The organism is Ochrovirga pacifica (assembly GCF_000220525.1).
GTDB classification, from domain to species: Bacteria; Bacteroidota; Bacteroidia; order Flavobacteriales; family Flavobacteriaceae; genus Ochrovirga; species Ochrovirga pacifica.
The window spans coordinates 1-57,671 of the sequence record NZ_AFPK01000045.1 but is presented as its reverse complement, the minus strand read 5'-3'; the positions used below and the strand labels follow the sequence as shown (position 1 = coordinate 57,671).

Sequence of the window (57,671 nt, the reverse complement as noted above, 5' to 3'; positions counted from 1 at the left end):
GTTTTTTACGTAATAGTCTTTTTGTTGTGCAAAAGCTATGCAAGTTACAAATAGGGCAAGGGTTCGTATAAATTGTTTCATAAATTGGTGGTTTGTATTGTTGTAGTCGATGGAAAAATTATAGAATTACAAAAGAAACACACTATTTATGTTTATAAAAAAGCAACATGCTGTGTACAGTATGTTGCTTTTGGGTGTATGGTTGTTGTTAGAATAGTTACGGTGCTGGAAAGGGTTGTAGTTTGTGTATTTGATCAATTTCTTGTAACAATTCTTGAGATAAATTAACGTTTATGGTAGCAATGTTTTCTTTTAGTTGTTCCATTTTTGTAGCTCCTATAATAGTGGAGGTTACAAAGGGTTGATGTGCTATAAAAGCCAAAGAAAGTTCGGTTAAGGTAAGTCCGTGTTTTTTTACTAAGACGTTGTATTGTTCTGCTAAAAATATTGCTTGTTGGTTGCTATAGCGATTGTAATTTGGGTACAGAGTAATACGTGCATCTTTGGGTTTTTGGTTGTTGAAGTATTTTCCTGTTAGGACTCCGAAACCTAAAGGAGAGTAGGCCAACAGTCCCACGTTTTCTCTCATAGATACCTCTGCCATTCCTACCTCGTAACTTCTGTTTAATAAAGAATATGGGTTTTGTGTGGTTTTGCATCTAGAGCTACCTGCTTTATCGGCTTCGTTTAGGTGTCTCATGGTTCCCCATGGAGTTTCGTTAGACAAGCCGTAGTGGCGAATTTTACCTTGCTGGATTAGTTGGTTCATTGCTTCTACAATTTCAGCAATTATATCGTTCCATTGTTCTTGTGAATTGTGTTTGTAATTTAGTTGTCCAAAAAAGTTGACATTTCTGTCTGGCCAATGCAACTGATATAAGTCTATATAGTCTGTTTGTAAGCGTTTTAGGTTTTTTTCTACGGTTTCTAGAATTAGTTTTTGGTAAAAGGTTGAGGTTCTCTTATGTAAGAAAATGTAGGGTTGGGTCCTGTAATTTTACTGGCAATTACAATCTCTTCTCTTTTTTGATTTTTTAACCAAGTACCAATGATACGTTCGGAAGATCCTTGAGTGTTTTTGTTTCCAGGGATGGAATACAGTTCTGCAGTATCGATAAAATTGACCCCTTGTTCTAATGCGTAGCTCATTTGTTGGTGACCTTCGGCTTGGGTGTTTTGTTCTCCCCAAGTCATAGACCCCAAACATATTTTAGAGACTTTAATATTGGTATTAGGGATAGTTGTGTACTTCATTTTTTTTTGTTTTGGTATTTCTTTTATATTAAAAAAGTATCTTAAAAACTTAAGATACTTTTGGTGGTTTTATAACTCTTATATTGCTGTTTTATTTAGCTCACGTCTATAACGCTCTCTATTTGTGGAGCGTGTTTTTTTATGGTTGCTTCTACTCCGTTTTTTAAGGTCATTTGATTTACATTACAACCCACACAAGCTCCTTCTAGCTTTACTTTGACAACGTTTTCTTCTATGGCTACTAAAGAGATGTCTCCTCCGTCTGTTACCAAAAAGGGGCGTATTTCTTCTAGGGCTATTTCTACTTTTTTCTGCAAATCTTCTGCTGTCATGATTCTCAAATTAATTTCAGGTTTAAATATACTACTAATTATTTGGTAGAGCAACCACTCATTGTTGTAATTTTTACCACTTCGGTAGGAGGTAAGTCTTGGTTTCTTTTGATAAGTTCAGAAGCCATATTTTTAGTAATTTCTTGGAAAGCCTGTTCTTGAGGGGTTCCATTTTGTAAGGCTACGGGATGTCCTACATCACCTGCTTCTCTAATTCCTTGTACCAATGGAATTTCGCCTAAAAATGCTGTTTGTAAATCTTGTGCCAAATGTTTGGCACCATCTTGTCCAAAGATGTAGTATTTGTTTTCTGGCAATTCTTCTGGTGTAAAATAGCTCATGTTTTCAACAATTCCTAATACAGGAACTTTAATGCTTTTTTGTTCGAACATGGCTACTCCTTTTTTAGCATCGGCCAAAGCAATGTTTTGTGGTGTACTTACCACGACTGCACCAGTAATTGGCAAGGCTTGTACTATAGATAGGTGAATGTCTCCTGTACCTGGAGGTAAATCGATTAATAAGAAATCTAATTCTCCCCAGTCTGCATCAAAAATCATTTGGTTTAACGCTTTGGAAGCCATTGGTCCTCTCCAGATTACTGCTTCGTTAGGATTGGTAAAAAATCCAAGAGACAATAATTTAATTCCGTAGTTTTCTACAGGTTTCATTTTAGAGCGACCGTCTACATTTACCGAGATTGGTTTCTCTTTGGCTACGTCGAACATTAGGTGCATAGAAGGTCCGTATACATCGGCATCTAGTACGCCTACTTTAAAGCCCATTTTTTGCAAAGTAATGGCCATATTTGCAGTTACGGTAGATTTACCTACCCCACCTTTTCCCGAAGCGATGGCTACAATATTTTGAATACCAGGTATTTTTTCTCCTTTAATTACGTTTGTGTCTGTTTTAGGAGTTTCTTTTTTTGCTGCAACGGTTAGGTTTACTTTAACACGAGTACCAGGAAAACCTGTTACAATTGCTTTTTCTATTTCGCTTTCGGTTTTCTTTTTGGCTTGTAGGGTTGGGTTGCTAATTTGTACATCTACTACTACCTCGTCACCAAAAACGTTGATGTTGGTTACGTTGTTATTTTCTATCAAACTTTTTCCTTCTCCAGGAGCGGTTAAAGTTTCTAAAATGGCTTTGATTTCTGATTTTGTTACAGTCATGAAAACAGTTTTATTTTGATATACAAAGATACGGTATTTGGCTTTATTCTGGCTAAGTGATGTGTTTTGTCTTTGTGAGTTCTTTTTTCTTACAGAATAACGCTATATGTTTTTGGTTTGTAGATACAATTGCTTATTTTTCAGAGCTATTCTAAACTAGAAATTATGGACGAAGTGGATTTTTTAGTGAAAAAATTTCAAGAAGAAAAAGATGTAAAAGCTTACGAAAAACTATACAACATGTATCATGAAAGTATGTTGGGCGTAATTCATAACATTTTACAAGACGAAGATTTGTCTAAAGACATTTTACAAGAAGTTTTTTTAAAAGTTTGGGATAATATTGAAAGTTATTCGCCCAAGAGAGGTCGTTTTTTTACTTGGTTGCTTAATATTTCTAGAAATGCAGCTATTGACAAAACAAGGTCTAAAGAATATAAAGACTTAAAAAAGAACCAAAACATAGATATTTTCGTACATATATCACAGCCCGAAGAGAGAGAGGTAGACGATCAGGAAAAAATGTTGTATGCCAACATTAAAAAACTTTCTGAAAAGTGTAGAAAACTCATCGATCTGATTTTTTACAAAGGATATACTCAAAAAGAAACTTCGGAAGCGTTAGAAATACCGCTAGGAACGGTAAAAACAAGAAGCCGTAGCTGTTTAAGTTCGTTAAAACTTAGTTTAAACCCATAGCACCATGATAGATATAAAAGAATATATAGAATCGGGTATTTTGGAACTTTATGTAGCAGGAACGCTAAATAGAGAAGATAGTTACGAGGTTTATAGCAATCTGCAAAAATATCCTGAATTAAGAGAATACGTACAACAGATAGAACAAACGGTTGTTAAAATTGCTGAAGTAAGCAAGCCTAAAGATTTGAAAGCAAAACCTTTTGGTAATTTGTTACGCAGTTTACACCAGAGACAACAAAAAGTTATTCCTATACGATGGCACCATTATATGGGCTGGGCAGCTAGTGTTGTTTTAATGGTAGGTGTTGCAAGTTTGTATTATAGCAAAAGTGAGCTAAATGAAAAGTTGACGGCACAAACCATTGTTAAAGATTCTATTAAAACAGAGAAACAAGCACTACAAGCCGATTTGATAGCTGCTAAGTTAGAAATGAATACGCAAGAAGAAGTGATTGCTTTTATTACCTCTAAAGAAACAGTAAAAGTAGATTTGGCAGGACAAAAAGTGGCTCCCGAAACGTATGCATCAGTGTACTGGAATCAAGATACTGAAGAAATGTATTTAGATTTAGAAGGTTTACCACCAGCACCTAAAGGAAAAGTGTATCAGTTATGGTCGTTAACATTAAATCCGTTAACCCCAACAAGCTTAGGTACTTTAGATGCACATAGCCAAGGAAAACGATTTGTAAAGGTAGGAAACAACAATGCATCGCAAGCGTTTGGAATTACTTTAGAGCCAGAAGGAGGAAGTATATCGCCAACTTTAGAACAGTTGTATACGCTAGGATTGACAAAAATATCGTAGAAAGAAAATAAAACCCCTTGTTTAATTCTTTAAACAAGGGGTTTTTGTGTATTTAAGTTTTAGACAAAAAAGAAGGGCCATCCCCCACAGATGACCCAACTCACTACATTCAACCTAATGAACTAAAATTTATAAGAAATACTACTTTTGATAAAGAATGGGGTTCCTGGTGTAAAGTGAATTTCTTCTACCGAATTGGTTTCGGTTGCTAATCTAGATTCGGTAGCAAACTGAGTTTCGTTCCAGTCTACATCGAACAAATTTTGAATTTGCACCCCAAAATTAATTTTATCCCAAGCGTAGCCTAAGTTTAAATGGGTTACGGTATAGCCATTGGCTACAATAGAATTGTCTTCATTGGCAGGACGATCGTTGATGTGAACCATATTTATATTACCATAAAAACCTTTTTCTTTTTTGTAAGCAATTCCTCCCTTTACCACAAAATCTGGAGCTAAAGGCACATAATCAGCACCGTTAGGTTCGTCTCTAAATCGAGCATGAGTATAATCTGCATCTACATTTAAAAACCAGTGTTTGATTGGTTGGTAGCGAGTGGTTAACGACAGACCTTTACGAATAGATTCTCCATTAGGCTCTACCACTCCTTCATCACCCACATATACAAATTCCTGTTCAGAAATCATTCCCCAAGCCGTAAAGGCCCATAGCAATTTTGGGGTAGTTTTCCATACAAAACCAAGATCAGAAGTATAGGCTTTTGGAATATCATCTCCTAAAGTGTTTAGCACCAGACGACTATCGTTGGTATGAAATCCTTGTCCTATTTTTGCAAATAATTGCCACTGATTGTTTGGGGTATAGGTGGTGCTTAATTTGGGGCTTACTACAATTGCTCTTTGCTCATTCAACTTTCCATCTCCCATTAAATTATCTTGGTAGCCAAAACTAAACCTATCCAAACGTACGGACGGACTAAGTTTCCATTTGTTCAATTCAAAATCAGCTCCTACATAAGCAAAAAAGTTGGTTTCGTTTACTTTTCCGTCTTGAACCTGGCTTAATAATTCTGTTTTGTTTTTGGTTCTGTTTAGTGCAATATCATCTACTCTATCTGTACGTACTCCAATTCCAGCCAATAACAATACCGACTTTTCATTGGTCAAAAACAATTCTTTTTGATAATCTGATTGGTAACCAAAAAGATTTCTTTGTTCAGTTTGATAAATTTGATCTCCGTCTACAGGATTGTTTAGGAAAAACGTAAAATTAGAATACAAATCAAACTGATAATTGCTATAGTACAACAAGTGTTTAAATACCGATTGATCATCGTATTTTTTTTGAATGCTTAAGGAAGCATTGGTTCTAGATGTTTCTCCACCTTCGCTATCATCAATGGCACCAAAACGACCAATGATTCCACTATCTACAGCTCTTTGTGGAATTTGTCCAGAGGCATTCCAGCTACTCATAAAATGAGATAAAGAGAATACAAACTTGGTGTTTTGTATTGTTTTAGCGTATTTGCTGCTTATGTTAAAACGTTTAAAGTTTTGAGGACTATCAAAAGGGCCATCAGAACTGATATACTCTGTAGCGATGTAAGCACTTTCGTTGGCTTTGTTGATGAATGAATTCATAAACAACAAGCGTTGAGTATCAAATTGACCAATTTCTAGTTGCAATTTGTTGTTTTGCAAACGTTCTTTGCTGATGATGTTTACGGTTCCTGTAGTAGCAAAGTTTCCTTGTTTAGGGTTGTAAGTTCCTGGTAAAAAATCCATTCCCTCAATGGTTTCTGGAATTACGTAATGTAGGTCTGAATATCCTTGTCCGTGTGCATGAGACACCATGTTTACAGGAATACCATCTACATTAATCTGTAAATCGGTTCCGTGGTCTATATCAAAACCTCGGTAAAAAATTTGTTCTGCTTTACCACCACCTGCATGTTGACCAATTACCAATCCAGGAATTTTATTTAATACTTCTTGTGAAGATTTGATAGGATTTTTTTGAATATCCAAAGCGGTAATAACGCTTGCATTGTGAATATCGTTTGTTAAAACCACCTGTTCTAAAGAAACGGTTTCTGGGGTTAATACGACCAATATTTGATTTTGATTATAGGCTTTTTTTAATGGTTGGTAACCCATTTTAGAAAATATTAAAGTGTCTCCTTTTTTTAGGTTTCCTACTTCAAAAACCCCATCAAAAGAAGTATGAACGTGCATTTTGTTTTGTGCGTGGGTTACCAAAACATAATCGATAGCAGTTCCGTTATTGTCAGTAACCTTTCCTTTGCAAATTTGTGCAAAACTAAAAGAGCAGGACAATAGTAATAATAGACAATAGTTTAATTTAATCATATCTAATGTTTAAAGTTGGTTCAATTCATTCATCGCAAGTGGGCCTAATTCAAAACTTGCACTTTGTAGTTGATGTCTAATAATTTCTAAGGCATCTTTGTGTTGTTTTAAACTGTAAATTTTGGCAACACGTAACAATACTTTAGGTTCGCTAGATTCTACTACATTATGTTCTTTTAGAATTTCCATACCTTTATCAGGTGTGTCTACATGGGCTTTTGCCAAAGCCAGCATAGAATAGGCAGCATCAGTAGGTCTATTGTTTACTTCTTTTAGAGCAATTTGATAAGCTTTTTGATATTCTTTTTCAGCAATCAATAAGTCAAAATTGTACATATTGTACATTTCTCCATAAGCTGAGTTTTGTACTTCGTTCCAGTATTTAGCTAACAATTCTTCTGAATTCTGATTTTGATATTTTGCGATTTCATAAGCCAACAAATCTATATCTAATCCTTGATATTTTGTGTACACTTGTGTTAAAATTGTATTAGCTTCTTTAGGGTCTTTATCGTTAGCATAAGAAATCCATGCTATTTTTCTAAGTGCATAGTAGTTATTCGGATTTTTTTCTAAAGCTTTTAAATAATAGTTGTAAGACTTTTCTATTTCTCCATGATGACCATAATAATCCGCTAGATTGGTTAAGCTCCATTGTTCTAAATCGGTATGTTTTTTTTGTTGTGTGGTTTTTAAAGCTTCTTCCATATACGCAATAGTTGCATCTAAATTTCCGTGATGATCTTCCCATTTGGCTAAACGAATTAGATAATCAAAAGAACGTTTGTCTTTAATTTTTCCTAAATAGATTTCGGCATTTTTATCATCACCAAGTTCTAGGTATACATCAAACAACATTTTTATAGTTTCTTGTTTTTGGTCCCCATTGCTTTCTGCTTGTAATAACAGGTCTAAAGCTTTTTTAAATTGATGTTGTGAAATGTAATTTCTAGCCAAAGATCTTAGATAGCTAGATTTTTTTCTGCCCGAAGCCGTGACTGCTTTTGTAAGTTGTTTTTCGGCATTTTTTAAATGCTGTATGTTTCCTGTTTTAGAAAAAAGTTGAGTTTCTAATCCTGCTATTTTTACAGCATAAGGAAATTGATTGGGGTTAGAGCTAAGTTTTTCTTCCCAGAATTTTTTGTTTTGATGAATCTTTTGAAGAGCTTGGTCTTGTTGGTTTTGTAGGTATGGATTAAGATCTTGTAACTGAACCACATCTTTTTTTTCTTGATGACAAGAAAACAGTACAAAAGAAACAAACAGAAAGTATTTTTTTATTTTTTTCATAATTGTGGGGGTTAGTTTGGTTAAAACTGAATGTTGCTTAAAAAGCAACATTCAGTACAGGGGTAAATTTTATGGGGTATACTATATTTTTACCAAGGAGATGCTAAGTAAGGAAAAGACGTTAAAAAATCTTTGTCATTCATGCTTACATTGTCATCCGAAAGCGTTGGATTTTCAGTAAAGTCTTCTCCTCCAAAAATTAGTAGTAATTCTACTGTAATTACATCATCTGCTAAGGCTCTACCTGTTAGTACATTGTCTCCGTCATAAAAAGTAGTTTTTCCGTCTAAAGAAACGTTTAGTACATCAGTAGCTAATAAATTGGTAAAAGCGGTAGCATCTTGTCCCAACGCATTCATATCTGAAGATTCGTTAAAAGCAGGACTTAACGCTTGTAAGTTTGTTTTAAATTTACCAGCATACTTTGCACCTTGTTGTGATGGTAATGTCATGTTAAAATCATCTTTGTCTTCCGAAGCTACAAATACTGTATTTACTGCGGGTCTACCCATTTGATCTTCTAAAGCATAAACGGCTTTGGTTTCTGGTTCCATCATGGTATTGTTATCATCATCGCTAGAACAGTTAACAGCAGTAATTGCAACGAAGAGTACACAGGCTAGGTTGGTTATTTTACGTATCATAATTTTTTAGTTTTTTTAGATTATTGTTTTCTTTTTGTAGTTACCCAAGTGTTGATGGTTCCAGAAGTACCAATCATCGTTTTTGGTACTTCTACCACAATAGATTTTACATTGGTTCCCGCAAAAGTATCTGCACCAGGGTTGTTAAATTCTGTGGCCATACCTCCAACAATTTCTGAGTATCTGGCAAAATCCATAAAGAAAGGGTCGTCTCTTAATCCAGCAAAAGCTTTTACACCGCTTACTGCATCTGCGTTGGTTGTTGCTGTAATAGCTGTAGATCCATAAGGAGTAATGGCTACCATACTTTTGTACATGTCGTCTAAAAGTGTGCTGTTGGCTCCTGTTTCGTTGGGCATTGCTGGTCCGTAAATGTACATGTTGTTTCCTTTAGGAATTGCCTGAATTACGTAGTCTTCTACATAATCACCATCGGTATCAATGTTGAACTCTACCAATACATCTTCGTCAAAAGAAGCGGTTTCAGAATCGGTTGGAGAAATCAATCCTTGCACGTTGGCAACAAACACCATGTTGTTTGTGTTTTCTCCTTGAAAAGCATAAAAGTCGGTAATATCGCTAGTTCCTCCTTTTACAGCTGGTGCATCAATGTGGTCGGCTGCAATTAAAATTCCAGAAACAAGTGCAAGAGCAGCAAGTCCGGTTAGTAATTTTCTTGTTTTCATAATTGTGATGTTTAATGATTAAAAACGTTTACACAATTACTTACGAAAGAAAGTTTCTTTTGGTTTTAAAAAAGTTTTAATTTTTGAGGAAATATTGTAGTGGTTTTGATTAATTATTTGTTAATCAGGTTTTTAAATTTGTAAAAATATTTTTATTTTTTTACAGTTCTTCAGAAGGATTCCAAAATACAGCTTTAAAATCTTGCACTTGGTTGTCTTTAATTGCAACTCCTTCGCTTTCTAACAATTGCTGCATTAGGTTAATTCCCTCAAAATGATGTTTTCCGCTTAGCATGCCCAATCTATTTACTACTCTATGTGCGGGAATAGACAAATCACCATGAGCAGCATTCATGGCCCAACCCACCACTCGTGCAGAAGATTTTGCACCTAAATAATTAGCAATGGCTCCGTAACTAGTCACTCTACCTTTAGGTATTAATTTGGCTACTTGGTGCACTTGCTTAAAAAAGTCTTGTTTGTCTGGTTTCAATTGCTAAAAAATTGGTGAATTCACCAATAAAAATAAAAAAGCATCCCTAAAAGGATGCGTATCTTAATATTTTAATCTAAACTTTATGTACGTAATGGGTTTCCCAATCTCTAAATACTGAGATTCGTAATATGTTTGAATTTTTAATACTTCTTCTGGAGCACCTTCTTGACGATATACATCGTTGTTGGCATATAAAATTTCTTGTCCTTGCCCATGCAAAAGTCCTAAGGTATAACCATGCATAAATTCACTATCAGTTTTTAGATGCATAAGACCTTCTATATGTAAAATTTTATGATATTTTTTTAAAAAGGCCTCACCAGTAAGACGGTGTTTTGTTCGTTTGTACTTGATTTGTGGATCGGGAAAAGTAATCCAAATTTGGCTGACTTCATTTTCTTCAAAAATAAAATCAACCAGTTCAATCTGTGTACGAATAAAAGCTACGTTGGGTAGGTTTTCTTGGGTAGCTGTTTTGGCACCTCTCCAAAATCTTGCTCCTTTGATATCGATACCAATGTAGTTAACTTTTGGATTTTTTTTAGCCAAGGCTACAGTATATTCACCTTTACCACAACCTAGTTCTAACACAATAGGATTGTTGTTTCCAAAAAAAGAAGCCCACTTTCCCTTATGAGGAAATCCGTTGATGACCTCATCACGAGTAGGCTGTATGACATTGTCAAACGTTTTGTTTTCGTTAAAACGTTTTAATTTATTTTTACTTCCCAAATGCTAGTAATCCTTCTTATTTTGGCAAATCCTCTGTTCCTTCGTCTTTGAATCTTTTAGATTCTTTCATCCAGTACCCTAAGTAGATTAACAATACCACTACAAAAGCAAAATTAATTGCATTTGATACCCACCAGTTTCCGTTAAAACGCAAAGCTTTAAATGGTAAAAACAATCCGTTTGTGAACAAATCATCAATAGCGTGAAAGATGTTTAGTGCTGTCATTTTATTTTAAATTGTATTAGCGTAGCAAAAATAATATAAAGTTTGAGACTGGGTAATTTTTAACCTTAATTTCTTCCTTTTTCATTTGGATATAAATTAGGAAGCGGATCGCTTTGCCAGAATTCTTTGGTGTCTATGTCCATAATGGTTAGTGGATTGGTAAAAGCTGCTCCTGTATCTACATTCCAAACTCCAGACACCAACATGGGTTTGTCTATGTTTATTTTGGATAGTGGAGTGTGCCCTATAAATATTTCTGAATATATTTTTAACCTTTCTGGATAGTACGGATCATTTTCAGGTAAATTTCTAGCGGCTAATGCTGTTTCCCATAAAGACCGATCCCAGTACAACATTTTAGAAAAATGCTCATGCTCTATTCCCTTGATGTTGGTAAAACCAGCATGTAAGAACAATCGGTTTTTGTTGTCTAGGTAGTAGTTGTCTAAATTTTCTAAAAAGTTAGCGTGAATTTGAATAAAATTTAAAGGGCGATTTCTGTAAGAATCTAAAGTTGCCTGACCACCGTGCAACAACCAGTTTGGATTGTCTTTTCCGTTCTTTAGCCATTCGTAAAACAATTCGTCATGATTTCCTCGTAAAAAAATACAATTATGAGATGCTTTTAAAGATATCAATAAGTTAAGTGTTTCAAAAGATTCGCTCCAACCATCTACATAATCACCTAAAAAAATCAAGGTGTCATCTGTGCTTACTTTGGCTCTTTCTAAAATTTGCTCCAAAGCTCTAAAACCTCCATGTATGTCTCCTATTACTAATGTCCTTGCCATTTTTTTGTTTTTTTATGCAAAATAAAGGATTCTCAAAATAAAAAAAGGAACTGAATTAACAGTTCCTTTTTTTATTTTTATACTAAATAATTTACTTAGACAAGTCTACTTTAGAAATACGAATTGTGTTTACATCTCCTTTTTCCATAATTGGTGTTGAGGTTAAATTAACAACAGTATCATTTTCTTGTAAATATCCACTTTCCAAAGCAATGTTATTTACATCTCTAATAATATCTGTAGAGAAGTGTGTGTTTGGCTCATAAAATCTACCTTTTACTCCCCACATTATATTCATCATACGCAATACTCTTTTGTCTGATGCGAAAGCCAAAATTTGAGACTTTGGTCTTAAGGCAGAGATTTGTTGTGCAGTATAACCAGAGTTGGTAATAGTAGAAATTACTTTAGCGCTAATATTTTCTGCTAATAAAGCAGCTTGATAACAAATGGCATTGGTAATAGCTCTGTCTGAATCTGTATCTGGATCAGGGAATTCTCTAGGAACTTCAATTAAGTTAGAGTTTTCTACGTTTAATATAATTTGTCTCATTACCTGAATAACTTCGTTAGGAAATGCACCTACAGAAGTTTCACCAGACAACATTACTGCATCGGCACCATCCATAATAGAGTTGGCAACGTCGTTTACTTCTGCACGAGTAGGTACAGAGTTCTCAATCATGGTTTCCATCATTTGTGTAGCAATTACTACAGGAATTTTAGCTTCTTTACATTTTCTTACCAACATTTTTTGAGCTAATGGTACTTCAGACATTGGAATTTCTACTCCTAAATCTCCACGAGCTACCATAATAGCATCTGTATTGGCAATAATTGCATCAATATTTTCTAGAGCTTCTGGTTTTTCAATTTTAGAAATTACACGAGTTCTATATACTGATGTGTCAGAATTTTCTTCGATTAATGTATGAATGTCCTCTAAGTCTTTAGGGTTACGCACAAAAGATAAAGCCATCCAGTCTACCTCTAAACTTAATGCAAACTTAGCGTCTTTAATATCCTTTTCTGTCAATGCAGGTAAAGAGATGTTTGTGTTTGGTAAGTTTACCCCTTTTTTAGATTTTAAAGGTCCACCTCTTAACACTTTGGTTGTTACCAAATCTTCTCCATTGGTTTCAGTAACTTCGAACATTAATTTTCCATCATCTACCAAGATTTTTTCCCCTACTTTTACGTCTTTAGGAAATTGTTGATAAGTCATAAAGGCTTTTTCTTGAGTACCTTCACACTTTTCGGTAGTGAATTTAAAAACGTCTCCAGGAGCCAATACTACACCATCTGCCATTACTCCAACACGTAATTTTGGTCCTTGTAAATCTGCTAAAATGGCTACGTTAAAGTCAAGCTCTTCGTTCAACTCTCTAATCATTCTTACGTTGGTTCTAACGTCATCATAATCAGCATGAGAAAAATTGATTCTGTATACATTTACTCCAGAAATGATTAGTTCTCTAAGTTTTTCTTTCTTTCCAGTCAATGCAGGACCCAAAGTAGCAACTATTTTGGTTTTTTTTGTCTGTGACATATTTTTAAAAAATTAAGTGTTCTTTATGGTTTAGTGTTTTTTTGTCTACTATGTAAGAAGTAACAACTTCTTCTATGGTATTTATTTTTTTTAAGAGCGATGACAAATACTGCTCTGTTAATTCTCCTTGAATTTTTAATAAAAAATCTACACCTTTTAACTCTGGTTGCAAATATACATAAGAGCACACAAAAGAGTCCTCTGTTGCAAACAAACCTTCGGATTTTTTGGCTTTGATTAAAAACTTATTTTTAATTAGGTACCAATCTAATAAACTTTTATTTTGATGATATTCAAAAACAGAAAAATATGCTTTATCGTTTTCGTTGATTTCAAAATCTACATCAGGAAAAATTCTATGCAGGTTTAAATTGAGTGTTTGGTTGATACGATATGCCAATTTATAGTCTTGTAAAGTGGTGTGAATTCCTACAATTTCATAGCATTCATCTTCTATCCAATCACAAAATTTAATAACGGCAGCCATGGCTTTATTTTTATTCGGATAACTACACAAACATAATCATAAACAATTAGTTTTGGGGTATAAAATTGCTAAGAAAGTGTTTAAATTAAGCTTCTATTTCGTTCTGAAAAACATAGTAAGCTCTTTTGGCAGCCATTTCTTCGGCTCTTTTTTTAGAAGTTGCTCTACCTTTAGAAACTACTTTTCTTTCTACAGACAATCGTACGCTAAAATGTTTTGTTTTTTGATTACCAGTGTCTTCATAAACTTCAAAGTTTAATTCTTTTTTGCTTTTTTGAGACCATTCTATTAAAACTCCTTTGTAGCTAGTAATTTTTCCTTCTAGTTTGTCTAAATCAACATAAGGACTAATGACTTTTTTGTTGATAAATCGGATGCAAAAACGATATCCCCTGTCTAGATAAATGGCTCCTATTAAGGCTTCAAACAGGTTTCCGTGAATGTTATTACTTAGTTTTCCTTTGGTGATATTTGCTTTTAGATATTCTACTAGTTCTAAATCTTTACCCAATTCGTTTAAATGCTCTCTACTAACAATTTTAGAGCGCATTTGGGTTAAATAACCTTCATTTGCATTGGGAACTTGGTCGTACAAATACGCAGCAATAATAGATCCTAGCATGGCATCGCCTAAATATTCTAGACGTTCGTAATTAACCGCTCTTCCGTCTTTGTCCTTTATTTGCAAAGAAGGATGGGTAAATGCATTTTGGTAATAGGTTAGGTTTCTAGGAGAAAAACCTATAATTTTTTTTATCTGTGAATAAAAAATCTCGTCCGATTGAGAACGAGATTTTTTTATATTTTTAAAAAACTTCAAAAGTTGATAAGTTTTAACAATCTTATGCTTCTAATTTTTTAAACAACACACATGCATTGTGACCTCCAAACCCAAAAGTATTACTCATAGCTACCTTAATTTCTCTTTTTTGAGCTTTGTTTAAGGTTAAGTTTAGTTTTGGATCAATTTTTTCGTCTAACACATGGTGATTAATGGTAGGAGGAACCATTCCGTTTTCCATAGCCAATACCGATGCAATAGCTTCAATAGCTCCTGCAGCACCCAACAAGTGTCCTGTCATAGACTTTGTTGAGTTAATGTTTAGCTTGTACGCATGTTCTCCAAATATTTTTTGGATAGCTTTTAACTCTGCTACGTCTCCTAGCGGAGTAGAAGTTCCATGTACGTTAATGGTATCAACGTCTTCAATAGAAAGTCCAGCATTTTCCAAACAATTTTCCATTACTTTAGCAGCTCCCAATCCTTCAGGGTGTGGTGCTGTTAAGTGATGTGCATCGGCAGACAAACCTCCACCAGCTACTTCACAATATATTTTTGCTCCTCTAGCAACTGCGTGCTCATATTCTTCTAGAATAAGTGCTCCACCACCTTCTCCCATAACAAAACCGTCACGGTCTTTGTCAAAAGGTCTAGATGCTGTTGCAGGATCGTCATTGCGTTCTGATAATGCTTTTAAGGCATTAAATCCTCCCATTGCTGCTCCGGTAACAGATGCTTCAGATCCTCCTGTTACAATTATATCGGCATGTCCTAAACGGATATAGTTTAAAGCATCAATAATTGCATTTGCAGAAGAAGCACAAGCAGAAACTGTTGTAAAGTTAGGCCCTCTAAATCCGTATTTCATAGAAATGTGACCTGGAGCAATATCCGCAATCATTTTTGGAATAAAGAAAGGGTTGTATTTTGGAGTACCATCTCCGTTGGCATAATTTACTACTTCTTGTTCAAAAGTATCAATACCACCAATACCACATCCCCATATAACACCTACACGATCTGGATCTAAAGTCTCTAAGTCTAACTTTGAGTTTTCAATAGCTTGGTCAGAAACAACCATCGCATATTGCGTAAATTTATCCATCTTACGAGATTCTTTTCGATGGATATATTCGTTAATGTCAAAGTTTTTTACCTCACAAGCAAAACGAGTTTTGAACTTGGCAGCATCAAAGTGTGTTATAGGAGCCGCTCCGCTTTTCCCATTCACTAACCCATCCCAATACTCATCTATATTGTTTCCGATCGGTGTCAATGCACCAAGTCCAGTTACTACAACTCGTTTCAATTTCATAAATAGATAATTTTCTAATTACTTTTTAGCCTCTTCAATAAAGCTTACTGCTTGACCAACTGTTCCAATGTTTTCAGCTTGATCGTCTGGAATTTGAATGTCGAATTCTTTTTCAAATTCCATGATTAACTCAACAGTATCTAAAGAATCTGCTCCTAAATCGTTTGTGAAGCTTGCTTCAGCAGTTACCTCATTTTCGTCAACTCCTAATTTATCAACGATAATTGCTTTTACTCTTGATGCAATGTCTGACATAGTAATATAATTTAAGTTTAAAACCGTGGCAAAAATAAAAAACTTTTGTTTCCACAAACAATGTTTGGGACAAATATCTTTACGAAGATATAAAAATTTATCACATCTTTGTATTACCAAACCTTGTAACTAACCAAGGTTAAGTGCCTGTAAAAACTCTACTAAGTCAATAAAATATGATTAAAATAGCCATTCTAGCATCAGGATCAGGATCCAATGCAGAGAACATTGCCCGTTACTTTGAAAGTGATAAAAATATAAAAATTAGCTATATTTTAAGCAATAAAAAGGAGGCTTTTGTGCTAGAAAGAGCCAAAAAAATGGGGATAAAAAGTCAAGTTTTCTCTAATCAAGAAATGAAACAGGAAAATAGTTTGTTAGACTTGCTAAAAAAAGAAGCCGATTTTATTGTTTTAGCAGGTTTTTTATTAAAAGTTCCTGAGAATATTATTGCTGCTTTTCCAGATAAAATTATCAATATTCATCCCGCATTGTTGCCTAAATATGGAGGGAAAGGCATGTACGGAATGAATGTGCACAATGCTGTAAAGAAAAATCAAGAAACAGAAACGGGGATTACCATTCATTATGTAAACGAAAATTACGACGAAGGAGCAATTATTTTTCAAGCGAAAACAGAGGTGAGTTCTGAGGACACGCCAGAGGATATTGCACAAAAAGTACACGCTTTAGAGTACGAACATTTTCCAAGGGTTATAAAAGAAGTAATTACCCAAGAATAATGGCAAAAAATAAAAAATATTATGTGGTTTGGTCAGGTAAAATTCCTGGTGTTTACGGCAATTGGAACGATTGTAAAAAAAGTATTGATGGTTTTCCTGGAGCAGAGTACAAATCTTTTACCTCTAAAGAAGAGGCCGAAATTGCATATACAAGATCTTATTTAGATTATAAAGGAGTAAATACCAAAAAACCTGTTGTTGATAAGGAATTATTAGCAAAAATAGGAGAGCCTAATTTACATTCTATAGCTGTAGATGCTGCTTGTTCTGGAAATCCTGGGTTGATGGAATATCGAGGTGTAGATACTCAAACGCACAAACAACTTTTTATTCAAGGCCCTTTTAAAGAAGGAACTAATAATATTGGCGAGTTTTTGGCCTTGGTACACGGTTTGGCTTATCTACAAAAATTAGGTAAAACTGAGCTTCCCATTTACTCCGACTCTAAAATTGCCATCGGTTGGATAAAAGCCAAAGAATGCAGAACCAAAATTACGCCCACACCTAACAACAAAGTTTTGTTTAATTTAATCAAGCGTGGCGAAAAATGGTTGCAAGAAAATGCGTTTAAAAACCCTATTCTAAAATGGGAAACCAAAGCTTGGGGAGAAATTCCTGCCGATTTTGGTAGGAAATAAAGAGGATCCTACATCACTCAATTCCCAATTCGTTTCGTAAATACAAGTCTTTGTTGCTATTGGTTTGCCAATAAGGAATGTTTATTGTCTTTTTTAAGGTTGCTTTGCTAGTCATTTGTTTCCTTTTTGCTCCCCAACCACTGTAAAAAGTTTCGGTGAAACGAGTAATTTGAAATGGAAAACTAGATTGAAAAACAATTTCTAAGGTTCTGTCCAAGGTAGGGTAATGGATTGTATACGTATTTTCTTCAGTTCCTTTTTTTAACGTTCCAGTGGCTGAATAAGGAGTTACTTCTTTATGTGAAAATCGAAGCCAGACAAAGCTTGGCAATGCTTTAAAATCACCTAAAGGCAATGTGCTAGGACTCAAACGAATCTTAGACCAAATGTCATCCTCTAAAATAACATTCTTAGATATTTTTTTATTTGTAAAAGATTCACCCTGAAAGTAAGAAAAGTTGTGAAGTATATATGCATTGTTTTTGTTTGTAAGTTCTATATATTCGTGACCACACCATTCTTGGGAAGAAGAGCTTATTTTTAAAGAAGCCTTAGGGTTTTTTACAGGCACAAAGGTGCTAGTCATAATAGAGTAAGGATAAATTCCTGTATTGAACTTTTTGGTAGTGTTTAGTTTAAGAACAGTTGTATTTTCTGAATGATTTTTATCTGCTTTGGTATTGTGTTTTTTAGAAAAAGGTTCGGTAACAAAAATCATAACAGCGTGTCCATTTCTAATTTCGCCGTAGCGTGCCTGTTCCAAATTATAACTAGTAATTTCTGCTTTTCCGGCATACCAATATGTTTTAAACGCATTCGTTTCACTAAGATTTTGAGCGTTAGAAGTAAAAAGAGCGAGAAAAAAGAAAAGATAAGCGAGTTTTTTCATGGGTTTAGATTTTACAAATTTGTCGTTTGTGTTTGTGATGTGTTACAGCTCTAATTTAACTATTTTTGCATCAGAAATAAGCCTATGCAAGCATTTGATTTTTTAGCAACCACATCAGAAAATTTTGAAGAACAAGCTTTGACTGTTTTTCAGCACCAAGCATTGCATTGTAAAGTGTATCAAGACTTCATCAATTTATTAAACATAAATGTAGATTCGGTAAACACAATTCATAAAATTCCCTTTTTGCCCATTCAGTTTTTTAAAAGTCATGCCGTTGTTAGCAATACTCATCCTGTAGAAGAAACTTTTTTAAGCAGTGGTACTACAGGAACGATCCAAAGCAAACATTTGGTAACCGATGTTGCGGCTTATGAAAAAAGCTATTTGTCTGCTTTTAACCATTTTTATGGTTCTGTTACAGATTATACCATTTTGGCTTTGCTGCCATCTTATTTAGAGCGCAATGGTTCTTCTTTAATATATATGGTAGACGATCTTATCAAAAAAAGTAACAATAGCAATAGTGGCTTTTATTTGCACAATCATCAAGAATTGTATAACAAATTGCAAGAGCTAGAGGCCAAAAAAACAAAAACATTGTTAATAGGTGTTTCTTTTGCATTGTTAGATTTTATAGAAAATTTTCCGTGTAACTTACAACATACCGTTGTGATGGAAACAGGGGGGATGAAAGGAAAACGAAAAGAAATGATTCGAGAGGAATTACATGCAGAGCTTAAAAAAGGTTTTGGTGTAGCAAACATTCACTCAGAATACGGAATGACGGAATTACTAAGCCAAGCTTATTATAATGATTCACAGAAATTCAATTGCCCTCCATGGATGAAAATTCTGATTAGAGATACCGAAGATGCATTAACACTGTTTCCTAGCCAAAAAACAGGAGGCATTAATGTGATTGATTTGGCCAATTACAATTCTTGTTCCTTTATTGCAACTCAGGACTTAGGTAAGATTTACAATAATGGTACTTTTGATGTACTAGGTAGGTTTGATAATTCTGATATAAGAGGTTGTAATTTGTTAGTAGAATAACTTTTTTATTCCTTTAAATGCAATTTTCTGTATTCTTTAGGTCCAATAGATTTGATTTTTTTAAACTGACGATTAAAATAGCTAAGGCTGTTGTAGCCACACTCAAAACAAATTTGAGACACACTCATGTCGGTTTCAATCAACAATTTACTAGCTTGGGAAATTCTTAAATGATTTACGTATTCAGTAAAGGTTTTTTTGGTACGTTTTTTAAAATAGCGACAAAAAGCAGCGGTAGACATATGTACCTTTTCAGATAAATCTGACAGGGATATTTCTTGCTTAAAATTGCTAAAAATATAGTTGATGACTTCCTGAAAAATCTTACTATCTTTAGATTGATACAATTGCGAATCATGGGTAATAGACAAGGTTTTTTGTTGAACTTCTCTACTTAACTTATCTAATAATTGATAAAATAATAGCAACTGTTCCATGCCTTCTACTTGTAGTAAGTCAAAAAAATACTTTTTGTACGTTTCACTGTTGATAAAGGTAATTCCACTAGCCGATTTTTTAAGCAAAAGATGAATTTGACTCATCTCTGGTAAAGGATTTTTAAAAAACAACTCGGGTTTAAACTGTATAACCACACTATGAACTTTTGAACTATTTTGATGATAAAATACATCATCACATCGCCAATAGTGAGGTACAGAAGAACCTATCAAAACCAAATCTCCTTCTTGAAAAAGTTCTGCACTAGAGCCTACAAAGCGTGTTCCGTGACCTTTGTGAATATAAGTTAGTTCATATTCGGTATGAAAATGCCATGGCGAATCGAAATATGGCTGCTGGTATTCACTTACACTAAAAGATCGGTTAAAAGGCTGATTGATAAGTTCTTTAATGGCTTTCATGAATCAAAAGTGTCCAATATTGATGTTAAAACGAAGTGCAAAGTTAAAATAGTTCAAATAATTGACAAAATCCGAAAAATATGCAACAAATAATAGTGTCATTTTTGTATTATTCAAAAAAAATACCACTACGTAACGATATGGATAAAAGTAAAATGGCTTGTCCTTTTGCTCATGCACGAGCAGAAAAAGGATATGGAGATATGAACGATCAAGACGATCCAGTAAAAATTTTATTGCGTTTAAGAGACGTACGCAAATCTGCCAAAGATTGGAAAACATTTCAGTCAGGAGGTGAGGAAGTTGGGCGTATTGTAGTGCCTTCAGAAGTACACATTCGCGATACTCGACAAATTCCCTTTGAAGTAGATCCGCCAGAGCACACCGATTATCGAAATTTAGTAGAGCCTTGGTTTAAAAGACCTAATGAAGATGCGTATCAAAGTCGTTTGAAAGAAATTGTTAATGTTGTGTTAGACGATGTATTATCTAAGGATACCATCGAAGTGGTGAGTGAGTTTTCATTGGTAATTCAATCCAGAGCTTTAACGGTCTTGTTAAACACGCCTTTTGAAGAATCGGAAACTTGGATTGGTTGGGGAACACATGTATTTAGAAGCGAAGACACACATTTGGATGCTGATAAAGCCAATATTTTATACGATTATATTGACAAAGAAATAGATCGAGCTATTAAAAATCCTACAGACGATTTGTATTCTAAATTGGTGAATGCAGAGGTCAATGGAAAAAAATTGACCAAAGAAGAGGTAAAAGGAGTGATGATTTTGACCTTTGCTGGAGGCCGTGATACAGTGATTAATGCCATTACCAATTCCATAGCTTATTTTGCAGAGCATCCGGAATCGTTAGCACGCATCAAGGAAAGTCCTGAGATGATTAATACGGCTATTGAGGAGCTGATTCGTTATTACGCACCGTTAACTCATATGGGGCGTGTAGTAACTAAAAATACGCAAGTGTGTGAGCAAGACATCAAAGCACAATCTAGAGTATCTTTGTGTTGGGCTTCTGCTAACAGAGACGAAAAAACCTTTGCCAATCCAGAAGAAGTAGTGTTGGATCGTAAAGTAAATCCACACGTAAGTTTTGGCTTTGGAACGCACAACTGTTTGGGAGCTACCCATGCACGAGCTTTGCTGCGCATCATTCTATCAGAAATGGTACAAAAAGTAAAATCTATCGATATTTTGGCACATGAAGACAATGTAGAAGATTTGGATGAATTCAAAAGAAAAGTAGGGTTCAATTCCCTAAGCGTAAAATTCAACGCTATTTAATATACTAATTACAAAAACAACTTATAAAACAACAAGAACGATGGCAAAAATAACATTCATTACCAAAGACGGAGAAAAAGTAACGGTAGAAGGAGATTCAGGAAACGTAATGCAATTGGCTGTAAACAATGGTGTAGAAGGAATTGATGGTGATTGCGGAGGGGTGTGCTCTTGTGCCACCTGTCATGTATTTGTAGCAGAAAATGACATGGACAAAGTAGGAGAGGCTGGAGAAATAGAAGCGGATATGTTAGAATTGGAAGACAATGTTTCAGATTTTAGTCGTTTGTGTTGTCAGATAGAAGTTTCTGAAGCCATAGACGGAATTGAATTAACCGTAGCAAAAGAAGACTAATAACAAAGTAAAAAACATGTCACAAAATAAAACTTGTGTTGTCATAGGGGCTAGCCACGGAGGGGTAAATTTTGCCTTTGCATTGCGTAAAGAAGGTTGGAAAGGAGCTATTGTGTTGATTGATAAAGACCAAACAACTCCGTATCACAGACCTCCTTTGTCAAAAAAATATTTAGAACTAGAAGATAGCATTCAAAATAACTTGCTAAAACCTTTAGAAAGCTATGAAAAAGACAATATTACTCTGTCTTTAGGAAAAGAGGTAGCCAAGATAGATAAAGAGAATAAAACCATTAGTTTAAGTGATGGTACTTCTCAAAAGTACGACGTGTTGGTGTTGGCAACAGGAGCTAGAGCTTTTGTTCCTCCAATATCAGGAATTAACAAGGCTAAAAATGTATTTACCTTGCGTAATGCCAAGGATGTAGAGGGTATTCGTACTGCTTTTCACAACAGTAAACAGAAAAATATTGTGGTGATTGGTGGAGGCTATATTGGTTTGGAAACCGCTGCTTCATTAAAAAAACTTGGAGCCAACGTTACGGTATTAGAACGAGAAGAGCGTATTTTGGCTCGTGTAACCACCCCTTATTTGTCTGAATTTTTTGCCAATTTGCACAAAGCGAATGGCGTACATATAGATGTAGATAAAAGTGTTACAGAAATTCAATCTGACGGAAATAAAAACACTGTAGTTTGTGCGGATGGTACTACTTATCCGTCAGATCTTGTTGTTGTAGGTGTTGGAATTAGAGTCAACCAAGAGTTGGCAAGCGATATCGGATTAGAAATTAATAATGGAATCGTAGTCAATACGGCTACTCAAACATCAGAAAAAGACATTTATGCGATAGGGGATTGTACTTTTCATTACAATAAAATTTACGATGTGCATGTGCGTTTAGAATCTGTGCAAAATGCAGTCGATCAGGCAAAAGTAGCTGCCGCAAATATTTGTGGAAAAGCAACCGTTTACGATGCTTTGCCTTGGTTTTGGTCAGATCAGTACGATGTAAAACTCCAAATAGTAGGACTGTCTCAAAATTTCGATTCTTATGTCGTTAGAAACGAAGGAGCGATGAAGTTTTCTATTTGGTATTTTAAGAACGATCGTTTGTTAGCAGTAGATGCCATCAACAACGCTAAAAGCTATGTAATGGGAACTAAATTTATCAAAACAGAAGCAAAAATAGACAAAGAGAAGTTGGCCGATGCAGCAGTAAACATCAAAGATGTTTTAATCAATTAAAAAAAACGAGAAGATGCAAGTAGCATCTAGAAAACAAAATACAAATGAGCAAACAAGAATTCATATTAAGTAAGGCAGCAATAGCTCATACAGATGGAACTTTTACTATCGAGCAGACAAAAATTGCAGCACCCGTAGGAGATGAGGTATTGGTAAAAATCAAGGCAGCTGCCATCTGTCACACAGATCATGATTCTCTAACTTGGGATATGCCTATTGTTATGGGACATGAAGGTGCTGGAATTGTAGAAGCGGTAGGGCCAGATGTAACCAAAGTGGTTGTTGGAGATGAGGTGATTTTAAACTGGGCAACTCCAAAGTATGATGGCTATCAATCTCAATTGGGGAATCAAAATATTTGTGAATGCAATTCACCTGTGATGGCAAGTCATGCAGGAAAAATTTCTGGAGGTCACCCAACTTTTGAAGCTACAACATGGAATGACAAGCCAATAGAGCGTTCTTTTAACTTAGGAACTTTTTCTGAATATGCATTGGTAAGAGCTTCGGGAGTTGTAAAAAAACGTTCTAAAAAATTATCTTTTGAGGCTGCATCTACTATTAGCTGTGGAGTCATGACAGGATGTGGTTCTGTATTCAATACAGCAAAACCAGAATGGGGAAGCTCTGTTGTGGTATTAGGAACAGGAGGTGTAGGTTTAAACGTGGTGCAAGCAGCAAGAATATCTGGAGCAGCCAAAATTATTGCTGTTGATATAAATGAGCAACGTTTAGAAATGGCCAAACAATTTGGAGCTACAGATGTGATTTTGGCAGACAAAGAAGATAAAGGTTTATTGAAAGCTGCTGAAATTGTTAAAGGAATGACAGAAGGAAGAGGGGCAGATTATGCTTTTGAATGTACTGCTGTTCCGGCCTTGGGTGTTGCTCCGTTAGCCATGATTCGTAATGCAGGTACAGCGGTACAGGTAAGTGGTATTGAAGAAGAAATTACCGTAGACATGCGTTTGTTTGAGTGGGATAAAATATATATCAACCCATTATACGGAGGAGCAAAACCAGATATTGATTTCCCAAAATTTGAAGCCTTGTACGAAAAAGGAGATTTAATTTTGGAGGAAATGATTACCCGCACGTACAAGTTAGAAGATCTTCAACAAGGGTTTGATGATATGTTGGCAGGAAGAAACGCAAAAGGAGTCATAACATTTGACTAATTTGTGCTACATAGCAATTTAAACAACCACCATACACATACTTTCTGTTTTAGAGAGAATGAGTGTGGTGTTTTGTCTTTGATACAATCCATCAAAAAATAACCTAAAAACATCAAAAAAAATAAAATGATAAAAACCAAATTAAAATTCCTTTGGATCTTGCTCTTTGTAGCAACATTGCAATTACATGCGCAAACAAGAAAAGTTACTTTATTAGAAGACTGGAAGTTCTCTCAATACGATTATGGAGCTGCTTTTCAAGAAAATTTTAACGATTCTGACTGGAAAAAAATAACCGTTCCTCACGATTGGGCTGTGGAAGGAGAATTTTCTTTTGCAAACGATATTCAGCTCACTATGGTAAGACAAGATGGTGAGACCAAACCCAAATACCGTCATGGTCGTTCTGGGGCTTTGCCTTACACAGGAGTAGGATGGTACAGAACCACATTTGCAATTCAAGACACTAATAAAGTGTATAATTTAATGTTTGATGGAGCGATGAGTCATGCCAAAGTTTACGTAAATGGTGCTTATGTTGGTGAACGTCCAAATGGTTATTTGTCTTTTTATTTTGATATTAGTAAGTATCTTATAAAAGGGAAAAATGTGTTAGCGGTACGTTTAGAAAATTTTAATAGTCAATCACGCTGGTATCCTGGGGCAGGTTTGTACAGAAAAGTAACCTTAACTCAAAAAGAACCAGTGCATATTCCTACTTGGGGAACTTTTGTTACCACACCTGTCGTAACAAAAAGTAAAGCGACAGTGCGTGCCGAGGTAAATGTAGTAGGAGAAGGAATCGTTGTGGTTCAGCATGATATTATGAATGCACAAGGAAAAATAGTGGCAAGCCATACGCAAGAAATCAATGCAAACAAGGTACAGAAAGCAGTTGCAGAAATAAAACTTAAAAAACGTGATTTGTCTTTGTGGAGTATTGAAAATCCAAACATGTACCAGTTAAAAACTACGCTTATTAAAAATGACAAAACACAAGATGCTGTGGTAACACCATTTGGAATAAGGACCTTAGCTTTTAAGGTAGATGGATTTTACCTTAATGGAAAAAAAGTTCGCTTTAAAGGGGTAAATATGCATCATGATTTAGGACCTACAGGAGCAGCATTTTATCCAAATTTGTTTCGAAGACAGATGAAAAAGATGAAAGAAATGGGGGTAAATGCCATTCGCTTTTCTCACAATCCTCCGGCACCAGAAGCTTTGGATATTTGTGATGAAATGGGATTGCTAGCTATTGATGAAGCATTTGATGAATGGCAAATAGGGAAAGTAATCAATGGATATTCTAAACATTTTGACAAATGGGCAGCAGCAGACTTAACCGACATGGTTTACAGAGATCGTAACCACCCATCTATCATTATGTGGAGTATCGGTAACGAAATAAACGAACAATACAAAGGTGATCCGAATAACATTACAGGTTTTTTAAACGATGTTGTTAAAAAAGTAGACACCACAAGAGCTACTACATGCGGATTCAATTCAGCAATTAATGCCTTAACCAACGGAATGGCTTTTAAAGTAGATGTAGCTGGATTTAATTACAAGCCAGGATCGTATCATATTTACAGACAAAAATATCCAAACTTAAAGTTTTATGCTAGTGAAACAGGAGGAGCGGTAAGTTTAAGAGATACATACAAGTTTCCTGTTGTTTTTGATACCCTAAGAGATAAAAAAGGATTGGCAGTTAACACCAAAGTTTTTAAAGATGGACATCCTGGAAACTACGAAACAACACAAGTTCGTTGGGGGTATGCTCCTTTTAAAGAGTTTGCCTCTCAAGATTACAATCAAGATGTGTATGGAGAGTTTGTATGGACAGGTTACGATTACCTAGGAGAACCCTCACCTTACCACGAAGCCAAATCTCGTAGTTCTTATTTTGCTCCTGTTGATTTTGTAGGGTTAGAAAAAGATAAGTTTTATTTGTACAAAGGGCGTTGGAATACTGCTGAAAAGGTATTGCATGCGTTTCCGCACTGGTCCAATCCTGCTCCGGAAGGAACTACTTTTCCAGTGGTTTGTTATACGAATTACGCCAAAGCAGAACTGTTTATTAATGGAAAAAGCTATGGTGTAAAAACCAAAGAAGAATTAGATCCTTCTAAGTTTTTAAATAAAGAATTCTCTATTCATGGTTCTGGTGGAACTTCATTAGAATTAATGAAAATGTATGCAATTGTTTGGGAAGATATCACGTATCAGCCAGGAGAATTAAAAGTAGTGGCTTATGACAAAAGAGGTAAAGCTAAAGAAACACTAGTTTATAAAACCGCAAAACCAGCAGCAAAAATTACCATAACGCCCGAGGTTACTACCATTAAAAAAGGAGAAGTTGTGGTGTATAGAATTATAGTAACCGATGCAAATGGAAATTGGCAACCTAATTACGAGAAGTTAATAAATATAGAAGTCTCTGGAGCTGGTGAGTTTTTGGCTTCTGGAAATGGAGACCCTACCAATTTACAAACGCTTACTGTACCAAAACGTAATTTTTACAAGGGAAAAGCGGTGGTGTTTGTGAAAGCTGTTAAAACAGGTACTATTAAAATCAAAGTAAAAAGTGAAGACTTTTCAGCACAAAACCAAGCAGTCTTTATTAAAGAATAACCTATGGCATCAAAATTTAAAACAACAGAAATTTCAGATCCTAGATTTGAATCAGACAATTTGCGATTTATTACCGTAAAGACAAGAAACTTAAAAGGAAGAGGAGATATTTGCTTGTTTGTACCCAATGTAGCATTAACAACAGATACCCCATTAGTTATTTTAATGCATGGGGTATATGGTAGTGCTTGGATTTGGTCTCAAAAAGCAGGAGTACACAGAACCGCTCAAAAATTAATGGAGTCTGGAGCTATTAAACCTATGATTATTGCCATGCCTTCCGACGGTTTGTGGGGAGATGGATCGGGCTATTTGCCACATCATAGTTTGAATTTTGAAAAGTGGATTTCAGAAGATGTAATTGATGCTGTAAAAGAAAATATAGAAGTGGTTACAGAACAATCTCCTGTGTTTATCTCAGGGTTGTCTATGGGAGGGTATGGAGCATTGCGTATTGGAGCAAAATATCCTAAGACTTTTAAAGCCATTTCTGGGCATAGTTCTATTACCGATTTGCCACAAATGGCTTTGTTTGTAGAAGAAGGCTTGGAAAATTATCAACAAGAAGATGCTACCAATCAATCCGTATTTAAGTGGATGAAAAAAAACAAAGACTTGTTGCCTCCTTTCCGTTTTGACTGTGGTAAAGATGATGAGTTAATAGAGCACAATAGGTTGTTGCATCAACAGTTAAAAGAGCAAAAAATAGCACATGTTTATCAAGAATTTTCTGGAAAACATGAGTGGATTTATTGGGAAACGCATGTGGTTGATACTCTGCAGTTTTTTAGTGAACAGTTGTAATTAAAAAAGCTCCCTTTTGGGAGCTTTTTTTTAGGGATGATGTTTTCTAGTAACCTAATTTTTTACGCGTTCTTAACAAAACTTCATTGGCAATAGCATTGGCCTTTTTGGCACCAACGGCCAAAGCTTTTTCAATTTCTTCTACGTTTTCCATGTAGTATTTGTATTTGGCTCTTTGGTCTGCAAATTTCTCCAACAACAATTCGTAAAAAGCCTGTTTGGCATGTCCATATCCGTAATTTCCTCCTTCATAATTTGCTCTCATACTAGCAATTTGCTCATCATCTGCTAAAATTTTATACAATGCAAATAAGTTACAGGTATCAGGGTTTTTAGGTTCCTCTAGCGGTGTGCTGTCGGTTTCAATTTTCATGATTTGCTTGCGAAGCTTTTTATCATCAAGAAATATATTGATAATATTTCCTTGAGATTTACTCATTTTACCTCCGTTGGTTCCAGGAATATATTGGGTGCTTTCTTGAATTTTGGCTTGTGGTAATACAAAAGTTTCCCCCATTTGATGGTTAAATCTACTGGCAACATCTCTTGTTATTTCTAAATGTTGCAATTGATCTTTTCCTACAGGGACTACTTCTGCATCGTACAACAAAATATCTGCTGCCATTAGCATCGGGTAATCAAATAAACCAGCGTTTACGTCCTCCAATCGATTAGCTTTGTCTTTAAAAGAGTGTGCTAGTGTTAATCTTTGATAAGGAAAAAAACAATTTAAGTACCAGGTTAATTCGGTTGTCTGAGGGACATCACTTTGTCTGTAAAATACTGTTTTCTCTATATCCAAACCAAAAGCCAACCATGCAGCTGCTGTGCTGTAGGTATTTTGTCTTAAGGTATTTCCGTCTTTAATTTGTGTTAGGGAGTGCATGTTTGCAATAAATAAAAACGATTCGTTTTCTGGCTGATTTGCCATTTTTATTGCAGGGATAATTGCTCCTAATAAGTTTCCTAAATGAGGAGTTCCCGTACTTTGTACACCTGTTAAAATTCTTGCCATATCCTCTTAAAAAATTAAGTTTTGCACAAAAGTACACTTTCGTAAAAAAAATAGCAGGGTTCTGTGCTTATTAATTTAAAACGGTCTTTGTTTACCAGTTTTTGTACGGGTTTTTGCTAAGTTGAGAGTTGTAATATTTTGTTTGGCCTGTAACTTCTTCTCCCAACCATTCTGGTTTTTCAAAAGTTTCGTTTTCGTTGCTTAGTTCAATCTCTGCTACTATCAAACCTTTGTTGTCTCCATCAAACACATCAATTTCGTAAAGATGTTGATTTGCTTTTACCAAATAACGGGTCTTGCTTATCACCCCTGGCTCACACAAAGTCAAAAGTTGTTCGGCCTCAGAAACAGGCAACTCTTTTTCCCATTCAAATCGGCTAGTGCCACTGCTGTTCGAAGGGCCTTTTACGGTAATATAACCTTGTTTGTTTTTTATTCTAATTCGTACGGATCTATGTTTGTCCGAATTTAAGTACCCTTGTTCAATTCGTTGATTTTGATGGCTATTTTGAATAAAATCTAAACTTTTCACCAAAAATTTACGCTCAATTTCAATAGTGTTCATTTTATTATTAGGCTTTATATTTTACATTTGTTATCGATCAACCCTTAGGCTGATTTTAAAACCCATGAAATATATTTATTTTTTTCTAATCTTAGCTACAGGAAGTCTTTTTGCACAGAGAGATTTTTCTGAAAACTGGCAAGATTTGTACTCATACAACCAAGTAAAAGATTTTACTATTGTAAACAATCAATTGGTAGCCATTACAGAAAATGCTTTGTTTATTGCAGACTTAGATGCTTTGGACACTCCTCAAAAATTTTCATCGGTCAATGGTTTGTCAGGAGAAACCACTTCTTCTATAGGATACGATTCCCAAAGCCAAACAATTTTGGTAGGTTACCAAAACGGATTGATAGAACTGATTACCAACAACAATCAAATTTATCCGATAACAGGAATAAGAGATAATTTAATTTTAGTAGGAAAGCAAGTCTATGGCTTTTATACCCAAAACAATACAAAATACGTTTATGGTGATTTTGGAATTGTAGAGTTAAACATAGATAAAAAAGAATTAGGAAATTCTTATCGATTAAACAATTCTGGATTGGCCACTACCGTAAATGCATTAACAACCCAAAAGGATGTGCTACTAGCCTCTACTTCTCAAGGTCTTTACGGAATTGATTTAAGCACAAACTCTAACCCTATTAATTTTGATAATTGGAACTTACTAGCCAACGGTCAGGTGTCCGCAATGATTGCTATTAATGATGAAGTTTATTTTACAAAAAACAACCAAGTATTTTCTTTGTCTGATGTGTTTAACCCAATTTTTAATGCATCAGAAGATATTGTAGATTTACAAGTCAGAACAGGAACAAACCAAGCAACCATCACAACTCGCAATTTAGTCACCCTTTTTGATGTAACAACCAACAGTACTTTTTTACAAGTAAACTTAAAGGATGCTGCAAGTCATACAATAACAACTCAAAAAGCAGTTGTTAACAACAATCATTTGTACTTAGCTACTCAAACATCGGGGGTGCTAACAGCACCGTTAAACAGCCCAACTGTGTATACAGAAATTCATCCCCAAGGACCTGTAGAAAACAGTGCGTATTCTGTAAGTGTACATCAAAATCAAATTTGGATTGCTTACGGAGGAGCAAACGAAATTTACGATCGTTTTTTTAGAGCAAAAGGATTGGACTTTTTTGATGGAAACCAGTGGCAGTATATTGCCCGTTCGCAAGCAGGCAACTTGTTAGATTTAACAAAAGCAATTGTAGATCCTAATCGTCCAGAAAGAGTACTAGTAGCATCTTACGATAAGGGAATAGCAGAGCTAGAAAATCAACAGTTTAAAATAAAATGGGACGACACCAATACCAATCAAATCATCCCCGATCACAGAAGCAACGCTTCACTCAATTGGGAAGCAGATTTAATTGTTGATAAAAACAATATCATTTGGGTTGCCAATGCCAGAGGAAAAGACGATCACCTATTTTCAAAATTTGATAGTAGCAGAGAAACATGGACAGAAAGTGTTCAGTTTAAAGATTACGTGGGAAATGGAGGAAAAAACTCTGGGCTAAATAAGATGTTTGTAGACAATAATAACTATGTGTTTGCAGGAAGTAGAACGGGAGGGGTGTTAGTCTTTAATGCAAATGGCGGTTTTAGTACGGGTAACAGACCAACAGGGTACATAGATAGTAGATCTGGTTATGGATCTTTAGTTTCTTCGGAAGTATTTTCTGCAGTTGCCGATGAAAATCAACGTGTATGGATTGGTACCAATCAAGGGTTAATGGTTTTTGATGATTATCAAAACCTATTTTCTACCAACAAACAAGATGCAAAAAGATTGCTTATTGAAGAAGGAGGAGTTGCCAAAGAGTTTTTAGCAGATGTAAAAATCAATGAAATTTTAATAGACAATTCTGGTAATAAATGGTTTGCTACCGATGGGGCTGGGTTGGTGTATACATCTTCAGATGCTCAAACTACATTGGCTATATTCAACAAAGCCAACTCTCCCTTACCTTCAAATAAAATATTGGATTTAGAGTTGGATAAAAATACAGGTAAAATTTACATTGTTACCGATAAAGGAGTCGTGTCTTATACATCAGGAACAGGTACCTCTTCTTTTTTTGGAGATAAAATTACCGAAGTAGTTGCTTATCCCAATCCTGCTATTGCCAACAAAAAAGGGCATAGTCTTATCACTATTGTAGCTAAGGATGGAAATGGAATTCCCGAAGGAACAAACGTAAAAATTATGGATGTATCTGGAAGATTGGTTTATGAAACGAATGTAGAAGTAGCCAGTGCTCAAGGAGGAAAAGTTGTATGGAATAAAAGAAATTTAAGAGGAACTTTTGTTACTTCTGGAGTATATATCGTTTTGGTTTCTAGCCCCGATGGTTCGGAACATACCACCACTAAAATAGCTATTGTAAATTAATGCAAGTACTTACCAAAGCTATTGTTATAAGTTCTGTAAAATACCGAGATACAAGCTTAATTGTTAAATGTTACACACAAGAAGAAGGAGTAAAGGCTTATTTGCTTAGAGGAATTTTAAAAAGCAAAAAAGGGAAGGTAAACAAAGCACATTTTTTGCCGTTGTCTATTCTATCCATTAACGCATTGCACAATAATAAAGGAGCCTTAAATAGTATTTCCGAAGCCAAAGCTCTTGTGCCTTTGATAACATTACATACTGATTTTGTAAAACAGTCGGTAGTATTTTTTATCTCCGAAGTACTAGCTATTGTTTTAAGAGAGGAGGAGGGTGAAAATTCAGAACTCTATCTTTTTTTAGAACAGGCCATTCAGCTTTTAGACTTAAATGATGAAATTGCCAACTTTCACATCAAATTTTTAATAGAATTAACCCGATGTTTAGGGTTTTATCCTGATGAACAAAACAAAGAAGCCTATCCTTTTTTTGATTTATTTCAAGGAAAATATACACAACATAATAGTTCTTATGTGCTTCAGGGGGATGATTTAGCTCTTTTTAAAAAAGCTTTAGGCATAAAATTTGAGGGCTTATCTAATGTCTTTTTTAGCAAAAAGCAGCGTGGGATTGTAGTGGGACAATTGCTAAAATACTACCAACTACATTTGCCCTATTTTAGACAACCCAAATCTTTAGAGGTGCTATCTAAAGTGTTAGAGTAAGATGATTAGATTCGTATTTTTTATTTGTTTTTTAGTAAGTATTCATGCCTTTGCTCAAAAAATTAAGGTAGTCAACTCCTATACCCAAGAAAGTATAGAAGGTGCGGTGGTAGAATGTGTGCAATCGGGTACAAAAAAAGTCACCAATCCCAGAGGAATTGCAGAGCTAAAAAAAGAAATGGGACAATTGTATATTTATCATTTAAATTATGATACTCTAAAACTAAAAAAAACAGACCTTACTCCAAAAGTACAGCTTAAACCCAAATACGAAGGTTTGCAAAAAATTGTGCTTTCGGCCTCTAGAACAGCTGAAAAGAAACACAAAATACCCGAGCATATAGAAATGCTAACCCAAAAAAATATCGATCAGATTTCGGCACAAACTTCTGCAGATTTGTTGGCTCAAATACCAGGAGTTCGGGTTCAAAAATCTCAGTTTGGAGGAGGATCTCCGGTAATTAGAGGGATGGAATCCAATCGTATTTTGTTGGTGGTAGATGGTGTAAGAATGAACAATGCCATTTACCGAAAAGGACATTTGCAAAACTCAATTACGGTAAGTCCGCTTGCCATAGAAAGGGCTGAGGTTGTTTTTGGCCCCACTTCTGTTGCTTACGGTTCGGATGCTTTGGGAGGAGTGATTCATTACTACACTAAAAAGTTGAGTTATCATGAAAATCCAGAACTTAAAAATCAGTTGTTTTATAGACATAGTACGGTTAATAACGAACATTCTGTAGGTTTTGATTCTTACACATCACACCAAAAATGGGTATCTTATACCAATGTTTCTTTCAACTCTTTTGGAGATTTAAAAATGGGGGAAAACCGTTTGCACAATTATCCTAATTGGGGAAAAGTAAATCGCTACTCACAAAATACAGAAACAGATTATTACAATAATAGCACGGTTAATAAAAATCCTAATGTGCAAAAAAATACAGGATACAAGCAGTGGGATGTGTTGCAGAAGTTTATGTTTCCAATTCACAAAGACATTGATTTGGTAATTAACGGACAGTATAGCAATACTAGCAATATTCCCAATTTTGGAAAGCTGAATGATGAAAAATCTGGAGATTTAAAATTTGCGGAATGGAGCTATGGACCTCAAAAAAGAATGTTAATTTCTGCACAGGCACAGTTCAACGGATATCAGTCATTGCTAGAAAATGGGACAATCACACTAGCATATCAAGATGTAGAAGAATCTAGAATTAATAGGCAATTTGGTTCTAGAGATCGTACTTCAAGATTTGAAGAGGTTACTATTTTTTCGTTGAATAGTGATTTTTACAAATCATTAACAAGAGATGGTAAAAGAAAACTGTTTTACGGATTAGAATGGATGCACAACGATGTGCAATCTACAGCAAAAGGAGAAACCTTAAGTGTGATGAATAACAAAATAACAGGAGTAGAAAGCAACTATGCAGTAGATACACGTTATCCTGACGGAGGGAGTACATACAGCAGTGCTGCTTTGTATACTTCTTACAGACAACAACTGGATGAAAAACATATACTGAATTTTGGACTAAGGTTTACGCATACACTATTAACGGCAGATTGGGATAAAAATGTAGCAATTCCAATTCCAGACAATTTTATTAGGTTAAACAATACGTCACTTACTGGATCGGTAGGATATATTTACAAACCCGATGAGGATGATAAAATAAGTGTGGTAATTTCTAAAGGATTTAGATCTCCAAATGTAGATGATGTAGGGAAAATCAGATCAAAATCTTCCAAACTAACAGTACCTAATACGCAATTAGAACCCGAACATTTGTATAGTTTTGAAACAGGATACTCAAAAATGTTTGCAAACAACAAAGGAGATGTTAATCTAAATGTATATTATACTCTGTTAGACAATTACATTGCAAGGTATGCAACGGATGAGTTTGGAAGTCGTATAGAATATGATGGAGATGTGTTTGAAAATGAGGCTATTTTGGCCAATACCAATTTGGGTAAAGCTTATGTATACGGAGCTACGCTTAGTGCAATGCTTCCTGTTTATAACAACATAAAATCGCAACTAAGCGCTACTTACACCAAAGGAAAATCGTATGATTTTGGTGAATCGTTGTCGTCAATACCTCCTTTTTACGGACATGTTTCTTTGGGAATGTACAAGCCCAAATACACCATGACTTTAGATTGTAGGTTTTCCTTTAGAAAACAGTTAAAAGATTACAATATAACCGAAGGCATAGACAATTTAGACGAAACTCCTTTTGAGCAAGGAACACCATCTTGGTATGTTTTTGATTTTAATACGCAATACTTTTTGTTTCCTTTTTTAAGATTGCAGTTGCAATGGCAAAATATTTTAGATGTACACTACAAAGAATTTGGTTCTTCTATTAGTGCACCAGGAAGAAATATTGCCGCTTCGGTGGCCTATTCTTTTTAAATGACTTAAAAATCATAAGGTTTCTGTATTTTTGCAATCTATGAAACTCACGTTAGGTAAAAATCAAAAGTTAAAAAGCAGAAAAGCCATTGGTCAATTGTTTACGGAGGGAAAATCAATCAAAGAATTTCCTATAAAAATGATTTACCTACCTGTAGATGAACATCAACAGCAAGGAGTTACTCGAGTTGCTTTTTCTGTACCTAAAAGAAATTTTAAGCTAGCTGTAGATAGAAATCGTATCAAAAGGTTAATGCGAGAAGCTTACCGTTTGCAGCAGCACGATTTTTTGCAAAATATATCTACAACTTATCATATTATGTTTATTTACATGGGCAACAAAAAACCAACTTACGAGCAAGTTGCTTATAAGTTAAAAAAACTCTTCCTAAAGTTTAATTCTTTGTAGATCGCTTTCCTTTTTAAATAAAGTTCTTAACTTTCCTTAGTATGGAAAAACAAGAAAAATTATTAGCTCAAAAATCAAAAAGAGCTATAGAGACCATGTATATCACCATGTTACACTTATTTAACAAAGGAGATTACAAACCAATGGGTATGAGTGGTGAGCCCTTAAGAAATGCTTTGTTGGCTTTGGCTCCAGAAATATATGGTTCTATTGCGCATTCTAAAAAATTTGAATTGCAAGGCTTGTTGTATGTTTTAGATCGGTTGCCTGTGGGTATAGAAGCATGTCGATTTGTAAATTTAACAGCAACGGAAGGTTTGTACAAAACGCACTTCGAAAAAATTGTACCTCCTAAAAGAAGACGAAACTGTTACCGAATAGACAAAGACCATATGAATATAGAAATTACTCGTGGTCGTTCGGATGTGTACGATGTATTAACGCATCTTACCTTTATGTACTTAGAGTCTCATAAACTGTTGAATAAAATGTATGTGGGGGGTAAGAATGAAATCTCCTACGAATGGCAAAAACTAGAAAACTTGGTGCTAAGCGAAGAAGAAATATCTTTAGATGAACGCGAAGTTTTGTTTGTATACTTGTCCAATATACTAAGTCGTTCTTTTGATGAAATAAGAGACGTGTATCAAAAATTAGCTACAGATGCATTTCAAGATCGATTTTTTCACATCATTTATTGGTTAGGAAAACTAGCTTCTAACGAAAAATACGACAACGAGTATCGACTGATTCGTTTTAGTGACGAGCTCATCAACCAAATTGGGCAACATGTGTACGGAAATATTTGGGCAAAAAACATAAAGGATGTGCTTAATGAAAACGACTTGTTGCAAAGACCTATACATATTATTAGCTCTAATATGCATTCGGTTATGAATACCTTGTATGCCCAAAAAGCATTAAATTATCAAGAAGAAGATGTTTTTGCATTGTACAAAAAACTCAGCAATCCATCAACACAAAAAGAACGCCAAAAGGTATTAAATTATGCCTTAAAAAATGGGATGATTGTAGTAGATGATACATCAGGAGCTAATATAGATGTACAGATTATAGATACTCAGTTTTTGGTAACAAAAGAACAAGCCCCCGTGTTGGTAGTGATGGATTATGCATTTGGTGAGCAGGCATTTGAAACTATGGATGAATTGCTAAAACCATATTTGTACGGAACAGAAAAAGCTTGTCCGCTAAACGTACATTCTATTTCTATTATGGGAAAAGCAGGAATTCTGTGCGGAGACAAAGGAGATATTATGATCCCTACAGCACATATTTTAGAAGGAACGGCAGATAATTATTTTTTTGAAAATGAATTGACAGAAAATGATTTCAAAAAACTAAATTTATCCACTTTTACAGGAAATATGATTACTGTTTTGGGAACATCGTTGCAAAATAAATTTATTTTAAATTATTTTAAAAATACAACGTGGAACTCTATTGGTTTAGAAATGGAAGGAGCACATTATCAAAAAGCCATTCAAATAGCATCACAGGTACGAAATCATATTTCTAAAAAAGTAAAAGTTAGGTATGCATATTATGCATCAGACAATCCATTGCATTCTGGTAGTACATTGGCTTCGGGAGGTTTGGGGATGAAAGGAGTTATACCAACATATGCTATTACAGAAGCAATTTTAAATCAGATTTTTAACCGATAGTTAGGTGCATGATCAAGCGGATTTTTGATATTCTTTTTTCACTTTTTATCACCCTTACTATTTTGGTGTGGTTGGTTCCGTTAGTAGCTTTCCTAATTGTAATTACAACAGCAGAACGTCCTTTTTTCTTTCAAGAACGTGTGGGTAAAAACGGAAAATTGTTTTACATCTATAAGTTTAGGAGCATGAAAGGAATTCCTCCAGTAAACGATCCTTTGTTATCAAAAGAAGAGACCAATAGAATTACCAAAATGGGATATTTTTTGCGCAAGTATCGTATTGATGAATTTCCACAATTTATAAACGTGTTGGTTGGCGATATGAGTATTGTAGGGCCAAGACCTGAAAGGCAAGAGTTCTTAAACAATATTGTGAGAGAAATGCCCAATTATGCCGAATTGCAAAAAATAAAACCAGGAATTACTTCTTTGGGACAAATTCGTTTTGGTTATGCAGATACCTTTGCACAAATGAAAATTAGAGCCCGTTACGATTTAGTTTATTTAGATAACCTATCTTTGTGGACGGATATTAAAATTATATTATTCACAATTCTTGTGGTTATCAAGGGAAAAGGTAAATAAAACATGAACATTCTTATTTTAGGTTCTGGAGGAAGAGAACACGCATTTGCAAAAAAATTATCTGAAAGTAAAAAGTTAAGCAAGTTATACGTTGCTCCTGGAAATGCAGGAACAGCAAAAATAGCCAACAACATAGACATTGATCCGTTAGATTTTAAAGCGGTAAAAAAAGCAACTTTAGAACATAAAATAGAAATGGTAGTGGTAGGACCCGAAGCCCCTTTAGTTGCAGGGGTTCACGATTATTTTTTGGCAGATGAGGAGTTGAAAAACATTCCTGTAATAGGTCCTAAAAAAGATGGAGCAGAGTTAGAGGGTTCTAAAGAATTTTCTAAAAAATTTATGTTTAAACACGGAGTGCCAACGGCTAAATACGAATCGTTTACCAAAAATACGGTGGCAGAGGGACAAGCATTTTTAGAAACACTAAAACCACCATTTGTATTAAAAGCAGACGGACTAGCAGCGGGTAAAGGAGTTTTAATTATAGAAGATTTAGAAGAAGCAAAAGCTGAGTTGGCAGACATGTTAACGAACGAAAAGTTTGGAGCTGCTTCATCAAAAGTTGTAATTGAAGAGTATTTAGACGGAATAGAGCTGTCTGTATTTGTGTTAACAGATGGTAAAGGATACAAAATTTTACCTTCTGCCAAAGATTATAAAAGAATTGGAGAAGGAGATACAGGGCTAAATACGGGTGGAATGGGAGCTATTTCTCCTGTGCCTTTTGCCGATGAAGAATTTATTAAAAAAGTAGAAGAACGCGTAGTAAAACCTACGGTAGATGGTTTGCAAAAAGATGGAATTGATTACCGAGGATTTATTTTTATCGGTTTAATGAACATTGATGGAGACCCATTTGTAATAGAGTACAACGTGCGTATGGGGGATCCTGAAACAGAAGTTGTGTTGCCTAGAATTACATCAGACTTATTAGATTTGTTTCAAGGGGTAGCTACCCAAACTATAGAAGAAAAGTCTTACTTAGTAGATGCTAGAACTGCTACAACAGTTGTTGTGGTTTCTGGAGGATATCCTGAAGCTTACGAAAAAGGAAAAGAGATTACAGGTACAGAAAATGAGCAAAATTCTATTGTGTATCATGCAGGAACGGTGCTAAAAGATAATAAGGTGTTAACTTCTGGGGGCCGTGTATTGGCAGTAACTTCTTTTGGAGAAAATATTCCTGATGCATTAAAAAAATCGTACAATACCATAAGTCAAATTTCTTTTGATAAAATGAACTACAGAAAAGACATTGGTTTTGATTTGGTAGATTAAGGTAATACAATTAACAAAAGATTGTTTTTTAGATAAAAAAGAGAGTCCTAGGCAGATTTTTTCTTATTTTTCAAAAAAAAATTGAAATGAGAAATGCGATAATCTGTCTAGGATTTTTCTTTATACATTTATGTGCTATTGCCCAAGAAGAGTATTCATTATCCCTAGACAAAAGGCTTTTTGATGAACGAAAATTTTCTACAAGTTCTATAGACAATCCTCTTTCTCTGCATTTTAAAAAATATCTAAGTGATGATTTGCTAGCAAACTATCGTTGGAAAGATTCAAATCAACCTTATTTATTCGCTTCTTTTGAAATTGATAAAAACTTAAAAATAAACAATTTTGCACTGCATGGTCATCGTTATAACAAATCCATAGAAAATAAAATTAAAAAAGCTTTTTTGGAATACGATCTGTCAAAAATTAAAATTCAGAATCACCAAACATCCAACCAGTATAGTTTCATTGTATTGCAAAGGATTCAGGGAAAAACGGTTGTAAAGTGTAGCGATTTTTTTGCTCAGAAAAGCCCTTTGGTTCTTCAGGGTTGTCAGTATAACAACTCGTATCAAGAAATTTGTGATTGCAATAAAAGCGTTATCAAGCATAGGATAAACGAAGCTATCGATAAAAAAAAGCTGAGTGTAGATTACTTAGAAAACGATGCTGAATATGAGCTTACGTTGTTGTATGGAGTAGATAAAAAATTAAAATATTTTGTTCATACAGCAAAGCATAATTCTTACATAGACAGTATGATTCAAGTAGGTTTAGCACAAGTTCCTGAAGTAAAACAAGTGGGTGCGGTAAACGGAATCCCTTATTATTTTAAAGAGACTGTAAGTTTTAAACCTAGTAAGCTTGTGTTTTCAAGAGAAAAACCTTTAGGATTTAATGTTTTAAATTATAAGGAAACTCAGAAAACAAAGGAAAAAAAGAAAGAGCAAACAGATCCTTGTTTAGATTTTGAGTTAAACGCATTGCTGTCTAAAAATATAGATCCAAAATTTTTATTAGGTAAGTTGGGTGAGGAAGAGAAAAAAAATAGAACGTATTCTTATAAAAAAACAATGTTGTATGCTTCTATTAAAAGACTTCATACCAATTCTGGATTGGTGGTAACCACCAATATAACTGATGATGATCTTGATAAACAATTGACAAAAATCCTAAACAAGGATCTTAAATTGGTAAGCAAATTATTAGGAAACCGAAATAAATTTTTATTAGGAACAGCATATCAAAAAAAGGGTGCGTTAAAGTATGTAAGTTTTATATCTAGATCTACAGTAGCAGTAAAAAAAGAGTCTAAAAAAAAGATAGATGTATCTACTTTAAAATCAACAAGACCTTATACCTACACAGAAAATACAAAACTAAAAAAATGGCTGCAATCTAACTTAGATGTAGAATATTGGACAGATTCAGTTCAGGATCATTACCTGAACAAGCCTTATGAGTTAAAAAGCTTGATGTGTTACTTTGATTTGTCTAAAAAGAACAAAATGTATGTTGTTCGTACCAATTGTTCTAGTGAACGATGGAATTACAAATTGTCTAAAATAATTAAAAAAATAGATCCTGCTCTATTTAACTTAGACACTTTAAATCATCAGCTGAATTATCATGTAAATTTGGGTAAAATGATTTTAAAAAATAACAAAATTGAAAAAATATACATCAGCCCTAATACACGTATTTCTTATGTATCAGCTCCTTTATTAGAAGGATACAAATACAAAGGTTATACTTCTACCATGAATGACTTTAAGAATTATTGTCACAAAACACTTAAAAAAATTACAGACGGAGCCATTCCAGTAAAAGATGTTAAAGATCGAGAAACATTTATAAAAATAGAAGTAGAAACATCTAAGGATGGATTTGTGAAAGTAAAAAGAATTATAGTTCCTAAAAGTTTCTTTATAGAAGATCGAAAAAAATATATTAATAAAATTGTAGGAAAGTTAGATCAACCTTATCGTATTAATGGAAAAGATAAAAACTACAATTATACGTTGTCTATTTATTTGCAAAAGTCCATTAAACAAACATTTAGAGAAGGAAGAGACCCTAATAAATTTGATGCAAGTCCAGATTTTAGTTACTAACAATTCCCTCTTTTCCTAACTGCTTTAGCATTCGTAATGCACCTGGCTTAATGGTATTTTTTTCAAACACATATTTTTTGTCGTACATGCTATTACCAATAAAAAAGGTGGTGTTAAAAAAGTTGGTTAGTTTAAATAAATCGGGTTGGATGAGCTCTACCTTAGCATAAGATTTGGCAGGTAAGGTGTGGATGGTTTTACGCATCACAGAAGTTTCTATAAATTTGTCTTCATCATAGCCTTTTGATACAATAATCACCGTTTCTAGATCCTCGTCTCTATCGTTGATTAAATATACATTCCAATCATCACATTGAAATTCTTCATTGTACTCTTTTACAACAGCCATAAATACGTTTTCTACTTGCGGAATTTGAATGTCTTTTTTCATATAGAATCTACTCTAGGTTCAGGTTGCTAATCGTAGACAAAAATAGCAATTTGTATAGTGATAATCCTAACAATTAAGGTTTAGAAATATGCGGAAGTAAACCGTGTATTTTGTGTAACAATTCTTTAATTTCTTCGGTATTAGTAACAGCATAATTAGGTTTGGCAGTACTTTGTCTTTCAACAAATTCCAAATCAATTTGTTTTTTGCTGATAGCGTTTTCTTGATGTATTTGACTTAGTAAAGTCTTAACGGCTTGTTTACCTATTTCTAAAAAATTTTGTTTTACTGTGGTTAGTGGGGGGGGGTAATAAGCACTGTCTGGAGTATCGTCAAAACCTGTAACGGACAAATGTACGGGTACATCAATCTGCTGTTCTGCACAAGCTCTTAAAGCACCTAGTGCCATTTGGTCACTAGCTACCAACAATGCAGAAAATTTTTTAGGATGTTGCAACATTTTAAGCGTTTCTGTATAACCACTTTCTGCAGTCCAATTTCCTTCTGCTTGTACAATAATTTGTTGTTTTGCTTTTTTGATTTCTTCTTCCCAAGTAGTTTTACGCTGTTTTGCTGCCCAAGAGTTTTGAGGCCCATTTAACAAACCAAAGTGTTGATGTCCTTGTGCTAATAAATGTTGTACTACTTGTTGTGCCCCTTGTTGATGATTGGATGAAATTTGCGAAACAGCTGTGTCTGTGGGTACATCTATAAACAAAAAAGAAATTTGCGGATGTTTGGTAACCAAAGTTTCAGCCATTTTTTTAGAAACGCCCAAGTTGATGACAATGCCCGCTACTTGTTGTGATCGTAACTCTCTAATGGCTTCTTCTAGATTTTCTTCTTGCTGTTCTACCACGGTAAGGGCAATGCTATAATTTTGATTTTTACTTTCCAAACGAACTCCTTCTACAATGTTCATGGCACCCTCCATAGACATTTTTAAAGTAATAATGCCTAAAACTTTTACTTGTTTCTGAACCAACAACTGTGCTCCTTTATTAGGTACATATCCCAAAGTATCTATGGCCTCTTGTACTTTTTTTAGGGTGTTAGGATCTACACCTTTCCCACCATTGGTAACTCTAGATACTGTTTGTGTAGAAACGCCAGCCAATGCGGCTACATCTTTAAAAGTGACTTTTTTATTCATCATGATTCAGTTCTTACAAATATAAGGGCATTTTTAGGGATTTGGAATGGTGGTATAAAAAAATCTACTCCCTTTACAGAAAAGGGAGTAGACTAAAAAAAATAAATAGAGGAAGTAACAGATTATAGTTTTACAACAAATCCTCCACCAGGAGCCATGTGTAGGGTAATATAATCAGTTATATGTTCGGTAGTTTTCTTAAAATCAACTCCGTTGTTATCTGCATTAATTCCGTCTTTGTAAATAATTGCTTGCCCACTTTTACCTGTTATTTCTTTTACATTAATGGTAATATTTCTAGCATCCCAGTTGTTCAATCCGCCAATGTACCAAGTGTCTCCACTTCTACGAGCGGTAATAATGTATTCACCCATTTTTCCATCAATGGTTTTGCTCTCATCCCAAACGGTTGGAATAGAAGCGATAAATTCCGTACTCACAGGGTTTTTTTCATAATTGGTAGGCGTATCACACAACATGTTTAAAGGCGAAAAGAAAATAACATACTCTGCTAATTGATGCATACGTGTTCCTTGACTCATCGGTTTAGAAAAGTTTGGATAGTATTGTGTTTCTACTTGGTTGGTAATGGTGTTCAAAGATTTTACAGCATTGTTCATAGCTCCTTGTGTATAATCAACAGGTCCAGAGATCATACGTAAGTAGGGCATGGTAACATCGTAAGTTACCTGATCACAGGTTTGTGGTTGCCATTTCATTTGTTCCAAACCATGTACACCTTCAAAATTCAAAATATTTGGGTAGGTTCTTTGTAATCCAGCCGGTTTGTAAGTTCCGTGTAGATCCACCAATAAGCGGTACTTTGCACACATTTTGGCCACGCGCTCGTTAAAATGTACCAATTCTTGGTCGTCTCCATTCATAAAATCGACCTTAAAACCTTTAACTCCCATTTTGCTATAATGTTCACAAACTTTTTGCATGTCTTTGTCAAATGCATAGTAGCCTGCCCACAAAATAATGCCTACATTTCTTTTTTTCCCATAGGCTATGAGTTCTTCCAAGTCAATTTCTGGTACCACTTGCATTAAATCGTATACTTTATTTACGGACCATCCTTCGTCTAAAATCACGTATTCAATCCCATTTTTAGAAGCAAAATCGATGTAGTATTTGTAGGTTTGGTTGTTAATTCCAGCCTTAAAGTCCACGCCTTCTAAGTTCCAGTTGTTCCACCAGTCCCAAGCCACTTTTCCAGGTTGAATCCAGCTGGTGTCTCCAATCACATTTTCTTCTGCCAATAAGTAAGACATGTCTGTATTGGCAAGTTCCACGTCGTTGCGTGTAACAATGGCAGTTCTCCATGGAAAACTCCTTTTTTGATTGACTTTGGCAATGTATTCATGACGAGATTTTACGGTAACTTGCAAATTGTTGTAGCCTGAGTGTTCTTCTACTTCATTACGCAAGGGAGCAAAAAAAGCACTTAAAGTGTTTTCCTTTTCTGTAGTTTGCATATACATTCCAGGATAGTTTCTTAAGTCGCTCTCTGTAATTGTTACTCGTTTTCCTTTGGGTGCAGCTACAGTCAATGGTAAAAACATCAAACGCTCTTTGTCCAGTTCTGATATTTTTAAACGCGTATACGTGTTTTCAAAAGCCTGTGACAATTGGTGTTCCAAATCACCAGGACTATATACATAGGGAACCGTTGCTTGTGCATCGTTTACAAATTCGTAGTCTGCTATTTCATTTTTAATTTCAAATTTTCCTTTTTTATGACTTATAAATCTATAAGCTATGCCATCATTATAGGCTCTAAATTCCAAACTCCAGTCTCCCTCAAAATCAATAAGAACTTGATTGTATGCTTCCGTTATTTTTTTGCTTTTATAAAAAGGTGTACTGATTGTCTTGTTTACCGAATTTCTGCGAATTTCTTTCACTCTTGGATGTGCACCCCAAATAGTTCCGTCCGATATACGGAGGGCTATTTTTGAGGGAGCCAATACCAAAACTTCATCTTGAGTAATGGAGTAGCGAATGTCTTTTTCTAAGTTGATTTGTGCGTATGTTGTTCCATCAGGAGACGTAACAACTATTTTTTGTGTTTCAGTTGCCATAGCGGTTGATGTTATCAAGATCAAACTAAGTACAAGTTTATAGAATGTTGTTTTTTTCATGACGTTATATTTTAATAGTGTTTGTTTCATTTTTTTATTACCACCAAATTTCAAACTGCAATCCAAACGTAAAGCCTTTTGTGTTGTTTCCGTAAGGAGCGTTGGTAGGTGTGGTTCCTAATTGTCCCAACAAATCGTTGCTCCAAAAAGCATAGGTAATTAACGGACGTAGTACAGGTCGGTTGTAAAAGCCTTTCTTTAGGGAAAGCTCTGGAGTAAAGGAAATCCGTTGTAAATTTCCTTCTGTATTGACCTGTTCGTTGTAGATGTATTCCGTACTGAATTCTAGGCTGAGTTTAAAATAGTCATTTATATAATACATCCCTCTAGCTCCTACGGTCAACCAATACATATTGTTTCCCAAATGGTCTAGATATTCTCTGTTGCCGTTTTGATATTGATAAGGCTGCGTACCAAAATTTTTAAATACACTCATCAAAATAGCATTCAGAGCAAAACGATCAAAATCATCGTATAAAAAGTTGTTGTTTATTTCCAGAGCATAAGCCTTTGTCAAATCATACTGAACAAGAGTACTGTTCGATGGATTTTCTTTTTGAGACATTCCTGTCCAATGGTGTTGAGCTACATTAGCACCCTGTCTAAACAAAACGGCAAACGTATTGCTGATGTTGTTTTTCTCAGTATCTATCCAAGCAAAAGTACCATAGCCATGACGGTTTTTATAGGCTAAGGTTTGATTTTGAGCTCTTAACGAATAGTTAACCGCTAAGTTGATGGAACTGATTTTGGTAATAGGTACGTGTACCCATCGTGCATCAAACGTAAAAGCTTTTAGCACACTTTGGTTTTGATTGATGTAAGAGGTTACCGCTTTGTCCTCAAAAGCCCAAGCTCCAAATTTTAGATCTTCTTTACCTTTGTGGGTGATGATGTTTTCAATTCCCAGTCCCCACCCTGTTTGTGCAGGGTTCATCCATTGTTTGTCCAACAAGTGAATGGCTTGTCGGTGGTAATAACGTTTTCCTATCCATAGAATTTCCTTGTTTCCTAATAAATTGTTTCCGCGAACATAGAGTTGGGCAGTTTTGTCAAACTGCATTCCGTTTTTACTGCCAAAGGCTTCGTAAAAGGAGGTCATCCAAACAAGGTCGATGGATTTGCTTTTATCAAGATTCAAATAACGTGTGTAATCAAACTCTAATTCTCCGTAGGTATCCGCCTGATTTCCTAAGCTAAATTTATTCAAAGCCCCAGGCATTTCAAAGTGAGCTTGTGTTGCTCCGCCTTCGCTTTGTCCCATTCCTGTGCGGATGTATCCTGAAGTACCAAAGTAATTAAAGTTGTCTTCAATTAATTTCTGACCATAAGAAGCCTCTAAGCATATCATTGAAATACTTAGGACTAGCAACAAAAGTCGTGTGTGGGATGATCTTAACATTGATTTTAGATAACTTGATGTAAAAACTATTAAATGTTTACGCAAACATACAGATAAATAATGGTTTTTAAGTTATTATGTTCGTTTGTTTTGTTTTTGAAAATAATAAAAAGTGTAAAATGCAGTAAATTCGTTAGCTGTGTGAGAATTTTAAGAATCTGATATTTTGGAAATAGGAGTGGTTAAACACTAAAAAAGAATCTTTATTTAAAGGATAAAAACAAAACCAACTGCAAGTTTTATACCTGCAGTTGGTTTTAAATTTGAAAATCAGTTATTTATTTTATTCTTCGTAAATAAACAACGTACCACCACAACTTTGAAGTTTTGTAGTGTTATTTTCGATTTGTAGCTGTACATAATCAAGCTCACAGCGAATTTTAACTCCCTTGTTATCAAGAGTTTGAATCCAGAGTTTTTCTGGTAGTTGATTTTGTGTTTTTAGTCCCCATTTAGAAACCATGTCTTGTGTTAGTTTTTTAAACGGAATGTGTAACGTATCTTGATGGTAGATGATGTTTAAACTTTTGTTAGTTCGTTCTATACCAATGTCTGTATTAGCTGTGTGAATGGTTTGTGCTTGGGTGTTTTTGTGAAACGTAAAGTTGTATAAGTACGTTGCTCCGTTGGTCTTTGTCAGTCTGTCTTTTTTACTGCGGTAATAGTAGTATTTTTGTGATGAATTGCGAGTGTAAATTTTACGATACTCCAATCCCATACTTTGCATATATATTTTGGCTTCGTTCGGAAATCTCGATTTGTTTTTTTCTTGACTTACAAGGTATAGGCTGTCTAAGTTTTGTGTAAACCAAGGGCGAATTTTTTCCATACCGTGATAATCGTCCAAATAATCTAAGATAGATTTTACTTGATTTTGAATGGAATCGGGGAGGGTTTTGGGTTTATGATTAGGATTTTTAAACTCCCATTTTGGCAGTTTAGAAACATCCCAAACGACTTCATTGTTTATTTTTCCGTTTGTTAATATTCCTTGTTTTTTTAACAGTTTTTCTAGTCTATCAACCTGAGAGGTTTCGCTAACAGCAAACATACTCCAGGTTCCAAAAGAACTCGCTAACAGTAAAATTGATAATGATATGGGAATGAATTTGATATTGTCTTTTTGAAACAAAAAATAAACACAAACCAAAACAATCCATAGCGCTAAGGTATAAGAAGCATAACGTTTGATGGTAATTCCGTAAGCACTTACTCTTACCTGAATGGCTAGAATCATCATGATTGATAGGGGTAAGAGCAGTATGTAAAAAACTTTGGTGAATTTAGCAATCCATGAATTTTCTTTGATTTTTGCATAAGGATACAATAATAAAACAGTAAAGAAGCCCAAAATAGATACGCCTGAAACCAAATAGGTAATCCATCCTTTAGGCCAGCTTTGAAGTAGCGTAATTTTAAAACCATAGGCATACAATATTACCAAGTACAATAGCAACAATGAAAGCAATACGTACTGTGAAAATATTTTTAAGCCTTTTGGATATTCCGTAACAGCTTCTAGTGCATTTAGATTTTTGGGAACTCCAGCCACAAAAAACCATGTGTTAAACAATCCAATAATTACAATAAAAGTTTCAAAATACAGTTCAGAATTTATGTCAACCTGAAACAGACTATCAACAGCAGCATAGGCAATGGATATACCAATATACAATACTAGCGAGTACAGCACAGCGGTGCACAAACGCAGAAACAAACTTTTGTTGTAGTTCCAAAAACCGTTAAGATGTTTGTTTTTAAGATATGGTACATAGGCTACTAATAAATGTACAATAGCGTTGTATATGCCGTAGCGAATGTAAGAAATATGGAGGTTATGACTTTCTAAAGAATTAGGTAAAGATAAATAGATACCTACCAATAGAACTGTGGCAAAACCTTGTGTTAAATAATTAAACGTGTTGGACTTTTGTTGTTGTTCTATAAAAATAGTGGTGCAAAAATACAAAGGGACTCCTAAAGCAAAAGTCAATAGAGCATTGATATAACTTAATTCTATTGCCAAAGTGTCTTGATATGCTACCAAATACAAAGCAATTAGTACTCCGCAAAAAGCTGATGCAATTACCCAGGGAAAACGAAATAAAGATGTTTTAGCCCGATGTACTACATGAGAAAAAGAAAATTTCATAGTATTTTTTTTGCTAAAGCTAACAAAAAAAGAGAAAAATAGAGCTTGTGTCTTTAAATATAAAAAAACGACCCCAAATAAGGAGTCGTATATATATATGCTTAGTTAATGCTTTTAAACTGTTCCAAAAAGCGAACATCATTTTCGTAGAACATACGAATATCTGGAATTTGATACAGCAACATGGCAATACGTTCTATTCCCATTCCAAAAGCGTAACCACTGTATTTTGTAGGATCTATATTAGCGTTTTTTAATACGTTAGGATCTACCATTCCGCATCCCATAATTTCTAACCAACCTGTTCCTTTGGTAATTTTATAGTCGGTTTCGGTTTCTAATCCCCAGTAAATATCCACTTCTGCACTAGGTTCGGTAAAAGGAAAATAAGAAGGGCGTAAGCGAATTTTAGATTTTCCGAACATTTCCTTGGTAAAGTACAACAAAGTCTGTTTTAAGTCTGCAAAAGAAACGTCTGTGTCTATGTACAAACCTTCTACCTGATGAAAGATACAATGTGCACGTGCCGAAATGTCTTCGTTTCTAAACACACGTCCCGGAGATAAGGTTCTTATAGGCGGTTCGTTGTTTTCCATATATCTTGTTTGTACTGATGAGGTGTGAGTACGCAACAAAATATCGGGATTTTGCTCTATAAAAAACGTATCCTGCATGTCTCTTGCCGGATGGTATTCTGGCAAATTTAAGGCAGTAAAGTTGTGCCAATCGTCTTCAATTTCTGGGCCTTCAGATACAGTAAAACCAATTCTAGAAAACACATCAATAATTTGATTACGTACGATAGAAATTGGATGGCGAGAACCAATTTTTAAAGGCTCTCCCGGACGGGTCAAGTCGTTTAATGCCGTTCCTGAAAGTGCAGCTTCTTCTAAAGAACTACGCAAGTCGTTAATTTTATTTTCGGCGGTATTTTTAAAGGTATTTAGCGCTTGTCCAAATTCTTTTTTCTGATCGTTTGCTACATTTTTAAACTCAGCAAAAAGATCATTCAAAATTCCCTTTTTTCCTAAATACTTAATTCTAAACGCTTCTAGTTCCTCTTTACTAGTGGTGTTAAAATTACTTACTTCTCCAATTAGCTCATTTACTTTATCTAACATAATCGTTATTCAGAAATTAGACTGCAAATTTAAGTAAACTATTTCTATTGTTCCCTTTATTTTTGGTCGACTTTCTCGGGCTTTTTCCATCCTTTAAATTCCCGAATCCATGGAGCATGATAAAAATAATCCCAGGGTGTATTAGCCAAATCAACCGTAGGGTCTATAAATTCTTGCAAAGGTCTTCCGTTAAGTCGTTTTTTGCTGATGGCGTAAACCTGTATTAGACTTCCTTTTTGGCTTGCTTCTTTTTTTAAGTATTGAGCGTACTGCCAAATAACGTCGGGATGTGTGCTAATCAAATGCTTTTGTTTAGCGGTAAGTATTTTAGGTCTGTGGTAGTAGGTGCTGTCTTTGGTAATGTTGTGAATTTTATAATACAAAGTACCCGAAGCCGAGCGAAGCATCATTCGCCAACTCATTTTGTGTCCTTCCTCAGTCCAATAGGCATTTCCTTGAATGCAGTGCTGTCTTAAAGGTAAAAATAGTTGCAACACTACGTAAGTAGAAATGGCAAGCAGGTAGTTAGGTTTGATAGCAGCAGGTTCTTGGCTTGTTTGATAAAATCCTTTTTTAGGCAAAAACCATTGTTGCACTTTACGGCCATCAAAAAAGAATAAAGCAAATGACAGACTTAGATATGGAAAAACACCTACTTGAAACACAATAGAGTTAAAACTGTGAAAGAAAATAGAAATGAAAAAAGCTACTTTTCTAGTTTGTTTATAAGCCAAGGCTGGAATAATTAACAAATCGAACAGTAAACCACCGTAAGCAATGCCCATGTAAAACCATGTTTTGGTAAAATATTTACCTATAAGTGGAAAATTTGCTTTGTCTGTTAGTACTATTTTGGGAAACGTACCGTCTATCCAGTCGGGATACATTTTGGCAATAGCACCAAATACATACACGCAGCTAATTTGAAACACCAATAAAAAAGAAACCCATTGGGGCATGTGTGCGCTTGTGTCTACTCGTTGCGTTCGTACATCTAAAGAAGCATAGCGGTTGGCGGGCATAAAACACATTAAAAAACACAACAGTATCATTAAGTAATAATGGTTATTGTACGATATTTTATGAACAAGATAACAGTACGTCCATAAAATTGTATAGCTAATAATTGCTAGTCTATAATAATATCCCAAGAGAACTAGTAAGCCTAAAAAACCCATCAACCCGTATAAAAAGTACATGCCGTTGCCATCTAACGGTTGCAACCACTCGAACGCAATAAACGAAAAATGGAGGCTAGGTTGTACAAACGTAGTGTCAATCCAGCCTGTAAATATAGAGCCCCAAGCTTCTAACATTAAAATGGTTCCAAAAATAATACGGAAAACAATTAAAGGGGTGTTGTCTACGTTTTTAAAAAAGAATTTCATGGCAATTCGTAAGATTGATTAAGATGTACACACTACACAAATATATTTCTATATTTATAATAAAAACAAAAAACAGATGGATAAAAGAGTTCAAGATTTTATGGATAACGTAAAGGTACGTAATGGTGACGAACCTGAATTTTTACAAGCAGTGCAAGAGGTAGCCGAAACGGTAATTCCGTATGTATGCGAGCATGATATTTATTTTGGGAAAAACATTTTGTTGCGTATGGTAGAGCCAGAGAGAGTAGTGTCTTTTCGTGTGTGTTGGGTAGATGATGATGGAGAAATTCAAATCAACAGGGGGTATCGAGTACAAATGAACTCGGCTATTGGGCCATACAAAGGAGGACTGCGTTTTCATCCTACAGTAAACCAGAGTATTTTAAAGTTTTTGGCTTTTGAGCAGGTGTTTAAAAATTCCTTAACTACTTTGCCTATGGGTGGAGGTAAAGGAGGTTCAGATTTTGACCCTAAAGGAAAATCAGACGATGAAATTATGCGTTTTTGTCATGCATTTATGTCCGAGTTGTTTAGGCACATAGGACATGATACCGATGTGCCTGCAGGAGATATAGGAGTAGGAGCAAGAGAAGTAGGGTATTTGTTTGGGATGTATAAAAAATTAAGAAATGAGTTTACAGGTGTATTAACAGGAAAAGGATTGTCTTGGGGAGGATCACAAATAAGACCTGAAGCAACAGGATATGGAGCAGTATATTTTGCCAAAGCCATGCTAGAAACCAAACAAGAAACTTTGTCTGAAAAAACAGTAGTAATTTCTGGTTCTGGAAACGTAGCTCAATACGCTGCTGAAAAATGCATTCAGTTAGGGGCTAAAGTAGTAACGCTATCAGATTCCTCTGGGTATATTTTTGATGAAGAAGGAATCAGTCAAGAAAAACTAGAGTTTGTTAAAGAGTTAAAAAATCAAAAAAGAGGAAGAATTTCAGAGTACGTAGAAAAATATCCATCTGCTGTGTACCATCAGGGAGAAAAACCTTGGAGCGAAAGTTGCGAAGTTGCCTTTCCTTGTGCTACACAAAACGAGTTGAACGGAGAGGAAGCACAAACATTGGTAAACAATGGTTGTATTTGTGTAAGCGAAGGAGCCAATATGCCCTGTACTATAGAGGCTATGGAAGCGTTTCACAAAGCTAAAATTTTCTATGCACCTGGTAAAGCATCCAATGCGGGAGGAGTGGCAACTTCTGGTTTAGAAATGACTCAAAATGCATTGCGTTACAAATGGACTCGTGTAGAAGTAGATAAAAAGCTACAAGAAATTATGACAGATATACATGAGGCTTGTGTAGAATATGGAACTGAAGACGATGGCTATGTAAATTATGTAAAAGGAGCCAATATTGCTGGTTTTGTAAAAGTAGCCGATGCAATGCTTGCACAAGGTGTTATTTAACTTTTTTGATTTTTAAAGTTGTAATATAAGGTTCTCTATGAATTGAATAAATGAATAGAGAACCATTTGTATTTAGATCAAAATCATATGTATCTTTTTTTAATGCTATTCCTAAATAATTTTATGAGTAGAATTAAAATAATATATATTATGATTAAAAAACTATCTTTTTTATTTGCGATGTCAGCATCGTTGTTGGGCTTTAGTCAAACAGCAGACACCAACACTATTACCAAATCGACTACTGCTACAGACGAATTGGTAATTTCTACCAATGGTTTCTTTTTAAACAAATTACCTGGTGGCGGGTACGAACCTGCTACTTTAACCATTACAAGTGTGTCTGATTTTAGAACGGACGGAGCAGGAAATGAACCTACCCATGCAAAAATTTGGTTGCCTATTAAAAATCCAGGAGCTACCGGAAATGCTTTTGTGATTACAGGAGGGTTGTCAGATGCAAACACCACCAGTACTTCATTAGATGCTAACCCAAATGACGGTAACAGTTTAACTGTTAGAACTCGTACATGGGTGTTAAGTCAGCTAAATATTGGTGACGAAAGCTTGATTGCTGTAGGTACAGGTTATTCGCTAAGAGTAAGTGGTGGTGGACCTTTAACGATTGATAAATTTTCAAACACAGATATAGAAGTTGTACCAGCTTATTATCCACCAAATTACATATCTATTACCAACGAACAAACGGCTTTTGCAAGTGTAACTAGAGGGGAAACATTTACGATGAGTTTTAACTATACTGCAAACACCAACATTACAGGTCTAAACTACCGTATTTTATTAGTACATCCTGCAGGTGCAGACCCTGTGGCAGATCCTTATACCAATGCAACCATTTCTAATGTTACAGCAGATGATATTGTGGTAAGTGGAACAGAAGAAAACCAATCGGGTACTATTACGTTTACCTTTCCTGAGGAAGAAGTACTAAACGGATTGAATGTTGGAACTACGGCAGACAATGGGTCTGGAGTGCACAAATTAAACGGAGACGACTATTACGGAATGCAAAAGTGGAATGGTTCTGGTTGGGACTGGATTTCTTATAGTTTAGAATTTCCTGTAATTAATGATGCAACTTTGTCTACAGGAAACTTTAGCAAAGCAGGAATCTCTATTACTCAAAACTTTAAAAATGGAACTCTTCAGATTTCTGATGTTTCTGATATAGAAACAATCTTTATAAAAAACGTTTTGGGACAAACTGTAAAAACCTTTAGAGCACAAAAAAGCATCAACATTTCGTCCTTGCCTTCGGGAGTTTATTTTATCCAAACCAACAACGGATTAAGACAGAAAATTGTACATCAATAAAAATTGATGGAATAGAAACAAAAAAGGTCGATAGAAAAAAATCTATCGGCCTTTTTGTATACTATTTGTTTGTGTATTTATTTAAGCTTTGTCTAAAGTAAAGTAAAAAGTAGAACCACTACCTACCACACTTTTTACATCAATAGTTTGTTCGTGGGCTTCTACAATGTGTTTTACAATTGCCAATCCTAAACCAGAACCTCCTTGGTCTCTAGACCTACTTTTGTCTACACGATAAAAACGTTCGAACAATCTAGGAATGTTGTCTTTGTCTATTCCTTCTCCATTATCTTTTACTTTAACTAAAATCTTTTCATCATCTACGTACTCTATAGAAACCACTGTTGTGCCTCCTATTTTTCCATATTTGATGGAGTTCATTACCAAATTAATCAATACCTGTTCTATTTTAGACTCGTCAGCCATTACAAACTCGGGGATGTCATAAAACTTGTCTAAGGTTAGTTTGATGTTTCTTTTTTTAGCCTGCATTTCTAACAAATCAAACACTTTTTGCACTACTTTTATAATGTTAAAAGTGTCTATGTTTAGCTTTAAATCATTGGTTTCTAGCTTGGTGATTAAGTCCAAATCATCAACAATTTCGCTTAAACGTTCTATGGCTGCATTGGCTCTTTTTAGGTATTTGTCTCTAATTTCTCTGTCTTCGGCAGCTCCTTCTATTAAGGTTAGTAAATATCCTTGCACGGTAAACAGTGGTGTTTTTATTTCGTGAGCCACATTTCCTAAAAAGTCTCTGCGATAGTTTTCTCGATAGTTTAACTTATTAATCTCTCGCTTTTTCTTGTATGTATATTTTAAGATGTCGCGAGCCAAAAAATCAAACTCATCTGCGTTGATATTTATGTTAGAAATTCGCTTTTTTTTTAGTGTATTTACCTGTTTGTATATTTTTCCTATTCGGTAGTTAATGTATGTTTCTACCCCGTTGTTAATTATCAAGCTTAGCAAAATAAACAAAGCCAAAGACAAAAGTAACAAGGCTTGTATGTGTACGGTAGTTTTGGTAGCTGCCATGTAAATTAAAATACTAACATCTATACAAAGCGTTAGTACAAAAGAAATGGCAATAGAAAAAATAAAAAAATTTTTAATTTTCATGTAAAATAAACTTATAGCCAACTCCCTTTACGGTTTTAAAGTAGTTGTCTCCTATTTTTTCTCTTAGTTTTCTAATGTGTACATCTATAGTTCTGTCTCCTACAACCACATCGCTCCCCCATACTTTTTTCATTATAGATTCACGATTAAACACCTTTCCTGGTTTAGAGGTTAGCAAAGAAAACAATTCAAACTCTTTTCTTGGCAATACTATTTTTTCACCGTCTTTTACAATTAGGTATTCGTCTCGATCTATAATAATTCCTCCCAAGTCTGTGCTATTGGTTTTAGCCCCATCGTCCTTTAATCTTCTTAACAAAGATTTTACTTTGCTAGTTAACAATTTAGGTTTAATGGGTTTGGTAATGTAGTCGTCTGCCCCCGCATCAAAACCAGCTACTTGACTGTAGTCTTCGCCACGAGCGGTAAAAAAGGAGATAATAACATCTTTTAAGTCTGAAATTTCTCTAATTTTTTCACAAGCTTCTACACCGTCCATTTCTGGCATCATTACATCTAGTAATATCAAATGAGGTTGTACTTTTTTTGCCTGATCTACAGCTTCTATACCATTGCTAGCTGTGTAAATATCATAGCCTTCTTTTTTAAGATTGTATCCTACAATTTCCAAAATATCTGGTTCGTCATCAACCAAAAGAATCTTAATCTGATTAGTTTCCATTTCTAGTTTTTCGTTATAGTGTGGCCAAATTTAATGTTTTCTAAATATACAAAAGTGTTTTTAACAAACATTTAATGATTACAAAGTGTTAAAGTAACAAACGAGCAATTTAACGTTAATATAACGCAAACGTAATGCTTACTTAGGCTCTAAAAATGATTTTATACAGAATTTTGCCTGACTTTAAAACAAACATATCATTGATAATGAGAAATTTATTATTTACTCTTTTTGCCCTAATGACCGCAGTAGTTTTTGCGCAGTCTAAGGGAACTGTATCGGGAATGGTACAAGACAAAGAAATGAATTTAGAACCACTTCCTTTTGTAAGTATTTATGTGCAGGGAAACCCTACCATAGGAACCACTACAGATTTTGATGGAGTGTACCAACTAAACTTAAAACCAGGAAACTACACTTTGGTGTACGAGTTTCAGGGGTATAAAAAAGAAACCAAAGCCGTTACCGTAAAAGCCAAAGGTAAACAAACGGTAAATGTAGTAATGCAATCACAGGCTGATGCGTTGGATGCGGTTGTGTTAAACGTGGTAACAAACAAAGAAAGTGAGGCTGCTTTGTTAGCTGTACAAAAAGAGAAAGTTGAAATTATAGAAAGTATTGGAGCGGAACAATTATCTAAAGCAGGTGTTTCTGATGCAGCTTCGGCTACAGCTAAAATTTCAGGAGTACAAAAAAATGAGGCCTCTGGAGATGTATATATAAGAGGATTGGGTGATCGTTATTTATTTACAACCATGAACGGATTGCCAATACCTTCAGACGATATTGAAAAGAAAAATATCAATTTGAATTTGTTTCCTACTTCAATTATTCAAAATGTAGGGATTTCTAAAACTTATAGTACTTCTTCTTATGCAGATCAATCTTCTGGACATGTTGATATCACATCTAAAGAATATTCTAAAAATGCTAAAGGAATAAAAATTGGAGTAGGTACTGGTATCAATTCAAATGTTGTAGGCGTTTTTGGAGAATTCAAAGCAACCCAAAATATTAATAATGTAACATTTGGGTATCATAATTCAGATTTAAACCCTGGTCAAGCTTTATTCAGTCAAAGCTGGAATACGGCTAGTCAGTCTCTTCCTATAGATTATAGCTTATCATTAGCAGGAGGTTACAAATTTGAAGTAAATGATAATCATGATTTGATGGCTATAATTTCATTGTCTCATTCTAGATCTTACGATTACTATGAGGGAATGTTTGCACAGTATAGAGGAAATTCTCTTAATAATGATTTCCCTTTTGTAGAAGAATTTAATACTTCTATAAATACAACAGGCTTGATAGATTTAAAGTATGATTTTGGAAAAGATCATAGTATAAAGTTGACTAATCTATACATAAACAAATTATCTGATAATGTTTATGAGCAAGGTGGTGATGGTTTTGGTTTTGTTTTTGATCAACAACCAGTTGAATATGGAGCATTTGTAAGAGACCAAAATACTAAACAAACACAAATATTGGTAAATCAGTTATTGGGTAGCCATACATTTGATGATAGAAATAAATTTAATTGGGCAGCGGGTATAAACAATGTGCAAGCAGATGAGCCTAATCGTATAAGAAACGAGGTTAATTTCGGGACAGCAGCAAATAATGTGGCTTTTGGAAGTCGTGTGTTGAATGACGGAGTTGTGAAATATGCATATGTTGGAGGATTTCAACAACGTAAATCAAGCCAAGAGATTGAGGATTTTGAATACAATGCTTTGCTAAATTTTGAGCATGTTTTGGTTGAGAAAGAAGGAAAGCGTATTCGTTTTAACATAGGAGGAAACTACAGAAATAGAACCAGAGATTTTAGATCTAAGTTTGATGGATTGATTGTTACGACAGATGGTAATGATAATAACTTTAGTGTTTCTGATATTAATAATTTAACTGAGGGATTAACGCAGGAAAATATTAATAGAGGTTACTTAAGATACAATAATCAGAATCCCGATACTTACAAGGCTGAATTAGATATTATAGCAGGATATTTAAATACAGACATGAAATTTGGTGTGTTAACTGTTGGGCTAGGTGTAAGATATGAGCAAGATGTGATTGATATGGTAGAGTGGAATGTAAATAATTACTTTTTAGAAGATGAAAATGGAGACGAGATTACTAGCTTATCTAATACATATGATAATATTTTACCAAGTTTTAATATGAAATACGAATTAAACGATCAACATTCCTTAAGACTTGCAGGTAGTAAAACGATTACTTTACCAGAATTTAAGGAGTTGGCACCTTTTAACTATGTATCTCCTACAGGTAGGGTAACTAGAGGTAACCCTGAATTGATAGCATCTACTAACTACAATGTAGATTTTAAATGGGAATTTTTCCCAACTAAAGAAGAATTAATTTCTGCAACTGTGTTTTATAAATTGATTCAAGACCCAATCAACCGTTCTTTAACAAGAGGATCTTCAGGATATTTTACTTACAGTAATACGGGAGACAAAGCAAATGTTTATGGTATAGAGCTTGAGGGGAAAAAAGAAGTTTACGAAACAGAAACTTTTGGTAAGCTTGAT

53 protein-coding genes (1 of these 53 running past the window's edge) are annotated in these 57,671 nt (G+C 34.8%); 22 read left to right on the top strand and 31 right to left on the bottom strand.

Annotation, left to right across the window (positions count from 1 at the left end; translation table 11 throughout):
- From FS85_RS0110055 to FS85_RS0110040, 5 genes are all read right to left on the bottom strand, one after another.
- On the bottom strand, positions 1-81 hold the start of the coding sequence (locus tag FS85_RS0110055; RefSeq protein WP_010136129.1) for a YHS domain-containing (seleno)protein. It extends 369 nt beyond the left edge of the window; the window shows 81 of its 450 coding nt (coding positions 1-81); the start codon lies at positions 79-81; its stop codon lies off the left edge, out of view.
- A 136-nt stretch (positions 82-217) separates the two neighbouring features.
- The gene (locus FS85_RS16985; protein WP_316927744.1) at positions 218-886 is read right to left on the bottom strand and encodes an aldo/keto reductase; all 669 of its coding nucleotides are present in this window, start codon (positions 884-886) and stop codon (positions 218-220) included.
- 47 nt (positions 887-933) lie between these two features.
- The gene (locus FS85_RS16980) at positions 934-1,254 is read right to left on the bottom strand and encodes an aldo/keto reductase (protein ID WP_010136127.1); all 321 of its coding nucleotides are present in this window, start codon (positions 1,252-1,254) and stop codon (positions 934-936) included.
- Between the two features lie 95 nt (positions 1,255-1,349).
- Complete coding sequence (locus tag FS85_RS0110045; protein WP_010136125.1) at positions 1,350-1,586, bottom strand: NifU family protein; 237 nt, start codon at positions 1,584-1,586, stop codon at positions 1,350-1,352.
- A 38-nt stretch (positions 1,587-1,624) separates the two neighbouring features.
- Positions 1,625-2,761 (bottom strand): Mrp/NBP35 family ATP-binding protein, encoded by a 1,137-nt coding sequence (locus FS85_RS0110040; protein ID WP_010136124.1) that lies wholly within the window; start codon positions 2,759-2,761, stop codon positions 1,625-1,627.
- Between the two features lie 165 nt (positions 2,762-2,926).
- Between FS85_RS0110040 and FS85_RS0110035 the strand changes: the two genes are divergently transcribed.
- Together FS85_RS0110035 and FS85_RS0110030 are read left to right on the top strand one after the other, a co-directional pair.
- Positions 2,927-3,460, top strand: coding sequence for an RNA polymerase sigma factor (locus FS85_RS0110035; protein WP_010136123.1), 534 nt, complete (start codon positions 2,927-2,929; stop codon positions 3,458-3,460).
- 4 nt (positions 3,461-3,464) lie between these two features.
- Positions 3,465-4,271, top strand: coding sequence for an anti-sigma factor (locus FS85_RS0110030; RefSeq protein WP_010136122.1), 807 nt, complete (start codon positions 3,465-3,467; stop codon positions 4,269-4,271).
- A 122-nt stretch (positions 4,272-4,393) separates the two neighbouring features.
- On the opposite strand, the gene FS85_RS0110025 is transcribed toward FS85_RS0110030, so the two are convergent.
- From FS85_RS0110025 to FS85_RS0109965, 13 genes are all read right to left on the bottom strand, one after another.
- Positions 4,394-6,604: a TonB-dependent receptor gene (locus tag FS85_RS0110025; RefSeq protein WP_010136121.1), complete on the bottom strand. Its 2,211-nt coding sequence runs from the start codon at positions 6,602-6,604 to the stop codon at positions 4,394-4,396.
- Between the two features lie 9 nt (positions 6,605-6,613).
- Entirely contained in the window at positions 6,614-7,894 is a 1,281-nt protein-coding gene (locus FS85_RS0110020) for a tetratricopeptide repeat protein (protein ID WP_029489393.1), read from the bottom strand.
- Between the two features lie 89 nt (positions 7,895-7,983).
- Positions 7,984-8,538, bottom strand: a complete 555-nt coding sequence (locus FS85_RS16940; protein ID WP_010136119.1) for a DUF4331 family protein — start codon at positions 8,536-8,538, stop codon at positions 7,984-7,986.
- Between the two features lie 20 nt (positions 8,539-8,558).
- Positions 8,559-9,224, bottom strand: coding sequence for a DUF4331 family protein (locus tag FS85_RS16935; protein WP_010136118.1), 666 nt, complete (start codon positions 9,222-9,224; stop codon positions 8,559-8,561).
- A 160-nt stretch (positions 9,225-9,384) separates the two neighbouring features.
- The gene (locus tag FS85_RS0110005) at positions 9,385-9,717 is read right to left on the bottom strand and encodes an MGMT family protein (protein ID WP_010136117.1); all 333 of its coding nucleotides are present in this window, start codon (positions 9,715-9,717) and stop codon (positions 9,385-9,387) included.
- A gap of 63 nt (positions 9,718-9,780) precedes the next feature.
- Positions 9,781-10,452 (bottom strand): tRNA (guanosine(46)-N7)-methyltransferase TrmB, encoded by a 672-nt coding sequence (gene trmB, locus FS85_RS0110000; RefSeq protein ID WP_010136116.1) that lies wholly within the window; start codon positions 10,450-10,452, stop codon positions 9,781-9,783.
- Between the two features lie 16 nt (positions 10,453-10,468).
- A complete protein-coding gene (locus FS85_RS0109995; protein WP_010136115.1) occupies positions 10,469-10,678 on the bottom strand; it encodes a DUF6341 family protein in 210 nt (69 codons plus the stop codon).
- A gap of 65 nt (positions 10,679-10,743) precedes the next feature.
- Positions 10,744-11,469, bottom strand: a complete 726-nt coding sequence (locus tag FS85_RS0109990; protein WP_010136114.1) for a metallophosphoesterase family protein — start codon at positions 11,467-11,469, stop codon at positions 10,744-10,746.
- A gap of 91 nt (positions 11,470-11,560) precedes the next feature.
- Positions 11,561-13,018, bottom strand: coding sequence for a pyruvate kinase (gene pyk / locus FS85_RS0109985; protein ID WP_010136113.1), 1,458 nt, complete (start codon positions 13,016-13,018; stop codon positions 11,561-11,563).
- Between the two features lie 4 nt (positions 13,019-13,022).
- On the bottom strand, positions 13,023-13,505 hold the full coding sequence (locus FS85_RS0109980) for an IPExxxVDY family protein (RefSeq protein ID WP_010136111.1): 483 nt from the start codon (positions 13,503-13,505) through the stop codon (positions 13,023-13,025).
- Positions 13,506-13,590: 85 nt separating this feature from the next.
- Complete coding sequence (rnc, locus tag FS85_RS0109975; RefSeq protein WP_010136109.1) at positions 13,591-14,325, bottom strand: ribonuclease III; 735 nt, start codon at positions 14,323-14,325, stop codon at positions 13,591-13,593.
- 22 nt (positions 14,326-14,347) lie between these two features.
- Complete coding sequence (gene fabF / locus FS85_RS0109970) at positions 14,348-15,601, bottom strand: beta-ketoacyl-ACP synthase II (protein WP_010136107.1); 1,254 nt, start codon at positions 15,599-15,601, stop codon at positions 14,348-14,350.
- Between the two features lie 18 nt (positions 15,602-15,619).
- Complete coding sequence (locus FS85_RS0109965; protein ID WP_010136106.1) at positions 15,620-15,856, bottom strand: acyl carrier protein; 237 nt, start codon at positions 15,854-15,856, stop codon at positions 15,620-15,622.
- Between the two features lie 176 nt (positions 15,857-16,032).
- On the opposite strand from FS85_RS0109965, the gene purN reads away from it, so the two are divergent.
- Together purN and FS85_RS0109955 are read left to right on the top strand one after the other, a co-directional pair.
- The gene (gene purN, locus FS85_RS0109960; RefSeq protein ID WP_010136105.1) at positions 16,033-16,599 is read left to right on the top strand and encodes a phosphoribosylglycinamide formyltransferase; all 567 of its coding nucleotides are present in this window, start codon (positions 16,033-16,035) and stop codon (positions 16,597-16,599) included.
- Positions 16,599-17,237, top strand: a complete 639-nt coding sequence (locus tag FS85_RS0109955; RefSeq protein ID WP_010136104.1) for a ribonuclease H1 domain-containing protein — start codon at positions 16,599-16,601, stop codon at positions 17,235-17,237. Before purN ends, FS85_RS0109955 begins: the two co-directional genes overlap by 1 nt.
- A 13-nt stretch (positions 17,238-17,250) precedes the next feature.
- Here the strand turns inward: FS85_RS0109955 and FS85_RS0109950 are convergent, their stop codons facing one another.
- The gene (locus FS85_RS0109950) at positions 17,251-18,126 is read right to left on the bottom strand and encodes a hypothetical protein (protein ID WP_010136103.1); all 876 of its coding nucleotides are present in this window, start codon (positions 18,124-18,126) and stop codon (positions 17,251-17,253) included.
- Positions 18,127-18,210: 84 nt separating this feature from the next.
- Between FS85_RS0109950 and FS85_RS0109945 the strand changes: the two genes are divergently transcribed.
- Positions 18,211-19,185, top strand: a complete 975-nt coding sequence (locus FS85_RS0109945) for a long-chain-fatty-acid--protein ligase (protein ID WP_010136102.1) — start codon at positions 18,211-18,213, stop codon at positions 19,183-19,185.
- 5 nt (positions 19,186-19,190) lie between these two features.
- Here the strand turns inward: FS85_RS0109945 and FS85_RS0109940 are convergent, their stop codons facing one another.
- Positions 19,191-20,045, bottom strand: coding sequence for an AraC family transcriptional regulator (locus FS85_RS0109940; protein WP_010136099.1), 855 nt, complete (start codon positions 20,043-20,045; stop codon positions 19,191-19,193).
- A gap of 80 nt (positions 20,046-20,125) precedes the next feature.
- Here FS85_RS0109940 and FS85_RS0109935 point away from each other — a divergent pair, with 80 nt between their 5' ends.
- The 6 genes from FS85_RS0109935 to FS85_RS0109910 all read left to right on the top strand — a co-directional run bounded on the left by FS85_RS0109935 (position 20,126) and on the right by FS85_RS0109910 (position 27,572).
- The gene (locus tag FS85_RS0109935) at positions 20,126-21,346 is read left to right on the top strand and encodes a cytochrome P450 (RefSeq protein ID WP_237706957.1); all 1,221 of its coding nucleotides are present in this window, start codon (positions 20,126-20,128) and stop codon (positions 21,344-21,346) included.
- 40 nt (positions 21,347-21,386) lie between these two features.
- A complete protein-coding gene (locus FS85_RS0109930; RefSeq protein ID WP_010136095.1) occupies positions 21,387-21,701 on the top strand; it encodes a 2Fe-2S iron-sulfur cluster-binding protein in 315 nt (104 codons plus the stop codon).
- A gap of 16 nt (positions 21,702-21,717) precedes the next feature.
- The gene (locus FS85_RS0109925) at positions 21,718-22,950 is read left to right on the top strand and encodes an NAD(P)/FAD-dependent oxidoreductase (protein WP_010136093.1); all 1,233 of its coding nucleotides are present in this window, start codon (positions 21,718-21,720) and stop codon (positions 22,948-22,950) included.
- A 44-nt stretch (positions 22,951-22,994) separates the two neighbouring features.
- The gene (locus FS85_RS0109920; protein ID WP_010136091.1) at positions 22,995-24,128 is read left to right on the top strand and encodes a zinc-binding dehydrogenase; all 1,134 of its coding nucleotides are present in this window, start codon (positions 22,995-22,997) and stop codon (positions 24,126-24,128) included.
- A gap of 126 nt (positions 24,129-24,254) precedes the next feature.
- Positions 24,255-26,768: a glycoside hydrolase family 2 TIM barrel-domain containing protein gene (locus FS85_RS0109915; protein ID WP_010136089.1), complete on the top strand. Its 2,514-nt coding sequence runs from the start codon at positions 24,255-24,257 to the stop codon at positions 26,766-26,768.
- Between the two features lie 3 nt (positions 26,769-26,771).
- Entirely contained in the window at positions 26,772-27,572 is an 801-nt protein-coding gene (locus FS85_RS0109910; protein ID WP_010136088.1) for an alpha/beta hydrolase, read from the top strand.
- 46 nt (positions 27,573-27,618) lie between these two features.
- Here the strand turns inward: FS85_RS0109910 and trpS are convergent, their stop codons facing one another.
- Positions 27,619-28,587, bottom strand: a complete 969-nt coding sequence (trpS, locus tag FS85_RS0109905) for a tryptophan--tRNA ligase (RefSeq protein WP_010136087.1) — start codon at positions 28,585-28,587, stop codon at positions 27,619-27,621.
- A gap of 91 nt (positions 28,588-28,678) precedes the next feature.
- The gene (locus tag FS85_RS0109900) at positions 28,679-29,152 is read right to left on the bottom strand and encodes a CYTH domain-containing protein (protein WP_010136086.1); all 474 of its coding nucleotides are present in this window, start codon (positions 29,150-29,152) and stop codon (positions 28,679-28,681) included.
- A gap of 64 nt (positions 29,153-29,216) precedes the next feature.
- On the opposite strand from FS85_RS0109900, the gene porZ reads away from it, so the two are divergent.
- The 8 genes from porZ (at position 29,217) to FS85_RS0109860 (ending at position 40,800) form a co-directional block, all read left to right on the top strand.
- Positions 29,217-31,574 carry a type IX secretion system anionic LPS delivery protein PorZ gene (gene porZ, locus FS85_RS0109895; RefSeq protein ID WP_010136085.1) on the top strand — a complete coding sequence of 786 codons (2,358 nt, stop codon included), beginning with the start codon at positions 29,217-29,219 and terminating at the stop codon, positions 31,572-31,574.
- Positions 31,574-32,296, top strand: coding sequence for a DNA repair protein RecO (gene recO, locus FS85_RS0109890; protein ID WP_010136084.1), 723 nt, complete (start codon positions 31,574-31,576; stop codon positions 32,294-32,296). Before porZ ends, recO begins: the two co-directional genes overlap by 1 nt.
- A gap of 1 nt (position 32,297) precedes the next feature.
- The gene (locus tag FS85_RS0109885; protein WP_010136083.1) at positions 32,298-34,724 is read left to right on the top strand and encodes a TonB-dependent receptor plug domain-containing protein; all 2,427 of its coding nucleotides are present in this window, start codon (positions 32,298-32,300) and stop codon (positions 34,722-34,724) included.
- 40 nt (positions 34,725-34,764) lie between these two features.
- Positions 34,765-35,133, top strand: a complete 369-nt coding sequence (gene rnpA / locus FS85_RS0109880) for a ribonuclease P protein component (RefSeq protein ID WP_029489391.1) — start codon at positions 34,765-34,767, stop codon at positions 35,131-35,133.
- Between the two features lie 41 nt (positions 35,134-35,174).
- A complete protein-coding gene (locus tag FS85_RS0109875) occupies positions 35,175-36,821 on the top strand; it encodes a DUF6909 family protein (protein WP_010136081.1) in 1,647 nt (548 codons plus the stop codon).
- 8 nt (positions 36,822-36,829) lie between these two features.
- Positions 36,830-37,405 (top strand): sugar transferase, encoded by a 576-nt coding sequence (locus FS85_RS15470; RefSeq protein WP_010136080.1) that lies wholly within the window; start codon positions 36,830-36,832, stop codon positions 37,403-37,405.
- Positions 37,406-37,408: 3 nt separating this feature from the next.
- Positions 37,409-38,686 carry a phosphoribosylamine--glycine ligase gene (gene purD / locus FS85_RS0109865; protein ID WP_010136079.1) on the top strand — a complete coding sequence of 426 codons (1,278 nt, stop codon included), beginning with the start codon at positions 37,409-37,411 and terminating at the stop codon, positions 38,684-38,686.
- A gap of 86 nt (positions 38,687-38,772) precedes the next feature.
- Positions 38,773-40,800 (top strand): hypothetical protein, encoded by a 2,028-nt coding sequence (locus FS85_RS0109860; RefSeq protein ID WP_010136077.1) that lies wholly within the window; start codon positions 38,773-38,775, stop codon positions 40,798-40,800.
- Here FS85_RS0109860 and FS85_RS0109855 read toward each other — a convergent pair.
- From FS85_RS0109855 to FS85_RS0109825, 7 genes are all read right to left on the bottom strand, one after another.
- Positions 40,790-41,191, bottom strand: coding sequence for a hypothetical protein (locus FS85_RS0109855; protein WP_010136076.1), 402 nt, complete (start codon positions 41,189-41,191; stop codon positions 40,790-40,792). The genes FS85_RS0109860 and FS85_RS0109855 overlap by 11 nt on opposite strands.
- Positions 41,192-41,264: 73 nt before the next feature.
- Positions 41,265-42,347, bottom strand: coding sequence for a LacI family DNA-binding transcriptional regulator (locus FS85_RS0109850; RefSeq protein WP_083823639.1), 1,083 nt, complete (start codon positions 42,345-42,347; stop codon positions 41,265-41,267).
- Between the two features lie 119 nt (positions 42,348-42,466).
- Positions 42,467-44,488, bottom strand: a complete 2,022-nt coding sequence (locus FS85_RS0109845; RefSeq protein ID WP_010136074.1) for a glycoside hydrolase family 97 protein — start codon at positions 44,486-44,488, stop codon at positions 42,467-42,469.
- A gap of 37 nt (positions 44,489-44,525) precedes the next feature.
- Entirely contained in the window at positions 44,526-45,890 is a 1,365-nt protein-coding gene (locus FS85_RS0109840; RefSeq protein WP_083823638.1) for a carbohydrate porin, read from the bottom strand.
- Between the two features lie 283 nt (positions 45,891-46,173).
- Entirely contained in the window at positions 46,174-48,042 is a 1,869-nt protein-coding gene (locus tag FS85_RS16145) for a DUF4153 domain-containing protein (protein WP_010136072.1), read from the bottom strand.
- A 101-nt stretch (positions 48,043-48,143) separates the two neighbouring features.
- Positions 48,144-49,163 (bottom strand): phenylalanine--tRNA ligase subunit alpha, encoded by a 1,020-nt coding sequence (pheS, locus tag FS85_RS0109830; protein WP_010136071.1) that lies wholly within the window; start codon positions 49,161-49,163, stop codon positions 48,144-48,146.
- 56 nt (positions 49,164-49,219) lie between these two features.
- Positions 49,220-50,551, bottom strand: a complete 1,332-nt coding sequence (locus tag FS85_RS0109825; RefSeq protein ID WP_010136070.1) for an HTTM domain-containing protein — start codon at positions 50,549-50,551, stop codon at positions 49,220-49,222.
- A gap of 76 nt (positions 50,552-50,627) precedes the next feature.
- Between FS85_RS0109825 and gdhA the strand changes: the two genes are divergently transcribed.
- Both gdhA and FS85_RS0109815 read left to right on the top strand, forming a co-directional pair.
- Complete coding sequence (gene gdhA / locus FS85_RS0109820; RefSeq protein ID WP_010136068.1) at positions 50,628-51,971, top strand: NADP-specific glutamate dehydrogenase; 1,344 nt, start codon at positions 50,628-50,630, stop codon at positions 51,969-51,971.
- A 150-nt stretch (positions 51,972-52,121) separates the two neighbouring features.
- Positions 52,122-53,306, top strand: coding sequence for a T9SS type A sorting domain-containing protein (locus FS85_RS0109815; RefSeq protein ID WP_010136066.1), 1,185 nt, complete (start codon positions 52,122-52,124; stop codon positions 53,304-53,306).
- Positions 53,307-53,387: 81 nt separating this feature from the next.
- Here the strand turns inward: FS85_RS0109815 and FS85_RS0109810 are convergent, their stop codons facing one another.
- Positions 53,388-54,428 carry a sensor histidine kinase gene (locus FS85_RS0109810; protein ID WP_029489389.1) on the bottom strand — a complete coding sequence of 347 codons (1,041 nt, stop codon included), beginning with the start codon at positions 54,426-54,428 and terminating at the stop codon, positions 53,388-53,390.
- Complete coding sequence (locus FS85_RS0109805) at positions 54,418-55,110, bottom strand: response regulator transcription factor (protein ID WP_010136063.1); 693 nt, start codon at positions 55,108-55,110, stop codon at positions 54,418-54,420. The genes FS85_RS0109810 and FS85_RS0109805 overlap by 11 nt, the downstream gene beginning before the upstream one ends.
- Positions 55,111-55,316: 206 nt before the next feature.
- Here FS85_RS0109805 and FS85_RS0109800 point away from each other — a divergent pair.
- A partial coding sequence (locus tag FS85_RS0109800) for a TonB-dependent receptor (RefSeq protein ID WP_010136062.1) occupies positions 55,317-57,671 on the top strand: 2,355 nt, incomplete at its 3' end.

What these genes read in the sequence shown, in the direction of transcription:
- FS85_RS0109825 (WP_010136070.1), bottom strand. Translation starts at nt 50,551, where the DNA reads ATGAAATTCTTTTTTAAAAACGTAGACAACACCCCTTTAATTGTTTTC.
- FS85_RS16940 (WP_010136119.1), bottom strand. Translation starts at nt 8,538, where the DNA reads ATGATACGTAAAATAACCAACCTAGCCTGTGTACTCTTCGTTGCAATT.
- FS85_RS0109950 (WP_010136103.1), bottom strand. Translation starts at nt 18,126, where the DNA reads ATGAAAAAACTCGCTTATCTTTTCTTTTTTCTCGCTCTTTTTACTTCT.
- pyk (WP_010136113.1), bottom strand. Translation starts at nt 13,018, where the DNA reads ATGTCACAGACAAAAAAAACCAAAATAGTTGCTACTTTGGGTCCTGCA.
- FS85_RS0109900 (WP_010136086.1), bottom strand. Translation starts at nt 29,152, where the DNA reads ATGAACACTATTGAAATTGAGCGTAAATTTTTGGTGAAAAGTTTAGAT.
- FS85_RS0109885 (WP_010136083.1), top strand. Translation starts at nt 32,298, where the DNA reads ATGATTAGATTCGTATTTTTTATTTGTTTTTTAGTAAGTATTCATGCC.
- FS85_RS0109915 (WP_010136089.1), top strand. Translation starts at nt 24,255, where the DNA reads ATGATAAAAACCAAATTAAAATTCCTTTGGATCTTGCTCTTTGTAGCA.
- FS85_RS0110035 (WP_010136123.1), top strand. Translation starts at nt 2,927, where the DNA reads ATGGACGAAGTGGATTTTTTAGTGAAAAAATTTCAAGAAGAAAAAGAT.
- gdhA (WP_010136068.1), top strand. Translation starts at nt 50,628, where the DNA reads ATGGATAAAAGAGTTCAAGATTTTATGGATAACGTAAAGGTACGTAAT.
- FS85_RS0109850 (WP_083823639.1), bottom strand. Translation starts at nt 42,347, where the DNA reads ATGATGAATAAAAAAGTCACTTTTAAAGATGTAGCCGCATTGGCTGGC.
- FS85_RS0109925 (WP_010136093.1), top strand. Translation starts at nt 21,718, where the DNA reads ATGTCACAAAATAAAACTTGTGTTGTCATAGGGGCTAGCCACGGAGGG.
- FS85_RS0109805 (WP_010136063.1), bottom strand. Translation starts at nt 55,110, where the DNA reads ATGGAAACTAATCAGATTAAGATTCTTTTGGTTGATGACGAACCAGAT.
- FS85_RS0109980 (WP_010136111.1), bottom strand. Translation starts at nt 13,505, where the DNA reads ATGGCTGCCGTTATTAAATTTTGTGATTGGATAGAAGATGAATGCTAT.
- FS85_RS0109875 (WP_010136081.1), top strand. Translation starts at nt 35,175, where the DNA reads ATGGAAAAACAAGAAAAATTATTAGCTCAAAAATCAAAAAGAGCTATA.
- FS85_RS0110030 (WP_010136122.1), top strand. Translation starts at nt 3,465, where the DNA reads ATGATAGATATAAAAGAATATATAGAATCGGGTATTTTGGAACTTTAT.
- FS85_RS16980 (WP_010136127.1), bottom strand. Translation starts at nt 1,254, where the DNA reads ATGAAGTACACAACTATCCCTAATACCAATATTAAAGTCTCTAAAATA.
- purD (WP_010136079.1), top strand. Translation starts at nt 37,409, where the DNA reads ATGAACATTCTTATTTTAGGTTCTGGAGGAAGAGAACACGCATTTGCA.
- purN (WP_010136105.1), top strand. Translation starts at nt 16,033, where the DNA reads ATGATTAAAATAGCCATTCTAGCATCAGGATCAGGATCCAATGCAGAG.
- FS85_RS0109935 (WP_237706957.1), top strand. Translation starts at nt 20,126, where the DNA reads ATGCAACAAATAATAGTGTCATTTTTGTATTATTCAAAAAAAATACCA.
- FS85_RS0109845 (WP_010136074.1), bottom strand. Translation starts at nt 44,488, where the DNA reads ATGAAAAAAACAACATTCTATAAACTTGTACTTAGTTTGATCTTGATA.
- FS85_RS0109955 (WP_010136104.1), top strand. Translation starts at nt 16,599, where the DNA reads ATGGCAAAAAATAAAAAATATTATGTGGTTTGGTCAGGTAAAATTCCT.
- pheS (WP_010136071.1), bottom strand. Translation starts at nt 49,163, where the DNA reads ATGTTAGATAAAGTAAATGAGCTAATTGGAGAAGTAAGTAATTTTAAC.
- FS85_RS0109910 (WP_010136088.1), top strand. Translation starts at nt 26,772, where the DNA reads ATGGCATCAAAATTTAAAACAACAGAAATTTCAGATCCTAGATTTGAA.
- FS85_RS0109940 (WP_010136099.1), bottom strand. Translation starts at nt 20,045, where the DNA reads ATGAAAGCCATTAAAGAACTTATCAATCAGCCTTTTAACCGATCTTTT.
- FS85_RS0109810 (WP_029489389.1), bottom strand. Translation starts at nt 54,428, where the DNA reads ATGAAAATTAAAAATTTTTTTATTTTTTCTATTGCCATTTCTTTTGTA.
- FS85_RS0109930 (WP_010136095.1), top strand. Translation starts at nt 21,387, where the DNA reads ATGGCAAAAATAACATTCATTACCAAAGACGGAGAAAAAGTAACGGTA.
- FS85_RS0109860 (WP_010136077.1), top strand. Translation starts at nt 38,773, where the DNA reads ATGAGAAATGCGATAATCTGTCTAGGATTTTTCTTTATACATTTATGT.
- FS85_RS16935 (WP_010136118.1), bottom strand. Translation starts at nt 9,224, where the DNA reads ATGAAAACAAGAAAATTACTAACCGGACTTGCTGCTCTTGCACTTGTT.
- rnpA (WP_029489391.1), top strand. Translation starts at nt 34,765, where the DNA reads ATGAAACTCACGTTAGGTAAAAATCAAAAGTTAAAAAGCAGAAAAGCC.
- fabF (WP_010136107.1), bottom strand. Translation starts at nt 15,601, where the DNA reads ATGAAATTGAAACGAGTTGTAGTAACTGGACTTGGTGCATTGACACCG.
- FS85_RS0109995 (WP_010136115.1), bottom strand. Translation starts at nt 10,678, where the DNA reads ATGACAGCACTAAACATCTTTCACGCTATTGATGATTTGTTCACAAAC.
- FS85_RS0110040 (WP_010136124.1), bottom strand. Translation starts at nt 2,761, where the DNA reads ATGACTGTAACAAAATCAGAAATCAAAGCCATTTTAGAAACTTTAACC.
- FS85_RS15470 (WP_010136080.1), top strand. Translation starts at nt 36,830, where the DNA reads ATGATCAAGCGGATTTTTGATATTCTTTTTTCACTTTTTATCACCCTT.
- recO (WP_010136084.1), top strand. Translation starts at nt 31,574, where the DNA reads ATGCAAGTACTTACCAAAGCTATTGTTATAAGTTCTGTAAAATACCGA.
- FS85_RS0109945 (WP_010136102.1), top strand. Translation starts at nt 18,211, where the DNA reads ATGCAAGCATTTGATTTTTTAGCAACCACATCAGAAAATTTTGAAGAA.
- porZ (WP_010136085.1), top strand. Translation starts at nt 29,217, where the DNA reads ATGAAATATATTTATTTTTTTCTAATCTTAGCTACAGGAAGTCTTTTT.
- FS85_RS0109855 (WP_010136076.1), bottom strand. Translation starts at nt 41,191, where the DNA reads ATGAAAAAAGACATTCAAATTCCGCAAGTAGAAAACGTATTTATGGCT.
- FS85_RS0109990 (WP_010136114.1), bottom strand. Translation starts at nt 11,469, where the DNA reads ATGGCAAGGACATTAGTAATAGGAGACATACATGGAGGTTTTAGAGCT.
- FS85_RS0109840 (WP_083823638.1), bottom strand. Translation starts at nt 45,890, where the DNA reads ATGTTAAGATCATCCCACACACGACTTTTGTTGCTAGTCCTAAGTATT.
- FS85_RS0109965 (WP_010136106.1), bottom strand. Translation starts at nt 15,856, where the DNA reads ATGTCAGACATTGCATCAAGAGTAAAAGCAATTATCGTTGATAAATTA.
- FS85_RS0110025 (WP_010136121.1), bottom strand. Translation starts at nt 6,604, where the DNA reads ATGATTAAATTAAACTATTGTCTATTATTACTATTGTCCTGCTCTTTT.
- trpS (WP_010136087.1), bottom strand. Translation starts at nt 28,587, where the DNA reads ATGGCAAGAATTTTAACAGGTGTACAAAGTACGGGAACTCCTCATTTA.
- FS85_RS0109920 (WP_010136091.1), top strand. Translation starts at nt 22,995, where the DNA reads ATGAGCAAACAAGAATTCATATTAAGTAAGGCAGCAATAGCTCATACA.
- FS85_RS0110045 (WP_010136125.1), bottom strand. Translation starts at nt 1,586, where the DNA reads ATGACAGCAGAAGATTTGCAGAAAAAAGTAGAAATAGCCCTAGAAGAA.
- FS85_RS0109815 (WP_010136066.1), top strand. Translation starts at nt 52,122, where the DNA reads ATGATTAAAAAACTATCTTTTTTATTTGCGATGTCAGCATCGTTGTTG.
- FS85_RS0110020 (WP_029489393.1), bottom strand. Translation starts at nt 7,894, where the DNA reads ATGAAAAAAATAAAAAAATACTTTCTGTTTGTTTCTTTTGTACTGTTT.
- FS85_RS16145 (WP_010136072.1), bottom strand. Translation starts at nt 48,042, where the DNA reads ATGAAATTTTCTTTTTCTCATGTAGTACATCGGGCTAAAACATCTTTA.